Here is a 54,405-nt window from a genome sequence, read left to right as displayed (position 1 = left end):
CCCGAGGGCAGGCCGCTGAACGCCAGCGACGCGAGCACCGCCACCGTCGCCGCCGCGACATGCGCGAAGCTGCGCAGCATCGGCGCGATCATGGCCAGAAAGGTGATCGGCAGCGCGAAATCCAGCGCCCAGCTTTCCGGGATCGCCCGGCCCAGCGTGAAGCCCACCGCCGAGGCCAGAAACCACGGGATGCAGCAGCTGATCGAGGTGCCAAAGAAATAGGCCAGCCGCTGGTCCAGCCGCAGCCGGGGGTTGGCCTCGTAATGCTGCACCGACAGGGCATAGGTCTGGTCGATCAGCGTATAGGCCAGCAGCGCCTTTTGCCTTGGCGCGGCACCACCCAGCCAAGGCACCAGCGCGGCGGAATACATCGCCATGCGCAGGTTCACCACCAGCGCCGACAGGATGACGATGACCAGCGGCGCATGATCCGATATCAGCTGCAGCGCGGTGAATTGCGAGGCCCCCGCCAGCACCAGCACCGAAAAGCCCAAGACCTGCGCCAGATCCAGCCCGGCCTCGTTCGCAAGCACTCCGAACAGCATGCCAAAGGGCACCAGCACCAGCACGAAGGGCAGCGCCTGCACAACGCCATGGCGCAGGCATTGCGCCGGGCTGCGGGCCAGAACGCGCGCCTGTTCGGGCGTCAATGCGGCCGCATCGCCGGCGGCGGCCGGCGCTGAAATCGGGGATCTGCGGGTCATGGTGAAAGCGGCGGAGCCTGTCGTATGATGTTACGCGCCAGATTGGCCAATGCCGTGGCGCGGTGCAAGAGAGGCGCGGATTTGACCGCAAACTGGATCATTCGCAAGGGCGTGCCACCGGCTTTGGCCGGCGCGGCGGCGCGGCTGTACTGGCGCAGCTTCGGGGCCGATCTTTGCCCCTGCGCGCTGGATCCCCGGCGCGGCGCAGCGCTGGTCAGGGCGCTGATGCAACCTGACCGTGCGCTGATCGCCATCGGTGCCTCGGGCGGGGTCTTGGGCATCGCCGGGCTGCGCGGGTCGCGCGGGGGTTTTCTGGAACTGTCCCCCGGCGCCTGTCGGCAGGTGCTTGGCCCGTGGTGGGGCCGGCTGGCGCTGGCCATGGCCAACCTGCATCGCGGCGGCGAAACCGCCGATCTGGTGCTGGATGGGGTGGCAGTGCGGCGCGGCTGGCAGCGTCAGGGCATCGCGCGGGCGCTGGCCGATGCCGCCGGGGCCGAGGCCCTTCGTCTGGGCTATCCCGGCCTGCGCGCCGAGGTGGCGGCGCAGAATGTCACGGCACTGGCGGCGTGGCAGGCGCTGGGGTTCCAGCCGCAGGGCCGCCAACGGCTGGGCTGGGTCTGGGCCGCGCCAGCTTGGGTCTTGCGCCGCCCGGCCCTGTCGCCGGCACAGGCACCGTCACTGGTGCAAGGCCCAGCGGCCCCCTTGATCCGGGCCTAGGCCTCGCCCGGCGCGGGTTGGCGCGGCGCGGGCTCGCTGCCCTCGGCGACCGGATCGGCGGCATGGGGTTCGTCCGCCCCATCGGTTGCGGTCTCGGCCTCGCTGCCCTCGGTGCCGATGCCATCAACCTCGGGCGCGGTCCCGGCAGGCTGCGGCGCCTCGGGGCCGCCGATGATGCCGGTCACCTGCGCCAGCAGGATGAAGGCGCGGCCGCTGCGGGTCTCGGCCAGCACGGCCAGCACGTTCGGATCGTCGATCTGCGCCCGCTCGGCCAGCATGCGGTCGAACTGGCGCAGGAAGTGATGCGCCACATCGCGAAACACCTCGTCCGAGGCGATCATCTCGGCCGCCGTGCCAAGGGCTGCGGCGTCATCGACCACCGCCAGCCCGGCAACAGCCGCACCTCGCTCGCCCGCGCTGAAGCGTTGCCACAGCGCCGGGTCGGTCTCGGGGACATGCAGGTCGTCCATATAGATGCCGCGCCCCGCCAGCAGGGTCACGACATCCTGCGCCGCACGGATCAGCCGGGCCAGCGACGGCTCGGCCAAGGCCAGACGCAGGCAGCGGATCGCCTCGCGGTCATCGGGGCCGTCGGGAAAGTTCAGCGCGAAATACATCTCGGTCGGCGTCAGCTCGGGCGCCGGGGCCGTTTCGGCAGGCGCCGGACGGGCGGGCTGCGCGGCGGTAGGGGGGGCTGCGCGGCGTGCGGGCGCAAGGCCGCGAGATCCGGCGGGGTCCGGGACCGGGGCGGTGCCCGAGGGGGCGGCGCGCGCCGGGGCCGGGCCGCCGCGCATCTCGTCAAGCATTTCGCGCAGCATCTCGGCCTCCTGGCGCAGCACCAAGAGGGCCTGCGCCGACCAGACGCCCAGCCAGATCAGGCCCAGCGGCAACAACAGCCACAGCGCCCGGACCAGCCATGCCAGCAGGCCACCGGAATATTGCGAGGGCATCAGCCATGACGCCAGCAGCGCCAGAGCCAGCCAGACCACGCTGGCTATGATACCGAGCATCGTCAGGCTGGCGTGACTCTGTCGGGCGAGGGTATCTTGCAGTTGCTGCTTGGGGTTCATCCGCCTCTCCTAGACGTAGCGGATCGAGATGATTTCGTAGGACTTGCCGCCGCCGGGGGTGACCACCTCGACGCTGTCGCCCTCGTCCTTGCCGATCAGGGCACGGGCAAGGGGGGCGCGGATGTTCAGCAGGCCACGTTCCAGATCGGCCTCGGATTCGCCGACGATCTGATAGGTGCGCTCTTCCTCGGTGTCCTCGTCGAGCAGGGTGACGGTGGCGCCGAACTTGATGCTGCCCGACAGTTTCGCGGGGTCGATGACCTCGGCGCGCGAGATCAGCGCTTCCAGTTCCTTGATCCGGCCCTCGACAAAGCTCTGCTTTTCGCGGGCGGCGTGATATTCGGCGTTTTCGGACAGGTCGCCATGCTCGCGCGCCTCGGCGATGGCGCGGATCACCGCCGGCCGATCAACCGAGCGCAGCTCGCGCAGTTCCTCGTCCAGCTGGTTATACCCCGCGCGGGTCATCGGTATCTTTTCCATTCCGGTCCTTCCGCCGCCCCTTTGACGGCCTCAATCTGCGCAATGCCCAATCTGCGCAATGCAAGGTGTTGGAACGCCCCCGAACCATGGGCCGGGGGCGTTCGCTGAAAACTTGAGCCCCATGGTGGCGCGATTACCCCAGCGATTCAAGACCCGCCGTCACCGAACCCGGCCCCTGCCGCGAAAGCGTCGTTTCCGAGCAATGAGAGGTCGCCTTCCCATTGCCGTAAAAACCGTAACGCGATAGGTCTGACCCCCGAACAAGAGCTAGGATGCAGGGGGCCAAGCCATGTCGGAAACGACCCGCGAGTCGATGGAATATGATGTCGTGATCGTCGGCGGTGGCCCCAGTGGCCTGTCTGCGGCGATCCGGCTGAAACAGATCAACCCCGAATTGTCGGTTGTGCTGCTGGAAAAAGGCAGCGAGATCGGCGCGCATATCCTGTCGGGCGCGGTGCTGGACACCTCGGGTCTGGACAAGCTGATCCCCGACTGGAAGGAAAAGGGCGCGCCCATCGAGACCGAGGTGCATGAGGACAATTTCTATGTCCTCGGGCCGCATGGCCATATGCGCGTGCCGAACTGGCCGATGCCGCCGCTGATGTCGAACCACGGCAAATATATCGTGTCGATGGGCAATGTCTGCCGCTGGCTGGCCGAACAGGCCGAGGCGCTGGAAGTGGAAATTTTCCCCGGCATGGCCTGTTCGCAACTGGTCTATGAGGGCGACCGTGTGGTCGGCGTGGTCGCGGGCGAGATGGGTCTGGAAGCCGACGGCACCCCCGGCCCCGGCTACGAGCCGGGCATGGAGCTGCGCGGCAAATATGTCTTCATCGCCGAGGGCGTGCGCGGATCGCTGGCCAAGGAACTGATCGGCAAATACGACCTGTCGAAAGGCCACGAGCCGCAGAAATTCGGCCTTGGCATGAAAGAGATCTGGGAGATCCCCGCCGAGAAGGCCAAGCCCGGCACCGTTACCCACACCATGGGCTGGCCCTTGGGCAGCAATGCCGGCGGCGGCAGCTTCATCTATCATCTGGGCGGCAATCAGGTGCTGGTCGGCTTTGTCGTCCACCTGAACTACAAGAACCCCTATCTGTATCCCTACATGGAATTCCAGCGCTTCAAGCACCATCCGCTGGTCGCAGAACTGCTGGAGGGCGGCAAGCGCGTGGCTTACGGCGCGCGGGCAATTTCCGAGGGCGGCTTCCAGTCGATCCCGAAAATGACCGTGCCGGGCGCGATGCTGCTGGGCTGCTCGGCGGGGCTCGTGAACGTGCCGCGCATCAAGGGCAACCACAACGCGATGCTCTCGGGCATCGCGGCCGCCGAAGCGGCGGCAGCCGCCATCGCCGAAGGTCGCGAGGGCGACGAACTGACCAATTACGAGGCCGAGGTGCGCGACGGCGCCATCGGTAAAGACCTGAAGCCCGTGCGCAACGTCAAGCCGATCTGGTCCAAGCTGGGCCTGTGGCCGTCGCTGGCCTTGGGCGGCTTTGACATGTGGGTGGCGAACCTGACCGGCTGGAACCCGCTGGGCACGTGGAAACACGGCAAGACCGACGCGGCATCGACCGGCAAGGCCGCCGATTACCAGCCGATCGACTATCCGAAGCCCGACGGCAAACTGTCCTTCGACCGGCTGACCAACGTGGCGTTTTCCTTTACCAACCACGAGGAAAGCCAGCCCTGCCACCTGCGGCTGAAGGATGCCTCGGTGCCGATCCGGGTCAACCTGCCCGAATATGCCGAACCCGCGCAGCGCTATTGCCCGGCCGGCGTCTATGAGGTGCTGGAAACCCCCGAGGGACCCAAGTTCCAGATCAACTTCCAGAACTGCGTCCATTGCAAGACCTGCGACATCAAGGATCCGTCGCAGAACATCAACTGGACCACGCCGCAGGGCGGCGACGGGCCGAATTACCCGAATATGTGATCGGTCGGGGCAATGCCGGTTTACCCCCGGCGTTGCCCTGCGACCAAGGGACGGCTAGGGTCGCCGTCACTACCCGCCAAGTGATAGGCCCGCCCGTGACGACAAGACTGATCCCGCTGGCGCTGATCGCGCTGACCGCCGCGCCCCTGCTGCCGCCGGCAGCTTTGGCCAATCCGCAGCTGGCGCAGCAGGCACCGCGTCCCAAGCCCGCCCGCAGCGCGCCCCCCGCCTCGGACATGCCAGCCCCCGAGACGCCCGCCAAGGCTCCGGCACCCGAGGCCCCGGCGATGAACGGGCTGGCCGGCCCCTATCTGGCGGCGCGTCAGGCGGTGCTGGGCAATGACTATCCCAGCGCTGCGGATTATTTCCTGCAGGCGCTGACGCAGGATGACACCGATCCCTTCTTGCAGGATTCCGCCCTGCTGTCGCTGATCTCGGCCGGCGAGATGGAGCGCGCGGGCGCCCTGTCGGTCACCATGGCCGAACAGGGCCGCGCGACCGAGCTGGCGCAGCTGATGCGCCGTTCGGAACTGGCACGTGCCGGGCGCTGGCAGGATCTGGTCAATGCCATCGACAGCACGCCCCCGAATGCCGGCGATCAGGCCTTGGGCGATACGCCCGGCGGCCCGGTGCTGATGGACAAGATGCTGCGGGCATGGGCGCTTTTGGGTGCGGGCAATGCCCGGCAGGCGCTGTCGGCCTTTGAAGAGCTGGGCAAGGTGCGCGGCGCGCGCTCGATGGTGAATTATCATCTGGCGCTGGCCAAGGCCACGGTCGGCGATTACGAGGGCGCCGAAAAGCTGCTGGCCGATCCGCAGACCGGGGCGCATCTGCTGGGCGTGATCGCGCGGGCGCAGATCCTGTCGCAGCTGGAGCGCAACAAGGACGCCATCGCCATGCTTGAGGCGGTGCCGGGCTTTGCCGAGGAACCGCAGCTTGTCGCGCTGCGCGACCGCATGCGCGCCGGCGAGACCCTGCCCTTTGACTCGATCAAATCGCCCGCCGATGGCATGGCGCAGGTGTTCCTGACCTTTGCCAGCGCGCTGTCCAGCGGCGACGAGCCTGACCCGCTGGCGCTGATCTATGCCCGGCTGGCCAGCTATCTGTCGCCGCAACTGGGCGAGGCGCATCTGCTGAATGCGCAGCTGTTGCAGGATTTCGGCCAGTTCGATCTGGCCGAGGCGGAATTCGACGCGTTGCGCGATCTGGGCGACATGCGCCCGGTGGCGGAACTGGCGCGCATCGACGCGCTGTCGCGGGCCGACCGGCTGAACGATGCCGAAAAGGCGGCGCTGGCACTGACCGCCGAACATCCCGAACTGGCGCAAGGCTGGATCGCGCTTGGCGATCTTCTGCGCCAACAGGACAAGTTCAGTCAGGCGATCCCGGCCTATGACAAGGCGCTGTCGCTGATCGGGCCCAAGGGCGGCACGGCGCGCTGGTTCCCGCTTTATGCGCGCGGCATCGCGCTGGAGCGCAGCGGCCAGTTCGCCAAGGCCGAGACCGATTTCCGCGAGGCGCTGAAGCTGCGCCCGGATTCGGCGCAGGTGCTGAACTATCTGGGTTACAGTCTGGTCGACCGCAACGAGAAGCTGGACGAGGCGCTGCGCCTGATCCAGCGCGCCGTCGATCTGCGCCCGGACGATGGCTATATCCTCGACTCGCTGGCCTGGGTCTATTACCGGCTGGGCCGCTACCCGCAGGCGGTGGCGCCGATGGAGCGCGCCGTTTCGGCCATGGCCTCGGACCCGCTGGTCAACGACCATATGGGCGACATCTACTGGATGGTCGGCCGCCACCGCGAGGCCGAGATCCAGTGGCACCGCGCCCTGTCGCTGAAACCCGCGACCGAGGCCGCCGCCAACCGCATCCGCGCCAAACTTGACCGGGGGCTGGACGCCGTTCTGGCCGAGGAAAAGGCCAAGGGCGGCACGCCCCCCGAGCCGGTGCCCGCACCGCCGGCGACCGACAAGCCGTGATCCGCAGCGAAAGGGCTGCGGCCAAGCTGAACCTGACGCTGCATGTCACCGGCCGCCGTGCCGATGGCTATCACCTGCTGGATTCGCTGGTGGTGTTTCTGGACATCGGCGACCGGGTGACGGTCGCGCCGGGGCCGCTGTCGCTGGCCATCACCGGGCCCTTCGCCGCCGGTCTGGACAACGGGCCGGACAATCTGTGCCTGCGCGCCGCTCGGCTGGCCGGGCGCGAGGTGGCGATCACGCTGGAAAAGAACCTGCCCATCGCCTCGGGCATCGGTGGCGGCTCGGCCGATGCGGCTGCGGTGCTGCGCGCGCTGGACGCCCGACCCGATCATCCTGAAAGCCTTGGCGCCGATGTGCCGGTCTGCCTTGAAAGCCAGCCGATGCGGATGCGCGGTCTGGGCGAGATCCTGACGCCGTTGCCGCCGCTGCCGCCGTTGCATCTGGTGCTGGTCAATCCGGGCGCGGGCCTGTCCACGCCCAGCGTCTTCAAGGCCTTGGCGCGGAGGGACAATCCCGCCATGCCCGAGGTGCTGCCCGATTTCCCCGACACAGCCGCGCTGGTCGACTTCGTCGCCGCCTGCCGCAACGATCTGCAGGAACCGGCGCTGGCGCTGATGCCGGGGATCGCCGATTGCCTTGCCGCGCTGACGGACAGCGGCGCGTGGCTGTCGCGGCTGTCGGGCTCGGGTGCGACATGTTTCGGCATCTATGCCGATGCCGAGGCCGCGCGGGCGGCGCAGGCGCGCATCGCCGCCGCGCATCCGGGCTGGTGGGTCACCGCATCGGGACTCGCGCCCGCGCGCGCGACGGTCTAGACCTGCGACATTCTTGCGGGAGGGAACCATGCTTCGCTTGGGCGTCAACATCGACCATGTCGCCACCATCCGTAACGCACGCGGCACGCCATGGCCCGATCCGGTGCGCGCCGCGGCCCTCGCCGAAGAGGCCGGTGCCGATGGCATCACCGCGCATCTGCGCGAGGATCGCCGGCATATCTCGGATGCCGATATCGACCATCTGATGGCGGCGCTGCGGCTGCCGTTGAATCTGGAAATGGCCGCCACCGCCGAGATGCAGGCCATCGCCCTGCGCCATCGCCCGCATGCCGTCTGCATCGTGCCGGAAAAGCGCGAGGAGCGCACCACCGAGGGCGGTCTGGACGTGGCGGGCAATCCCGGTCTGGCCGATTTCATCGCGCCGCTCGCCGAGGCGGGCTGCCGGGTGTCGCTGTTCATCGGCCATGAGCCGCGCCAGATCGAGGCCGCCGCCCGCGCCGGCGCCGCCGTGGTCGAGCTGCACACCGGCGCCTATTGCGATTTCGACACCGAGCGCCGCCTGGCCGAGCGCGATGCCGAACTGGCGGCTTTGGCACGCGGGGCCGCGCTCGCGCATGATCTGGGGCTTGAGGTGCATGCGGGCCACGGCCTGACCTATGACACCGTGGCGCCCATCGCCGCCCTGCCGCAGATCCGCGAGCTGAACATCGGCCATTTCCTGATTGCCGAGTCGGTCTTTGTCGGGCTTGACCATGCCATCCGCGAGATGCGCAGCCGCATGGATCAGGCCCGCGGCGGCTGATGCGTTTCCTGCTACGCACCCTTGGCGGGCTGTGGTCGCTGCTGATGATCCTGCTGACGCTGGCATCGCTGGCGCTGTCGGTGGCGATGACGATTTTCCCCGCCGTTCTGGGGGCGGTGGCGACCGGGGTCGAGGCGATGACCGGGCGCAAGACCGTGGTGACGCAGGCGCGGGCGCGCGAAACCCGGCTGCTTTCCGAACTGGAGGCCGAGCGCGTGGCGCGCCGCACCGAGACGGCCGCCCTGCGCCGCGAACTGGCCGAACATGCCGTGCCCTATCGCGGCACCCGCGTCGCCATGCGCGAGGCGGTGCATGACACCGCGGAACGGGTGGCTCGCCGCAGCTCGGTCGCGGCAGGGCGCACGCTGGGCTCGACGGTGGGCGAGGCGCTGCCGGTGGTGGGCGTGGGCGTGATCGTCGCCGCCACCGCATGGGAACTGCGCGACAGCTGCGAACTGATGAAGGACATGCGGGCGCTGGACGCGGCCTTCAATCCCGACGATCCGGTCAGTGAGGACGAGATCTGCGGGTTGAAGCCACCCACCCGCGACGAGGTCTGGCAGGCGGTCAGGAACAGCCCCGGAGCGGCATGGGATTCGGCGCGCGGGCTTTACGGCGAACTGCCGGAAATCTCGCTTTCGGCCAGCTACGACTGGACGCTGGCGCGGCTCTCGGGGATATGGGACTGGTCTGGCGACGACGTGGCAGCCCCTGACCTCGCCGCACCCCCGCCCAAAGGAGGCACCCCCGAATGATCCTGGGCATCGGCAGCGACCTGGCCAATATCGACCGCATCGCCGGCGTGCTGGCGCGCCATGGCGACCGCTTTCGCAACCGGGTCTTTACCGAGACCGAACTGGCGCTGGCCCGGCGGCGCAAGCTGGAGGCCGCGACGCTGGCCAAACGCTGGGCCGCCAAGGAGGCCTGCTCCAAGGCGCTCGGGACCGGGCTTGCCATGGGCATCTCGTGGCGCGACATGGCGGTCCGCAACCTGCCCGGCGGCCAGCCGACCATGCAGCTGACCGGCTGGGCGGCGGAACGGCTGGCGGCGATGACGCCCGCCGGCCATGTCGCGCGGGTGCATGTCACGCTGACCGACGATCACCCCTGGGCGCAGGCCTTTGTCGTCATCGAGGCGCTGCCCGAGCCGGCCGGGACCGGCACTACCGCTTGACTTTCAGACCCCGCGCGCCCCATGAACGCGCGACTTTCGCAGGAAGGAACGGCCATGGCCAAACGCGACGCCCGCAAGGATGGGGGCATCTGGGAAACCGTCAAGACCATCTTCTGGGCGCTGTTGATCGCAGGCGTGTTCCGCACGCTGTTCTTCCAGCCGTTCTGGATCCCCTCGGGCAGCATGAAGGACACGCTGCTGATCGGCGATTTCCTGTTCGTGAACAAGATGGCCTACGGCTATTCAGCGGTGTCCTGCCCGTTTGGCCTGTGCCCGATCACCGGCCGCATCCTCGGCTCGGAACCGCAGCGCGGCGATGTGGTGGTGTTCCGCCATCCGACGCGCGGCGATGATTTCATCAAGCGGCTGATCGGCCTGCCCGGCGACCGCATCCAGATGAAGAACGGCACCCTTTACATCAACGGCGAGGCCGCCCCGCAGGTGCCCGCCGGAGAGTTCACCGAGGCGCAAGAGCCGCAGGGCCCGCAAGGCAGCCTGCCCTGCCCCGCGCCGATCCGCGAAGCGCAGGACGGGCAATGCGTCGCCGAACGCTATACCGAGACCCTGCCCGGCGGGGTCAGCCATGACGTGCTGAACCTGACCGACAACGGTCCGGGCGATAACACGCCGGAATTCACCGTGCCCGAGGGGAATTATTTCTTCATGGGTGACAACCGCGACAATTCTGGCGACTCGCGCTGGCCGGCCTCGGCGGGCGGCGTGGGCATGGTGCCGGCGCAGTATCTGATCGGCCGCGCCGACCGGATCATGTTCTCATCGGCCGGCAAGTCGCTGCTGTATTTCTGGACCTGGCGCCCGGACCGCTTCTTCAAGTCCGTGGACTGAGAGAGATTGCCGCGACCGTATCGGTCGTGGCAGAATTGAGACATGAAGATTTCCGCCGAACTGAGCGCCTTTTCCCTACGGCTGGGCCATGAATTTGCCCGGCCCGAACTGCTGGTGCGGGCGCTGACGCATGGCTCGATCTCGACCGCGACGCGGCCCGACAACCAGCGGCTGGAGTTTCTGGGCGACCGGGTTCTGGGCCTGACCATGGCCGAGGCGTTGTTTTCGGCCGACCGCGCCGCGACCGAGGGCCAGCTGGCGCCGCGCTACAACGCGCTGGTCAAGGGCGAGACCTGCGCCGCCGTCGCGCGCGAGCTGGGTCTGGGCGATGTGCTGAAGCTCGGCCGCTCGGAAATGATGTCGGGCGGGCGCCGGAAAGAGGCGCTGCTGGCCGACGCGCTGGAGGCGGTGCTGGCCGCCGTCTATCTGGACGCCGGCTTCGAGGCGGCGCGCGCCGTCATCCTGCGGCATTGGGCCAGCCGGCTGGACAGCGTCGATGACGATGCCCGCGACGCCAAGACCGCGTTGCAGGAATGGGCGCAGGCCAAGGGCATGAGCCCGCCGCGCTATGTGCAGACCTCGCGTTCGGGGCCTGACCATGCACCGGAATTCGAGATTGCCGTCCGGCTGGACAGCGGCCAGGAGGCCACCGCCAGCGGCAAGGGCACCAAACGCAGCATCGAGCAGGCCGCCGCTCAGGCCCTGCTGGATCAGATCGAAAGCGAGACATGACCGAAACACGCGCGGGCTTCGTCGCCCTGATCGGCGAGCCGAATGCCGGGAAATCCACCCTGCTGAACCAGATGGTCGGGGCCAAGGTCTCGATCGTGACGCATAAGGTGCAGACCACCCGCGCCCGCATCCGCGGCATCGCCATCGAGGGCAATGCGCAGGTGGTGTTCGTCGATACGCCCGGCATCTTTCGCCCGCGTCGCCGGCTGGACCGGTCGATGGTCAAGGCGGCCTGGGGGGGTGCGGCGGATGCCGATGTCATCCTGTTCCTGATCGAGGCGCATCGTGGCCTGACCGACGGGGCGCGGGCCATCATCGACAACCTGCGCGAACATGCCGGCAAGACCCCGGTGGCGCTGGTCATCAACAAGATCGACCGCGTCAAGGCCGAGGTGCTGCTGGAGCTGTCGCAAAAGGTCAACGAAACCTTCCAGTTCGCCCGCACCTTCATGATCTCGGCCGAAAAGGGCTATGGCTGCAACGACCTGATGGAGTGGCTGGCCGCCGAAGTTCCCGCCGGCCCCTGGCTTTACCCCGAGGATCAGGTGGCCGACCTGCCGATGCGCATGATCGCCGCCGAGATCACCCGCGAAAAGCTGACCCTTCGCCTGCATGAGGAAATCCCCTATCAGTTGACGGTGGAAACCGAGCGCTGGGAAGAAAAGAAGGACGGCTCGGCCCGCGTCGACCAGATCGTCTATGTCGCGCGCCCCGGCCACAAGGGCATCGTTCTGGGCAAGGGCGGCGAGACCATCAAGGCCGTGGGTCAGGCCGCCCGCGCCGAGCTGGCCGAATTCATGGGCCGGCCGGTGCATCTGTTCCTGCAGGTCAAGGTGCGCGAGAACTGGCTGGACGAGGCCGAGCGTTATAACGAGATGGGTCTGGATTTCCGCGACGGCGATGCCTGAGGCAAGACTGGCGGCGGGGATCTGGGTTGCGGCCTATCTGCGGCGGCTGTCGCTGGCCGATATCCCGGCCTATGTCACCCGCCATGGCGACGACACCGCCGGCAGCATCATGGTAAAATGCGCCACTCTGGACGGGCGAGCCGAGCTTTGGGTGCGCGAATGGGATCTGGAGAGTGACCGGCGGCTGTGGGTCCGGCTGGACGCGGCGCCCGAGCGCGAGATCGACGCCCGCATCGCCCGCGATGCCGCCCGCGACCCCGACCTGTGGGTGATCGAGATCGAAAGCCGCGACGGCTCGACCTTGCTGGATCAGGACGGGCTGAACTGAGGCGCCACGCAGGTTTCGCCGTTGCGATTGGGTATTTGGGAAACGGTGAAAGCTGCGATGTCAGGCGCTGGCTTCACGGTCCGGTGCGGGTGCGGGCGGATGCGGGTGAAACGCCCGGCGTTTCCCCTAAATCTTGTGGCTTTCCCGTGACATTCCCCGGCATTGCCCCTATAAGATGTGAGCCCAAGGCAGGATAAGAATACGATGAACGACCCCGCCCCCCAGCCCTCTGAATACGGCGCCGATTCCATCAAGGTTCTCAAGGGCCTGGAAGCTGTGCGCAAGCGTCCCGGCATGTATATCGGCGACACGGACGATGGCTCGGGTCTGCATCACATGGTCTATGAGGTCGTGGACAACGGCATCGACGAGGCTTTGGCCGGTCATGCCGATTTCGTGCGCGTCAAGATCCATGCCGATAGCAGCGTTTCGGTCCGCGACAACGGGCGCGGGATCCCGGTGGACATGCACCCGAGCGAGGGGGTTTCGGCGGCCGAGGTCATCATGACCCAGCTGCATGCCGGCGGCAAATTCGACCAGAACAGCTACAAGGTCTCGGGCGGGTTGCACGGCGTCGGGGTGTCGGTGGTGAACGCGCTGTCGGACTGGCTGGAGCTGCGCGTCTGGCGCAATGGCAAGGAACATTACGCCCGTTTCGAGCATGGCGATACCGTCGAGCATCTGCGCGTGGTGGGCGATGCCGAGCCCGGCGAAAAGGGCACCGAGGTGCGGTTTCTGGCCTCGTCCAAGGAGGACAGCGCCGAGGGCACCTTCTCGAACCGGGATTTCGTCTACAAGACGCTGGAGAACCGGCTGCGGGAACTGGCGTTCCTGAACTCTGGCGTGCGCATCATTCTGGAGGACGAGCGTCCGGCCGAGCCTTTGCGCACCGAGCTGTTTTATGAAGGCGGCGTGCGGGAATTCGTGAAGTTCATCGACCGGTCCAAGACGCCGGTGATGGCGGACCCGATCTTTATCCAGGGCGAGAAGAACGGCATCGGCGTCGAAGTCGCGATGTGGTGGAACGACAGCTACCACGAAACCGTGCTGCCCTTTACCAACAACATCCCGCAGCGCGATGGCGGCACGCATCTGGCGGGCTTTCGCGGCGCGCTGACCCGTGTGATCAACACCTATGCCCAGACCAGCGGCATCGCGAAAAAGGAAAAGGTCGACTTCACCGGCGACGACGCGCGCGAAGGGCTGACCTGCGTGCTGTCGGTCAAGGTGCCCGATCCCAAGTTTTCCAGCCAGACCAAGGACAAGCTGGTGTCCAGCGAGGTGCGCCCGGCCGTCGAGGGGCTGGTCAACGAAAAGCTGGCCGAGTGGTTCGAGGAGAACCCCGCTGAGGCCCGTCAGATCGTCGGCAAGATCATCGAGGCGGCGCTGGCGCGCGAGGCGGCGCGCAAGGCGCGCGAGCTGACCCGGCGCAAAACCGCGATGGACGTGGCCAGCCTGCCCGGCAAACTGGCCGACTGTCAGGAAAAGGATCCTGCGCTGTCGGAACTGTTCATCGTCGAGGGCGACTCGGCCGGCGGTTCTGCCAAGCAGGGCCGCTCGCGCCAGAACCAGGCGGTGCTGCCCCTGCGCGGCAAGATCCTGAACGTCGAGCGGGCGCGCTTCGACCGCATGCTGTCCAGCGATCAGGTCGGCACGCTGATCACCGCGCTGGGGACCGGCATCGGGCGGGACGAGTTCAACCTGAACAAGCTGCGTTACCACAAGATCGTCATCATGACCGATGCCGACGTGGACGGCGCGCATATCCGCACGCTTTTGCTGACCTTCTTCTTCCGGCAGATGCCCGAGCTGATCGAGGCGGGGCATCTCTATATCGCGCAGCCGCCGCTCTATAAGGTCGCGCGCGGGCGGTCCGAGGTTTACCTGAAGGACGAGGCGGCGCTGGAAGATTACCTGATCGAGCAGGGCATCGAAGGCGCCACGCTGCGGCTGGGCAATGGCCACAGCATCGCCGGCGCCGATCTGGCGCGCGTGGTCGATGAGGCCCGCGCCGCCCGGCGCATCCTGCGCGCCTATCCGACGCATTACCCGCCCCATATCACCGAACAGGCCGCCATCGCCGGCGCGCTGGTCCCGGGCCGGGTCGATGCCGATGCGCAGGGCGTGGCCTCGGCCGTGGCGGCACGGCTGGACATGATCGCCGAGGAATACGAACGCGGCTGGTCGGGCCGGCCGACGCAGGATGCCGGCATCCGCCTGACCCGGCTGCTGCGCGGGGTCGAAGAAAGCCGCACGCTGGACGGGCCGATGCTGCGCAGCGGCGAAAGCCGGCGACTCGGTTCCATCACCCCTGCCCTGCAGGAAATTTATGCAGATACCGCGCATCTGGTGCGCAAAGATCGCGGCATCCCGATCCACGGCCCGCTGAGCCTGCTGCAAGCGATCTTCCTTGAGGGGGAAAAGGGGCTTTCCCTGCAGCGTTACAAGGGCTTGGGCGAGATGAACCCCGAGCAGCTGTGGGAAACCACTCTGGATCCTGCCGCCCGCACCATGCTGCAAGTGCGAATCGAGGATGTGAGCGAAGCTGACGATATTTTCACCAAACTGATGGGGGATGTCGTCGAGCCGCGCCGTGATTTCATTCAGCAAAATGCGCTGAGCGTGGAAAATCTGGATATCTGAGATCTGAACTCTTGCGTTCACAAGCTGGTCTCGGCAAGTTGAAGCATCCTCAGGTTGATTGTGGCAGGAATGTCTCATCCGCCGGCTTGGAATTTTCGCACCGTGGATGTTCTGTTGCGACGGGACAAAAGCGGACCCATCTGTTTACCGAATACGGCAGCAGACGCCTGATCCAAACCTTCGTGAACGTCGGTGTCTGTGCAAAAGAATTAGGAGATTTGGACATGAAGATGAAACACATCGCCGCCCTTGCTGGCTCCATGACCGTCCTGGCCGCCACCGCCCATGCCGGTGGCTATGTGCCCCCCGTCGTCGAACCCGCTCCGGCCGCGCCGATCGTCATCGAGCAGCCGGTCGGCGACTGGCAAGGTGGCTATGCAGGTGCGACGCTGGGCTATGCCTTTGGCGGCAAGGACCGCGTCGGCCTGACCGACAGCGCCAGCGACAGCCTGCTGGGCAATATCGGCGAGCTGAAGCTCAAGGGCGCCAACGCGGGTGTCCGCGCCGGTTACCGCTGGCAGAAAGACCGCTGGGTGTTCGGCCCGGAACTGGGCTTTGAAGGCGGCGACATCAAGGGTGACACCGATGGCAGCATCGGCGGCACCGATTTCTCGGCCGAATCCAAGATCAAGAACGTGCTCGCGCTGCGCTTCAAGACCGGCTACACCGTCGCGCCCGACACTCTGGTCTATGGCATCGCCGGCGTCGCACGCGCCGATGTCGACTACTCGCTGAACGACATCAGCGATGACTACAAGAAAACCGGCTACATCGTCGGTCTGGGCGTCGAAAAACAGCTCAACGAAAAATGGTCGGTGACCGGCGAATACGAATACGCCAACTTCGGCAAGGAAAAGCTGGACTTCAATGGCCTGACCACGGAAGCCAGCGCCAAATACAACAACCTGAAAGTCGGTGTGAACTTCAAGTTCTGATCCGCCTCAGGCGCATCTGTTGCAAGGGGCGGCCATGGGCCGCCCCTTTTGCATTCCGGCCTCAGCGCCGGCGCCGGATGGCGGCCGATGGGCGCGGCGCCCCGACCGGCAAGACCAGTGGCCGGCTGCCACAGGCGATGGCAAGACCGCGTGGCACCACCGCCGCCAAGGCCGGGTCGTCGCAGTCAAGCCCGCCGGTATAGGCGCCAAAAGCCGGCAGGATCAGCCGCCGCGCGCCCAGCAGAAAGGCCCGCCGCCGCTCGCCCGCCAGCCGCACGACCGGGTGGAAATGCCCGCAGATCTGCGGCTCGGGGATGGTGTCGCAAGGCTCATGGCACAGCACCGCCCGACCCAGCGCCAGCTGCCCGACCAGCCGCCCCGGCAAGCCCTGCGGCACGGCGGGATCGTGGTTTCCGGCCAGCCAGATCCAGTCGCGCGCCCGTGCCAGCGCCTGCAGCCGCGCCAGAACCGCCTCGTCCAGCGCCGGCACGGCCGCCATGTCGTCGAAGGCATCGCCAAGGCTGACGATGACCTGCGGCGCCAGTGCGTCCACCTCGGCCGCCAGCCGCTCCAGCGTCGCCAGCCCCTCATAGGGCGGCAGCAGCGGGCCACCACGCCGGGCCAGCCGCTCGGATTTGCCCAGATGCAGGTCGGCCACCACCAGCAGGCCGCCCTCGGGCCACCACAACACGCCCGAGCCGCGCGCCACCAGCCGCAGGCCGTGATAGTCAAAGCCATGGCCGCTCATGCGAAATCCTGCAAACCGGCCTCGGCCATCAGCGCCTCGGCCTCGATCCGGGCCAGCCGCTCGCGCCCCTCGCCCCGGATCGGCACGCGGCCCAGCTCCAACAGCAAGGGCGCGGCCAGCGGCGACACCCGCGTCAGGATGCGATGGTCGCGGCGGGGCGAGCGGTCCAGCATTTCCTCGATCCTTCCGAAATCCACCAGACCCCGACCGGCCTCCTCTGCGGTGACGCGCAGCAAAAGATGGCCGGGATCATATCGGCGCAGGGTATCGTAAAGGATATCGCTGGAAAACGTCGCCTGCCGCCCGGATTTGCGCAGCCCCGGCATATTGCGCTGGATCAGCCCGGCAATGGTCGCGACATTGCGAAAAGTCCGCTTCATCACCGCATTGTCGCCCAGCCAGTCGCCCAGGCCTGCCCGCAGCCGCGCCCCGTCCAGCAAGGGCGCGGGATCGGCGACCTGATCCAGCGACCAGACCAGCAGCGCGTAATCCGTGGCCAGAAACCCCAAGGGGCCCAGCCCCGCCGCCTCCATCTCTCGCGTGATCAGCAGACCCAGCGTCTGCAAGGCATTGCGCCCGGCAAAGCCATAAAGTGCGAAATGCCACAGCCCGGCATGGGGAAAGCTTTCCGACAGCAGCAGCCCCGGCTCGGGCAGACGCGAGACCTCGGCCTGCCGGGCCAGCCAGTCGCGGGTGTCGGGCGGCAGGTCGTCATGGCGCGCAGGATCACCGATCAGCGCCAGAACCCGATGCGCGAGTTGCGTCGACATGGCCAGCTTGACCCCGGAATAGACCGCGATCCTGGGCTGCCGGCCAGGGTCGGGCGTCACCTCGACCACCATCTCGCGCAGCGCGTCCATGCGCACCACGCGCCCCCCGATCAGAAACGTATCCCCGGGCACGAGGCTGGCCGCGAACCCCTCCTCGACCTCGCCCAAGGGCGCACCGCCGCGGCCGCGCAGCCGCACCTTCAGCATCTCGGCCTCGACGATGGTGCCCACATTCATCCGCAGCAGCCTGGCCGCGCGCGGGTCGCGCAGCCGCCACAGCCCGCCCTGCAGCATCAGCCGCTGCCAGCGGTCATAGGCGCGCAGCGCATAGCCGCCGGTCGCCGCAAACTCCAGACAGGCGTCGAAATCGGCGCGCGCCAGCCCGTGATAGGGCCCGGCCGTGCCCACCTCGGCAAACAGCGCATCGGCATCGAAGGGCCCGGCACAGGCGGTCAGCAGGATATGCTGGCACAGCACGTCCAAAGGCCCCGGCCCGCGCGGCGCGCCATCCAGATCGCGCGCCTTGACCGCCTGCAGCGCGGCCACGCATTCGATCTGCTCAAAGCGGTTTGCCGGCACGATCCGCGCCACCGAGGGCGCGTTATAGCGGTGGTTCGCCCGGCCGATGCGCTGCACCAGCCGCTTGACGTTCTTGGGCGCGCCGATCTGGATCACCAGATCCACCGCCCCCCAGTCGATGCCCAGATCCAGACTGCCGGTCGCGACCACGGCGCGCAATTCGCCCGCGGCCATCGCCGCCTCGACCCGCTGGCGCTGCTCGCGCGCCAGACTGCCGTGATGCAACCCGATCGGCAGATTCTCGTCATTGGCCGCCCATAGCGCCTGAAAGAACAGCTCGGCCTGCGCCCGCGTATTGATGAAAATGATGGTGGTCCGCGCCGCCTTCACCGCCGCCAGCACCTCGGGAATGGCATAATGCCCACCGCCCCCAGCCCAGGGCGCGGGCCGCGCGGTCGGCAGTATGGCGATATCGGGATCCGGCCCCGAATCGGCCTCGACGATCTCCACCGGACGAGCGCCGGCCATGAACCCCGCCAAGGCCTGCGGATCCTCGACCGTGGCCGACAGCCCGGTCACCCGCAGATCCGGCGCCAGTGCCCGCAACCGCGCCAGTCCCAGCATCAGCTGATCGCCGCGCTTGCTCTCGGCCAAGGCGTGCAATTCATCCAGCACCACCCGCCGCAAGCTGCCAAAGATCGCCGGCGCCTCGGGATAGCTCAGCATCAGGGCCAGACTCTCGGGCGTGGTCAGCAAGATCTGCGGAGGGTCAATCCGCTGCCGCCGCCGCTGCGCGGGGCCGGTGTCGCCGGTCCGGTCCTCGATCCGCAGATCCAGCCCCAGCTCGGCCACCGGCCGCGCCAGATTGCGCGCAATATCCGCCGTCAACGCCTTCAGGGGCGACACATAAAGCGTATGCAGGCCAACCCCGGCCCTTTCACCATTTTCCAAATACCCATCCGGCCCCGCCACCGGCGCAAGCTCCACCAATGAGGGCAGGAACCCCGCCAGCGTCTTGCCGCCACCGGTCGGCGCGATCAGCAGGCTGTCGCCCTCGGCCGCCAGCAGCGCCAGCTGATGCGGATGCGGCTGCCAGCCTTGGCACACGAACCAGTCCTGAAACAGCTCCGGCAGGATCACAGCATCGCCTCCAGCACCGCCAGCCGGTCCGCCTCGGCGGCGGGCTTGTCCCAGCGAATGCGGCTGATACGCGGAAAACGCATGGCCACCCCCGATTTGTGGCGCGAGGACCGGTTCAGCCCCTCGAAGGCCACCTCGACGACCAGCTTCGGCGCCAGCGCGCGCACCGGCCCATAGCGTTCGACGGTGTTCTGCCGGACAAAGCGGTCCAGCTCGCGCAGCTCGGCATCGGTAAAGCCGAAATAGGCCTTGCCGACCGGCACCAGCTCCGCCCCGTCCCATAGCCCAAAGGTAAAGTCGGAATGAAAACCCGACCGCTTGCCATGCCCGCGCTGCGCATAAAGCAGCACCGCATCGACCACCATCGGATCGCGCTTCCATTTGAACCATGGCCCGCGCGGACGGCCCGAGACATAAAGGCTGTCTCGGCGCTTGATCATCACGCCTTCGATCACCGCCGCCGGCGGATCGGCGCGCAGCGCCGCCAGCCCATCCCAATCGCCAAAATCCAGAAGCGGCGAGATGTCGATACGCGGATCAAGAACCGCCGCCTCCAGCACCGCCCGCCGCGCGGCCAAAGGCTTGGCCCGCAGGTCGCGCCCCTGCCAGATCAGCAGGTCGTAAAGCCGCAGCCCCGCCGGGTGGCTCGCCAGCAGCGCCTTGCCCACCGCCTTGCGGTTCAGCCGTTTTTGCAGATCGCCAAAGGGTGCCACCTCGCCGCCGCGCCGCACGATCAGTTCACCATCCACGGTGCCGTCGAAATCCATCGCCTCGACCACATCGGGGAAGGCATGGGAAATATCCTCGCCGGTTCGGGAATACAGCCGCCGCACGCCGCCCTCGGCCACCGCCTGCACGCGGATGCCGTCCCATTTCCACTCGGCCAGATACTCTGCCGGATCCAGCGCACGCAGCTGATCCAGATCGGTGGGCGTGGACAGCATGACGGGCCGGAACGGCGCCAGCGCCGCGCTTTCGGGCCGCGCGCCGCCGCCGATCCAGTGAAACAGCGGTGCATAGGGCGGGCTCAGTCCGTGCCAGATCTCCTCCAGATCGCCGACCTCGGGGGCGCCCATCTGCGCCAGCGCCAGCCGCGCCATGCGGGCCGACAGGCCGATGCGCAGATTGCCGGTGGCCAGCTTCAGAAAGGCCAGCCGCTCGGACGGGCCCAGCCGGTCCAGCATGCCGGCGATGGCGGCGGGCAGCCCGGCCTTGCCGGTTGTCATCAACAGCGTCACCGCCTGCGACAGCGGCGGGTCGTCCTCGGCCCCCTCGGGCCAGATCAAGGCGATGGTCTCGGCCAGATCGCCGACGAAATCGTAAGACAGCGCCAGCAGTTGACCGTCGATCCGCTCGGCCGCAAGCCCGCGCAGCAGCGACGGCGTGACCCGGCGCAGCTCCAGCTCGCCGGTCAGCGCGGCCAGCGCCCAGCCGCGATCCGGGTCGGGGGTGCGTTGCAGATAATGCTGCAACAGCTGCAATTTCGCATTGCGCGCCGGGGTAAAGGCCAGCCGTTCCAGCAGCGCGGCAAAGGCCTTCATTCCTCGGCCTCATCCTCATAGCCGACCAGCCGCAGCGGGCGGGCCGGGATCTGCGCCAGCTCGCACCAGCGGATCACGCCCTCTTCTGTGCCATGCGTCACCCAGACCTCGGCGGGTGCCAGCTCGGTCAGGGTGCCGGTCAACATCGGCCAGTCGACATGGTCGCTGATGATCAAGGGCAGTTCGACCCCGCGCTGCCGTGCCCGCGCCCGGACCGCCATCCAGCCCGAGGCGAAGGCCAGCACCGGATCGCGGAACCGCTGCACCCATGGGCTGGCGAATGCCGAAGGCGGCGCGACGACCAGCTGCGCCGCGACCTCATCGGCGGTCGCCGGCACCAGCACCCCCAGATCGACCCCTTGCGAAACGTAATAGTCACAAAGCCCCGCCAGCGCGCCATGGATGGCGATGGGTGCGTCATGGCCCGCGGCCCGCAGCAGCGCGATGACATGCTGCGCCTTGCCCAGGGCATAGGCGCCGATCAGATGCGGGCGCTCGGGAAATTCGGCCATGCTGGCCATCAGCTTGGCGATCTGGGTCGCGGGATCTGGAAAGCGGAACACCGGCAGGCCGAATGTCGCCTCGGTCACGAAGACATCGCAGGGCACCGGCTGGAACGGCAGGCAGGTCGGATTGGGCTGGCGCGTATAGTCGCCCGAGACCACGATCCGGCGCCCGCCTTGCGTCACCGCGATCTGGCTTGAACCCAGCACATGGCCGGCAGGATGAAAGCCGACGGTGACATCGCCGATGCGCATTTCGCCCATGGCCTCTTGCGTGGCGCCGGCGAAATCCGGGCCCATGCGCAGGCGCATGATGTCCAGCGTCTGCCGGCTCGCCATGACATGACGATGCCCGAACCGGGCATGGTCGGAATGGCCATGGGTGATCAGCGCCCGCTCGACCGGGCGCAGCGGGTCGATGTGAAAGCGGCCTGCGGGGCAATAAAGCCCGTCCTTGGTCGGAAGCAGGATCGGATCGGCGCGCATGATGCGAAGATGTGGAACATTTCGTGAAAATCAACCCAAAGCCAACGCATCACGCCGGGCATCGGGTCCGCTGCACGACGTAATCCCGCAACAAGGCCACCCGGCGCGGGCGAAAGCTGGTGCCGCCCGGCTGCATCGCAAGGATGCTGGGCACATGGAACAGCCGGTAATCGCCGCGCAGCTGGCACATCGCCAAAAGCAGCATGTGATTGTCGGAATAGGACAGGCCCAGCGGCCAGATCTCGCGCGTGCTGCGCTGCCCGGTCTTGTCCTGATAGTCGATGATCAGGCTCTGCTCGTCCCACAGCGCCTGCCGCAACAGCGCCATGTCCACCTGCGGCGCCGGCCGTTCGGTCAGGGGGCGGAACAGCCGCATCGTCGTATGCAGCGCGTGGCGGCCCTGCGATTCGGGCAGGGTGGCGATGATGCGCGCCAAGGCATCCTCGCCCGCGCGGGTCAGGGCGTCGTCGCCCAGCGCCCGCAGGCCGGAAATCGCCAGCAGCAGCGCCTCGATCTCCAGCCGCGAAAAGCTCTGCGGCGGCAGGGCGCTGTCCTCGGTCAGGGTATAGCCCAGACCGGCGGCGCCATCGATCAGCGCGCCGCCCGCGCGCAGCGTGGCGATGTCGCGATACAGCTGGCGCGGCGACACGCAGGTTTCCTCGGCCAGCCGCGCCGCCGTCACCGGTTGCGGCAGACGGCGCAGCGTATCCATCAGGCGCATCAGGCGATCGGTGCGGGACATGCTGTCATCTTCTGTCAGGAGGCAGGGCCTATTGCTAGGCGCATCAACCTATCGGAGACAAGTCATGCTGACAGTTTATCATGCGCCGCGAAGCCGCTCGACCAGCATCGTGCAGCTGCTGGCCGAGTTGGGCACCGGCGATCAGGTCCGGGTCGAGCGGGTGAGCATCATCCGTCAGGACGGCAGCGGCGCCCGCGATCCGCGCAACCCCCATCCCGAGGGCAAGGTGCCCTATCTGACCGATGGCGCCGATCACGTCCGCGAACGCGCCGCCATCATCATCTATCTGACCGACCGCTTTCCGCAGGCGGGACTGGCACCGCTGCCCGGCGATCCGCTGCGCGGGCAATACCTGTCGTGGATGGTCTGGTATCAGGGCGTGTTCGAGCCGGTGACGATCCTGTCCTGGGCCGGGCTCGATCACCCGGCGGTCAAGGCCTCGCTGCGCGATTACGACACCGCCCTGCAGCGGCTGGACGAAACCCTGTCGCGCCAGCCCTATCTGCTGGGCGCGGACTATAGCGCGGCGGATCTGCTGTGCTCGGGGCCGTTTGCGTGGTTCGGCGATGCCCTGCCCGCGACCCCGGCGGTGCGCGACTGGGTCGCGCGCTGTCAGGATCGCGACACGGTGCGCGCACTGACCGCAGCCGAAGGCCGCTAGATCAGCGCACCGCGGGCGCCGGGGCGGCTGGCGTGGCGGGAATCCGCGCCAGCTGCACCATCAGGATGCCGGCCGCGACGATCAGCGCGCCGATCACATCCGAGGCGCCAAAGCGTTCGCCCAGCAGCGCGGCGGCGATGGCCACGCCAAAGATCGGCGACAGAAAATGGAAAGTCGCCGCCCGCACCGCACCGATCCGGGCCACCAGCAGGAACCAGATCCATGTGGCGATGATGCCCGGCACCAGCACCGAATACAGCATGGCGCCGATCAGCTCGCCGCTCCATGCGACGGGGCGGTTCCATTCCCACAGCAATGCCGGCAGCAACAGCACCACGGCACCGACCGCCATCTGCAAGCCGACGATCATCATCATGTTGCGGCTGCCGCCGGCACCGCGCGCGGCCAGCGTGGCAAAGGTCAGCGCGATCACGCTGCACACGCACAAAAACACGCCATGCAGGTCCAGCCCGTGTTTCAGCCGCACGCCCATGATGATGGTGACGCCGATCACCCCGGCGATCAGCCCGACCACCGCCATCGGCCGCAGCCGCTCGCCATGGATCGCCCAGCCAAGAAAGGCCACGATCAGCGGCATGGTCGAGGCGATGATGGCCGAGACCGAGGCCTCGACATATTGCATCGCCACCCAGGCAAAGCCCAGATACAGCGCGTTCTGGCACAGGCCGAACAGCAGGACCGTGCGCCACTCGGCCCGGCTCAGCCGCCAGCTTTGGCCCAGCGCGCGGGCAAAGCCGATGGCGATGATCGCCGACAGCGCGAAACGCAGTACCAAAGCGGTCAGTGGCGGCGCGGCCAGCACCGCGATGCGCGTCGCGGTAAAAGCCGAGGCCCAGAGCAGCGCAAAGCTGACGCCCATCGCAATGGCCTTGATATCCATGGCCGCCCTCCGTTCCGGTTGCTTCATCGAAGGGGTTAGCAGATGGACCGACCATCGCAAGCGGAAAGCCCGACCCGGCGCGGGGGCCCGGATGCCGGCCCCAAAAACGAAAAGGACCGCGCAGGATTGCGCGGCCCCTTGATCGGCGATCACGCCCCGGATCAGGCGTTCACGCTGTCTTTCAGCGCCTTGGCGATGGTGATCTTGACCACCTTGTCCGCCGGCTTGGTCATCATTTCCTGCGTCTGCGGGTTGCGCACCTGACGTTCGGGACGGGCGCGGCAGGCAACCTTGCCGATACCCGGCAGGGTCAGAGCACCGCCATCCGCGACGGTTTTCGAAACGACGGCCGAAAGCGCATCCAGCGCCGCAGCGGCGGTTTTCTTGTCGCTGCCCATTTCTTCGGCCAGCGTAGCAACCAGCTGGGTCTTGGTCATCGGTTTCGAAGCGGCCTGAGCCATAGTCTGTCTCCTCTGTGTTTCCCGTTCGGGAAATTTTCGGACGCCACCTTGGCGGCACGTTTGCCGCTACACAAGCTTTTTGCGCGCATTTCAAGCGTTTTCGGCGGTTTTCCCCAGCAAACGCAGCGAAACCCCACCATGCGCGCAATTCTAAAGAAAGGCGGTCTCGTTGAAGGAACGCAACTTTCGCGAGTGGATGCGTTCCAGCGGCGTGGCGCGCAGCTTTTCCATCGCACGGATTCCGATCAGCAGATGGTTCGCCACCTGCGTGCGATAGAATGCCGTGGCCATACCGGGCAGCTTCAGCTCTCCGTGCAGGGGCTTGTCGCTGACGCACAGGAGCGTGCCATAGGGGACGCGAAAGCGGAAACCGTTGGCGGCGATGGTGGCGCTTTCCATGTCCAGCGCGACGGCACGCGACTGCGACAGGCGCTGCACCGGGCCGGACTGGTCGCGCAACTCCCAGTTGCGGTTGTCGATCGTGGCGACCGTGCCCGTGCGCATGATCGCCTTCAGGTCATAGCCGTCCAGCTGCGTGACCTCGGCCACCGCCTCTTGCAGCGCGACCTGCACCTCGGCCAGGGCCGGGATCGGCACCCAGACCGGCAGATCGTCGTCCAGAACGTGATCTTCGCGCAGATAGGCATGGGCCAGCACGAAATCGCCCAGCGACTGGCTGTTCCGCAGCCCCGCGCAATGGCCGACCATCAGCCAGGCGTGCGGGCGCAGCACGGCGATATGGTCGGTCGCGGTCTTTGCGTTCGAGGGGCCGACACCGATATTGACCAGCGTGATGCCGTCGCCATCGGCGCGCTTCAGGTGATAGGCCGGCATCTGCGGCATCTTGGCGCCGGTCGCGATCACATCCTCGGGCCGTTCCAGCATCTGGTTTCCGGGCGCAACAAAGGCAGTGTAGCCGGAATTCGGATCGGCCAGCGCGCGGCGGGCAAAGGCCTCGAATTCGTCGACATAGAACTGGTAGTTGGTGAACAGGACAAAGTTCTGGAAATGCTCGGGTAGGGTCGCGGTGTAATGCGACAGCCGCGCCAGCGAGTAATCGACGCGCTGCGCGGTAAAGGGCGCCAGCGGCTGGCTGCCATCCGCGTTCAGCCCGCCGGTGCCGTTCACGATGTCGTCATTCATCGTATTCAGGTCGGGCACGTCGAACACGTCGCGCAACGAGAATTTCAGCACGCCTTCCTGCGGCACGTTCAGATCGCTGCGCGTTGCCACCGCGAAATGCACCGGCATCGGCGTGTCGCTGTCACCGATCAGCACGCCGATGCCGTGGTTCTTCATCAGCAGGCCGATCTGTTCGGTCAGATAGCCGCGAAACAGGTCGGGCCGGGTGACCGAGGTGGCATAGACACCCGGCACCGCGACGTGACCAAAGGACAGGCGCGAGTCGGTCTTGGTGTGGCTGGGCACGATCATGCGCACTTCGGGATAAAAGGCGCGATAGCGCGCGCGCGGCACCTCGCCATCCAGCGTGCGGATAAAGCGGTCCAGCAGAAAGCCCGAGGCACGGTCGTAAAGCGCGATCAGCCGCGCCACCGCCGCTGCCGGATCGTCGAACAGAGCCCGCTCGGCGCGTTCCGGCATCTCCAGCGGCAATCCCCGATTGACCTCAAACATCCGCGCACTCCTGTTTTCGGCGACAGTGCCAGTGCAGCAAGAGGCTGGCAAGCCGGCTCGGGCCTTCCTATCTGACAGGGCAAAGGAGCATTCACCATGCGTTTCTCGATACTCGATCTGGCAGTGGTGGCCGAGGGCTCGGACGCGCGCCAGGCCATCGCCAATTCCGTTGCGCTGGCGCAGGCGGCCGAGGGCTGGGGCTATCACCGCTTTTGGCTGGCCGAGCACCACAACATGGCCGGCATCGCCAGCGCGGCCACTTCGGTGCTGATCGGCCATGTCGCCGAACATACGAAATCCATCCGTGTGGGCGCGGGCGGCATCATGCTGCCAAACCACGCACCCTTGGCGATTGCCGAACAATTCGGCACTTTGGCAACGATCCACGGCCCGCGCATCGACCTTGGGCTGGGGCGCGCACCCGGCGGCGATGGCGCGGTAATGCATGCGCTGCGGCGCGGCCATTCCCGCAACGAGGATTTCCCGAACGATGTGGTCGAGCTGATGCGCTATCTGGGCCCCGCCCAGCGCGGCGTGCCGGTCGCAGCCCATCCCGGCCAAGGCACCGGGGTGCCGGTCTGGATCCTTGGTTCATCGCTTTACGGCGCCAGCCTCGCCGCCGCGCTGGGGCTGCCCTATGCCTTTGCCAGCCATTTCGCGCCGGGCGATCTGGACGAGGCCGTGGCGCTTTACCGCCACCGTTTCCAGCCGACCGAGTTCGGCGACAAGCCGCGATTCATGCTGGCCGTCAACGTGATCGCCGCCGATACCGATGCCGAGGCGCAGCGCCTGCGCACCAGCCAGCAGATCAGCTTTGCCCGACTGCGGCTGGGAATGCCGGGGCTGTTGCCGCCGCCGGTCGATGACATTCTGGACGCGGTGCCGGTGCGTATCCTGCCGACCGTCGAACATGCGCTGTCGGTCAGCGCGGTGGGCGCGCCCGAGACGGTTGCCGCCGAACTGGACCGGCTGATCGCGCGCCACCAGCCTGATGAGGTGATCGTGGTCGGCAATATCTTTGACCAGACGGCCCGCCACCGCTCGTTCGCCATTGCAGCCGAGATCCTGCGCGCGCGGGCCGAGGCACAGCCGGCATGAGGGCGCTGGTCCTTGGCCATGGCTACAGCGCCGGCTTCCTGACGCCCCTGCTGCGGGCCGAGGGCTGGCAGGTGCAGGGCACCACGCGCGGCACCCCCGAGCGCGTGGCCGCCGCCGGGGCCGAGCCGCTGCTCTGGTCCGATGCCGAGGCGATCCGCCGGGCGATTGCCCATGCCGATGCGATTCTGGTCAGCGCCGGCCCCGAGGATGGGCGCGATCCCACGCTTGCGACCTACGGCGCGGCGCTGACAGCCGCGCGGCCGGCTTGGCTGGGCTATCTTTCGACGACCGGGGTTTATGGCGATCATCAGGGCGGCTGGGTCGATGAGGAGACGGCGCTGACCCCTTCGACCCGGCGCGGGCGCGAACGCGTCGCGGCCGAGGCCGAATGGCAGGCGCTGGCCAGCGCCCACGGATTGCCCCTGCACATCTTTCGGCTGGCCGGGATCTATGGCCCCGGACGCGGGCCGTTCGCCAAGGTGCGGGCCGGCACGGCGCGCCGCATCGTCAAGCCTGGACAGGTGTTTTCCCGCATCCATGCCGAGGATATCGCGCGCGCGCTGCTGGCCTCGATCCATGCGCCGCGCGCAGGCGCGATCTACAACCTGTGCGACGACGACCCGGCCCCGCCCGAGGATGTCATCGCCCATGCCGCCGAACTGCTGGGCCTGCCCCTGCCCCCGGCCGAGAATTACGCCACAGCCGAAATGACGCCGATGGCGCGCAGCTTTTACGCCGAAAGCAAGCGCGTCTCGAACCGGCGGATGAAACAGGAGCTGGGGGTGGTGCTGCGCTATCCCGATTATCGCCGCGGGCTGGCGGCCATGCTGGCGCAGGCGGACTAGTCGATGGAGGCAACCGGCGGCGCAATCGCCGCCGGCGCCGCGATCAGTAGCAGGAGATCTTTTCGATCAGACCTGTCCTGCCTGTTTCGATGTTCAGGCGGTCGGGCCGGAAATCCATCGTGACCGGCTGGTTCGGGCCGATGATACGGCTGCCAGGCGGCAGGCTCATGCGTTCGGCAACCTCACTCGGCTGGCCGATCAGCCCTTGCAGGCTGGCGGCGGTGCAGCCGGGCGCGACGGGCGGTTGCGGCGGCGCGACGGGTTCCTGGGGTTCGACACAGCCCAGAAGCAGCAGCGGGGTCATAAGAATGGCATAGCGCATGGGATCAGCCGCAGTCGATGTTGTAGATGTTGCCGGCCGCATCCAGACGGAAGACGATGCGCAGCGGGTTATATTCCTGCGGCTCGATGCCACGATATTCCACCACTCGGAATTCGCGGGTGATGCCCAGACCCGGGATCACCGTGCCCGGCTGGCCCAGCGCCGAGATATAGGTCTTGGCGTGGCAGGCATCAGGCTCGCGCGAGGTCAGGCCGCTGACGCCGGCGACCGGGGTGACCGGAACCGGGTCGACCACGGCGACGGGCTCTGGCGCGGGGGCAGGTGCCGCCACGCAACCGGACAGCGCGGCAAGGGCGGCAAGGACGAATAGGGGTCGGATCATCGCGTCGTCATCCAGCATGCAAGGTAAAATTGTGGGCGTATCATAGGTGCGCCGGCGCGGATTGAGAAGGCGGCACGGAAAATCCCGCCCGATCGTGATGTTGTGGCATCTGGGCACCCCGCCCCGGCGGCAGGATGCCCGGCCCGGCGGCCAAGGTCAGATGTTCATCTGCGTGCCGATTTCCACCACCCGCCCGGCGGGGATGCGGAAATAATCCGAGGCGCCGGCGGCATTGCGCGCCAAGGTGATGAACAGCTTGCCCTGCCATGTCGGGATGCGCGAGCGGGTCGAGATGCGGATGCGCCGCCGCGACAGGATGAACGAGGTCGCCATGATGTCGAATTTCCAGCCCTGCTTGCGGCATTGCAGCAGCGCCTGCGGCACATCGGGATCCTCGGCATAGCCGTAAAGCAGCGCGATGCGGCGGAAGCGGTCGTCGATCTCTTCGATCCGCACCCGGTCCTCCAGCGCGACGCGCGGCACCTCGGCGGTCTGGATGGTCAGGATCACGTTCTGCTCGTGCAGCGACTTGAAATGCTTGAGGCTGTGCAACAGCGCCGCCGGCGTCAGGTCGGGGGTCGAGGTCAGGAACACCGCCGTGCCCGGCACCGTGGCAATCGAGGCCGATTTCGAGATCTGCGCCAGCAGCGTATCCAGCGGCAGCTCGGCCTCGCGGTCCTTGATCACCACGATGCCGCTGCCCCGGATCCAGCTGGCCATGATGATCAGCATGACCGCCGCGATACCCAGCGGCACATAGCCGCCCTCGGCGATCTTGATCAGGTTGGCGCCAAGGAAGGTCAGGTCCAGCAGCAGGAAGGGCAGCATCATGCCGACCGCCAGCCACAGCGGCAGCTTCCAATGCTTGTAGGCCACGATGATGGCCAGTGTCGCCGTCACCACCATGGCGCCGGTGACGCTGATGCCATAGGCCGAGGCCAGCGACGAGGACGAGCCGAACATCACCACCAGCGCCAGCACCGCCAGCATCAGCCACTGGTTCACGCCCGGCAGATAGATCTGGCCCTGATGCGCCTCGGAGGTATGACGGATCTTCATGCGCGGCAGCATGTGCAGTTGCACTGCCTGCTGGGTCAGCGAGAAGGCTCCGGTGATGACCGCCTGACTGGCGATGATGGTGGCCAGCGTCGCCAGAACCACCACCGGCAGCAGCGCCCAGCCCGGAAACATCAGAAAGAACGGGTTCTCGATGGCATGGGGCCGCGACAGCACCAGCGCGCCCTGCCCGAAATAGGTCAGCAAAAGTGCGGGAAAGGCCACGAACAGCCAAGCGACCTGAATCGGTTTCTTGCCGAAATGGCCCATGTCGGCATAAAGCGCCTCGGCCCCGGTGACGGCCAGAAACACCGCGCCCAGCACCACAAGCCCCAGCTTGCCGTTGTCGAGCACGAAGAACACCGCATGCGCCGGGTTGACCGCCGAGAGCACCTCAAGATCCTGCAGCATCCAATGCGTGCCGGCGGCGGCCATGACCAGAAACCAGATCAGAGTGACGGGGCCAAAGAATCGCGCCACCGCCTCGGTGCCCCGATTCTGCACCAGAAACAGCGCGATGATGATGGCGATGGCGATGGGCTCGATGAAGGGATCGACCTCATGGGTCACCAGCTTCAGCCCCTCGACCGCCGACAGCACCGAGACCGCCGGCGTGATCGCGGCATCGCCATAAAACAGCGCCGCGCCGATCATGCCGAGCAGCAGGATGGCGCGGTTGTGCCGGCCCATGGCGCGCTGCGCCAGCGCCAGAAGCGACAGCGTGCCGCCCTCGCCCTCGTTGTCGGCGCGCAGCAGGATCAGGACATATTTCACCGTCACGATCAGGATCAGCGCCCAGACGATCAGCGACAGCACGCCCAGCACATCCTCGCGCAGGACCTGACCATGGGTCGCGCCGGCCGCCAGCATCGCCTCGCGAAAGGCGTAAAGCGGCGAGGTGCCGATGTCGCCATAGACCACGCCGATCGCGGCAAGGGACAGCGACATCAGGCCGGGACGCTTGTGTGAATGGGCCGGGGTATCGGTCAGATCAGTATCCAGACTGGCCATATAATCCTACCTAGCGCCGGGACTCGTCCGGCAGAAGCGCAGATTGCCCAAACCGGCATAAAGGTTCGACGGGGATTCCGCGCCGCGGCGTAAAGTTTTCGTAAAGACCATGGACAAGGCGTCTCGCTTGTCGCCAGATCCGGGCATGAATCGCATCGATCCACCCCGCCTTCGCAACGACCGTTGCCTGATGAGCACGCCCAGCTTTGGCGGCGTGCTGGGGGCGGCGATGATCCTGCTGCTGGTGGCGGTGGGGGTCGGCTCGGCCCGGCACATCCTGCCGGAATCGGTGGCGGTGCTGCTGTTTCTGACCGCCGTGCTGGTCTCGGCTGCGGCCTTTGGCTTCTGGGTTGGCATCGCCAGCGCCTTTGGCGCGCTGATCGGCGTCAACTTCATGTATGTCGAGCCGCATTTCACCCTGCATATCGCCCGCCCCGAGGACATCATCAAGCTGGCGGTGTTTCTGCTGGCGGCGGCGATCACCGGGCTGATTTCGGGTCGGCTGCGCGAACAGGTCGATGCCGCCGAGGGACGCGCGGCGGCGCTGGAGGTGCTGTCGCAGGTCTCGGCCGAGCTTGCCGCCGCGCATAGCCCCTCCGAGGTGGCGCGGGTGGCGGTGCGGCATCTGAACGCGCTGGCGCATGGGCCGGCGCTGGCGCTGGGGCCGATGGAAGGCCAGCTGCGCGTTCTGGCCTCGGAGCCCGAATCCTATCTGCCCGAAGCCAGCGAGCTGGAGGCCGCCGATGTGGCCTGGCGGCGCGGACGGGCGGAGTTCGCATCGGCGCAAGGCTGGAGCGGCTCGAAGCTGAGCTTCTATCCCTTGGGCAACCATATTCCCGGCCAGCCCCCGAACCAGCGCAGCCCGGTGATCGGCCATGCCCGCATCGCGCCCGACAGCCGCGACCGCGCATGGCGCGAGCAGGCGATCGAGGTGATCCTGCGCCAGACCGGGCAGGCCCTGCAGCGGCTGGCCCTGACCGAAGAGGCCGAGGCCGAGCGCCGCCGCGCCGCCAGCGAAGAGATGCGCGCCGCGCTGCTGGCCTCGCTGTCGCATGACCTGCGCACGCCTTTGGCCACTATTCTGGGCTCGGTGACGACGCTGCGGGAACTTGGCGCGACGTTGTCGCCCTCGGCGCAGTCCGACCTGCTGGCCGCCATCGAGGAAGAAACCGAGCGTCTGGGCCGCTATGTCGAAAAACTGCTGCAACTGACGCGGCTGCAATCGGGCATGGAGGTGCATCTAGCCTGGGTTGATGCCGGCGACGTGGCGCAGGCCTCGGTCGCGCGGGCGCGCCGGGCCTGGCCCAATGCCCGGATCGAGACGCAGCTGCCGGCGCTGCCGATGATCCGAGCCGAGGTCGGTCTGCTGGAACAGGCGCTGTTCAATCTGATCGAGAATGCGGTGAAATACGCGCCCGGCGTGATCCGGTTGCAGGCCGAGGTGCAGGGCAACGAGATGGTGCTGTCGGTCGCCGACCGGGGCCGTGGCTTGCCCGGGCCGATCGCCGAATGGCTGGCCAGTGACGGCATGACCCGCCCGCCGCTGGGCGCGGGTCTTGGCCTGCCGATCAGCAAGGGCATCGCCACCGCGCTTGGCGGCCATATCCGCGCCGCGCAGACGCCGCAGGGCGGCGCGGTGCTGGAAATCCGCCTGCCCGTCCCGCCCGAACACGGCCCCGCCGGACCGCAGGCCTGAGCCATGAGCGCAAGGCAGACCATCCTGATCGTCGATGATGAGCCGCAGATCCAGCGCTTTCTGGGCCATGCCCTGACCGCTGCCGGCTATGACACCATGCTGGCCGCGAGCGGACAGGAGGCGCTGTCGCGCATCGCCGCGCATGAGCCCGACCTGTTGATCCTTGATCTGGGCCTGCCCGACATGAACGGCAAGGAGGTCATCGAACGGCTGCGGTTGCGTTCGGCGCTGCCGGTGATCGTGCTGTCGGCGCATGATCAGGAGATGGAAAAGATCATGGCGCTGGACCTTGGCGCCGATGATTTCGTGGCCAAGCCCTTTGGCATCGGTGAGTTGCTGGCGCGGCTGCGCGTCAGCCTGCGCTCGCGCCGCAATCCGGCCCGCACCGACCAGATCCGTCAGGCCGGGCTGCAAATCGACCTTGGCGCGCATCAGGTCAGCCGCGATGGCGAGCTTTTGCGGCTGACGCCCAAGGAGTTTGACCTGCTGGTGGCCTTGGCCTCGAATGCGGGACGGGTGATGACGCATCGCAAGCTGCTGGATCAGGTCTGGGGCCCGGCGCATGTCGATGACGTGCCCTATCTGCGCGTCTTTATCGGCCAGCTCCGGCAAAAGCTGGAGCTGGACCCGGCACGGCCGGCGCTGATCCTGACCGAGCCCGGCGTCGGCTATCGCTGGGCCGAACCCGAGGGCGCGGCGCAATGACCCTGCAAGTGCTGCGCGCCGCCGACCATCGCTGCATGCCGTGGAAGAACGGGCGCGGCGAAACCACCGAGATCGCCATCTGGCCGCCGACCGCAGGGCTGGACGGGTTCGACTGGCGCATCAGCATGGCCGGCGTGGCCGAGGATGGCGATTTTTCGATCTTTCCGCAGATCGACCGCAGTCTGGCGGTGCTGTCGGGCGATGGCATCGAATTGCAGGTGCAGGGGCTGGGCCTGCATCGGCTGACGCTCGCGACACCGCCTTTGGCCTTTGCGGCGGATGTGCCGGCCTCGGCCCGGCTGCTGGGCCAGCCGATCACCGATCTGAATGTGATGACCCGGCGCGGGTCATGGTCGCACCGCCTGCTGCGCGGGACCGACGATCCCGGACCGGACACCGCCGACTGGACGCTGGTTCTGGCTGCCCGCGCGCTGGAGCTGCCCGGACCCGCCGGGCCGCTGACGCTGGCGCCGCTGGATGCGCTGCTGTGCCACGGCCCGGCGTCCGGCGTGTTCCCGCCGCGCATCGAGGGCGCATGGCGGGTGCAGATCAGCCGCACCTAGCCGCCGCCCGGCTAGCGCCGCAGCCAGTTCCGCGTCAGGTTCTTTTGCCAGCCGGTGCGGTCCAGCAGCGGTGTGTCATCGTCGATCTCCGGCCAGCCCAGACACAACCAGGCCGAGAACTCCCAATCCGGCGGCATGTCCAGCAGCGCACCGACCCGCTGGGGGTCGAGGATCGACACCATCCCCAGCCCCAGATTGCGCACCCGCGCCGCCAGCCACAGCGTATGGATCGCCATGGCGGTGGACTGGTGCAGGGTCTGCGGCATGGTCGCGCGGCCCAGTCGGTGGCCTTCGTCGGGGTCAATGCGGGTAAACACCGCCAGTTGCAGCGGCGCGCGGTCCAGCCCGGCCAGCTTCAGGGCCTGATAATCCTCGCGCTGCCGGCCGTGGTATTGCGCCGCCGCCGCGGCATTGCAGCGCGCGAACTCGGCCCGCAGCGCGGCGCGCAGGGCCGGATCATCGACCCGCACCACCTGCCATGGCCGGGCATTGCCGACCGAGGGCGACCGCTCCATCGCCTCGGCCAGTTCCTCGACCAGCGGCTCGGGGATCGGATCGGGGCGGAAATGCCGCACATCCCTGCGCCATTGCAGAATGCGGTGCAGGGCCGCCACATCCTCGCGTCCGAAATTCATCCTGATGACCTTTCACGCGACAGTGGACCGCAGGCGGACAGGCCCGTCAGTCGGGCGCATCCGCAGGCGGCCAGTCCAGATCGACCCAGACGAGCCGGTGGCTCGACGCGGTCAGCGCCAGTTTAGCAAGCGGCCCCTCTGCCGGCCAGATCACGCCCGAGCCCAGCACCTTCAATCCCTGCTGCGGCAGGACGTAATCCACCCGCAGGTTGCCGGGTGGCCGCTCATCGGGCCAGTCGCCGGTGTCCAGCGCCGGATCGCCCTTTTGCCCGGCGTTCACTCCTGCTCCGCCGGCCTGCGCCCCGCCGTCGCTGCGCGGTTGCGTGTCCTGCACCTTGTCCATGATCCGCGCCAGCGCGCCCGGATCGCCAGCGCTGTCCAGCGGGTCCATGTTCAGCTTGCCCGCCAGCACGAAGGGCTGCGCCGGCAAATGGCCCAGCCAAAAGGCCAGCTCGTCGTGATTGCGCCGGGCATTGCGGTCGCCGCGCCCGAACACCGGTGGCGAGGCCGACATGGCCAGCAGATGCAGCGGCTGGCCCGCCACCGTCACCACCACATCCCAATGCCCGGTCGAGGACAGCCGCTGCGCCGCAGCCACTTCGGGCGAGGTGTCGGGCATCCTGTTGCCGGGCAGATCGCGCCACAGCCTGTCGCTGTAATCGACCACCGGGCCCAGCGGGTGGCGCGACAGCAGGACCATGCCGCCCTGCCCGGTGAAGCGCCCGAAGCCCTGCTTGTCATCCGCCGTGCTCCGCCGGCCGTCGCCGTCCAGATCCAGCCCGGTCTCGACACCGGCATTCGGGCGCGGGGCAAAGACATGCGGATAGTCCAGCCCGGCCTCTGCAAGGCGCTTGCGGAACGCCGCCAATGCGCGGCCATCATAGTCCCAGTCGAACCCGGTCAGCAGCAGCACATCGGCGCGCGCCTCGGCGATGATGGCCACGACCGCGTCGATCTGCGCGTCCTTGCGTCCCAGATCGCGAAGCAAAAGCCCCGGCCCGTCGCGCGACAGGTCGGGGCTGTAGCTGGCGATCCGCAGCGGCGCCGCCCCGGCGGGCAGGCCAAGGCCTGCTCCCGCCAGCAGCGCCGCAAGGACAAGCGCCCTCAGACCCAAGGGCGGCTCTGCGCCATCTGGGTTTCGTAACTGGCGATGACCGGGGCCTTTTCCATGGTCAGGCCGATGTCATCGAGGCCGTTCAGCAGGCAATGCTTGCGGAACGGGTCCACCTCGAAGGCAAAGCTCTGCCCGTCCGAGGTCGTCACGGTCTGGTTTTCCAGATCGACGGTAACGCGGGCGTTCGCGCCCTTGCCGGCGTCCTCCATCAGAACATCGACCACCTCTTTCGGCATGACGATGGGCAGGATGCCGTTCTTGAAGCAGTTGTTGTAGAAGATATCGGCAAAGCTGGTCGAAATGACGCAGCGGATGCCGAAATCCAGCAGGGCCCAGGGCGCATGCTCGCGCGACGAGCCGCAGCCGAAGTTGTCGCCGGCGACGATGATCTGGCTGTCGCGATAGGCCGGCTGGTTCAGCACGAAATCGGCGATTTCGCTGCCATCGGGGTTGAAGCGCATCTCGTCGAACAGGTTCTTGCCCAGACCCGAGCGGTGGATCGTCTTCAGGAACTGCTTGGGGATGATCATGTCGGTGTCGATATTGACCAGCGGCATGGGCGCCGCGATGCCGGTCAGGGTGGTGAATTTGTCCATTTGCTTCCTCGCAGAATTGACTGGCCGCGCAGGTGGCAGGCCGTTAACCTTTATGGCGGCGACAGATGTTTTCCGCCGCAAGGGTGATTTTCAGATGTTTGGTTTCACGAGTTTCGCAGCCCTGCGCGCCTGCATTGCGCAGCAATGGTCCCCGGGAATCGGCGATCCCGATGTCACGGGCTGGCTGACGGTGCTGTCCTATCTGGCCTGTTTCGTGCTTGCACTGCGCGTGACGATGCGCAACCCGCCCGGCACGGCACGCGGCCTGTGGCTGACGCTGGTGCCGCTGCTGGGCTTTCTGGCGATCAACAAGCAGCTTGACCTGCAAACCGCGCTGACCGCGACTGGCCGCTGCATGGCCCATGCCGAAGGCTGGTATGACAACCGGGCACTGGTGCAGATCGGCTTTATCGCCGGGCTGATCCTTGTCGTGCTGCTGGCCCTGCTGCTGGCCCTGCGCTCGCTTCGCGGTCGGCTGCGCGGCAACGGGCTGGCCCTTGTCGGGCTGGCCGTGCTGTGCGGCTTTGTGCTGGTGCGGGCGGTGGGGTTCCATCACGTGGACAGCCTCATCAACATGGATTTCGCGCGGATCAAGTTCAACTTCTGGTTCGAGAACGCCGGGCTGGTCCTGATCGCGATCAACGCGCTGCTGTTGCTGCGGCGAGGATCACCCCGCCGCCAGCCGCAGCAGGTCACACCGTCTCGGCGATGACCTCGCGCACATCGGTCAGGTGACCGGCGATCCCGGCCGCTGCCGCCATGACCGGCGACATCAGATGGGTGCGGCCGCCACGGCCCATGCGGCCCTCGAAGTTGCGATTCGAGGTCGCGGCGCAACGCTCGCCCGGTGCCAGCTGGTCGGGGTTCATGCCCAGACACATCGAGCAACCCGCCAGACGCCATTCGAAACCGGCATCGGTAAAGATCTTGTCCAGACCCTCTTCTTCGGCCTGCAGACGCACCAGACCCGAGCCGGGCACGACCATGCCGCGCACGCCGTCAGCCAGATGCTTGCCCTTGAGGATACCTGCTGCGGCGCGCAGATCCTCGATCCGGCCGTTGGTGCAGGAGCCGATAAAGACCGCGTCGATCTTGACCTCGTTCAGCGGCGTGCCGGGTTTCAGGCCCATATAGTCCAGCGAGCGGCGCGCCGCCTCGACCTTGCCGCCTTCAAAGTCCTCGGGGGCGGGAACCTTGTCGGTGATCGCCACCACATCCTCGGGCGAGGTGCCCCAGGTCACGACCGGAGCGATGTCTTCGCCGCGGATGGTAATGACCTTGTCCCAATGCGCGCCTTCGTCGGTGAAGAGCGTCTTCCACCAGTTGACGGCGGCTTCCCATGCAGCGCCTTTGGGGGCGTGCGGGCGGCCCATGCAGTATTCATAGGTCTTTTCGTCCGGGGCGATCAGGCCAGCGCGGGCGCCGCCTTCGATCGCCATGTTGCAGACGGTCATGCGGCCTTCCATCGACAGATCGCGGATCGCTTCGCCGCAATATTCGATGACATAGCCGGTGCCGCCGGCGGTGCCGGTCTTGCCGATCACGGCCAGCGTGATGTCCTTGGCGGTGACGCCCGGACGCAGCTTGCCGGTGATTTCCACCTTCATGTTCTTGGATTTCTTCTGGATCAGCGTCTGCGTGGCCAGAACGTGCTCGACCTCGGAGGTGCCGATGCCATGCGCCAGCGCACCAAAGGCGCCATGCGTCGCGGTGTGGCTGTCGCCGCAAACCACGGTCATGCCGGGCAGGGTCCAGCCCTGTTCGGGGCCGACGATATGCACGATGCCCTGACGCACATCGCTCATCGGATAGTAGTTCAGGCCGAATTCGCGGGCGTTCTTGTCCAGCTCGGCGACCTGGATGCGGCCTTCGGGGTTCTCGATGCCGTTCACGCGGTCGGCGGTCGTGGGCACGTTGTGGTCCGGCACGGCGATGGTGCGCTCGGGCGAATGAACCTTGCGGCCGGCCATGCGCAGCCCTTCGAAGGCCTGGGGCGAGGTGACCTCATGGACCAGGTGGCGGTCGATATAGAGGATGCAGGTGCCGTCCTCTTGCCGGTCGACGACATGGGCGTCGAAGATCTTGTCGTACAGCGTGCGGGGCGCGCCCGCGTTGGTGTTGCCGGTCATGGCTTTCTCTTTCCGAAAGAGTAGCTGGGATTGGATTGCACGAGGGTCGCACAGGGCGGCAGGGGCGCACATGCGCCATCGTCCGTCAAAGTCGGGCGGTGACGGACAGGCTTTCGCCGTAGAACCGGCCCGGCAGGCGGGCGCGATCATGGATGTCGAAATAGACGAATCCTTGCATGTCGGCTGTTTTACGCCTGCCGCGCCGGGTTTTCAACATCGCGCACGAGGGTGTTAATTCTCTGTTCGGCTTCGGGGTCTAAGTTGCGCGGCACAACCATCGACGAGGCAAGCATGGCGATTCGGATCCTCTTTCGGCTGATGCCCTTGATCTGCGTGGCGATTTTCACGCTGACGGTCTTTGTGCTGGATCATCCCGACGACCGCGCGCAGGAAATCCAGCGGCGCGAGACGCGGCGACTGGCATGGGAAACCGGGCTGGTCCAATGCCCCGACCCATGGGGAAATCTGCCTTTGGCCGCCTGTCTGGCCGGAAATTCGCCCAGAAATCCGCCCAGCCTGCATTGAGCAGGGCGGATTCCATGTTACATTGCAAGAACCCGGCGCCGGGGAATTGCGGCGCGATGACCGGAGGATGAACCCCTGTCCAATACCGCTTCGCCGGCCTCCGTGCCGGCTGCGCCCGCTGCGGAAACAGATCTGACCAGCGATCAGCTTCTGGACCGCATTCTTGCATCGCTGGATGATGACAAGGCCGAGGATGTCGTGACCATCGACCTCCGCGGTCGTTCTGCCATGGCCGACCACATGGTCATCGCCTCGGGCCGCAACGCGCGTCAGGTGGCTGCCATTGCCGAAAAGCTGGTGCAGCGTCTGAAGCAGCAGACCGGTCGCGGTGCCCGCATTGAGGGCCAGGAAACCGGCGACTGGGTGCTGATCGATACCGATGACGTGATCGTCCACGTCTTCCGCCCCGAAGTGCGCGAATTCTATCAGCTGGAAAAGATGTGGATGCCGGCGGATGCGCTGCGCTCCGCCACGCTGGACCGGATGCGCGCCGATCATGCCGCCGACGAGGCGGCGCGCCGCCCGCAGGCCTGAACCGGGCCTGCTGCGCGAATGCGTATGGTCATTGCTGCGGTCGGGCGGCTGCGGAATGGCCCCGAGGCGGCGCTTATCGCCGATTACCTCGACCGTCACGCCAAGGCGGGCCGCGCGCTTGGCCTGCCCCCGGTGACGCTGGCCGAGGTCGAGGACAAGCGCGGCGGCGGCATGGAGGCCGAAGCCCCCTTGCTGGAACGCGCGATCCCCGCCGGAGCCGCGCTGGTGGTGCTGGACGAGCGCGGCAAGCTGCTCAGCTCGCCCGAATTTGCCGAAGTCATCGCAGGCTGGCGCGATCAGGCGCGCGACATCGTCTTTGTCATCGGTGGCGCAGACGGGATTTCGCCGCAATTGCGCGACCGCGCCGATCTGGCGATCAGCTTTGGCCGCATGGTCTGGCCGCATATGCTGGCCCGCGTCATGCTGGCCGAACAGATCTATCGCGCCACCACCATCCTGTCGGGCAGCCCCTATCACCGGGTGTAAAGGCTTTGTTAAAATCCTTGGCAAAACCGGCGCGGCAATCTGCGGCGCAGGATCTACAATACCATGGTGTATTTGAACGAATCCCACAGGTGCGCCATGATTCCCTCACCCATCTCTGCGCTGTCGGGTCCTGCGGCGGTGACGGTCACCGGGCAATCCCCGCCGGGCTCGGCGGCGAATTCCTCGCTGTCGGACGATGACCGCCGGCATCTGCGCCCGCTGACGGCGCTGTCGCAATCCGATCCGGCCGAAGCCGACAGCCGCATCATCGGCCCGCATGTCGGCCCCCTCGCCCGGCAGAACGACAAGGACCGGCAGCACAAGCAGCGCCACGACAATGAGGCCGACCAGCCGCAGGACCAGTTCCTGCTGAGCAGTCAGGCCGTGGACCGGCTGATCGAGACCGATCCCGCGCTGGAGCGGATGATCCGCAGCGAGATGGCACGCGAAACCGGCAAGGACAAGGATGCGCCGGTGGATCAGGCCGCCTTTCGCGCCAAGGTGATCGAATATCTGAAATCTGTCTATGCCGACGACCCGGCTTTCCAGCGCGCGCTGAAAAAAGGCACCATCGTCGTGCGGCAGGTCAGCGAGGATGGCGACCCCGAACTGCAGCCGCAGCGCACCTATACCATCTATCGCAGCGGCGCGATGGAGGGGGCGGCCAGCGAAAGCGCCGGCTCGGACCACCCCGGCAAGGATAGTGTCGGCCGCCATGATTTCATCGCCTGGTGGCCGCAATAGCCACCGGCGACGGGCTTGCGCTCAGGCGCAGTCCTCGACCCAGCTGTCGATGATGGACGCGGCCTCTTCGGCCGTCTCGACGAAACTGATCAGGTCCAGATCCTCGGGGCTGATCGTGCCGCATTCGGCCAGCTCCTGCCAGTTGATCGCCGTCTTCCAGAATTCGACGCCGAACAGGATAAAGGGGATGCGCTTCATCCGGCCGGTCTGGATCAGGGTCAGCGCCTCGAACATCTCGTCCAGCGTGCCGAACCCGCCCGGGAACACGGTCACCGCCTTGGCCCGCATCAGGAAATGCATCTTGCGGACGGCGAAATAGTGGAAATTGAAGCACAGGTCCGGCGTCACATAGGCGTTCGGCGCCTGTTCATGCGGCAGCACGATCGACAGCCCGATCGACACCCCGCCCGCGTCCGAGGCGCCCATATTGCCCGCCTCCATCACGCCGGGGCCGCCGCCGGTGCAGATCACATTCTCGGCGCCATAGCTGACCAGGCTGCGCTCGGTCATGATCCGGGCAAAGCGCCGCGCCTCGTCATAATACTGCGACAGCTCGGCCAGTTTCGGGGTGCGGGCGCTGTCGCGGCGGTCGGGCGCCGGGATGCGGGCGCCGCCGAACATCACGATGGTCGAGCGGATGCCGCGGGCATCCATGATCATCTGCGGCTTCAGCAGTTCAAGCTGCAGGCGGACCGGGCGCAGTTCTTCGCGCAGCAGGAATTCATTGTCGGTAAAGGCCAGCCGATAGGCCGGGGCACGGGTCTGCGGCGTATCGGGGATCTTGCGCGCGGTAACGGCGTCCTGATGGCTGTCGCGGAACGGGTGGCTGCGCTCGTCTTCTTCGATCATCTAAACCTCTGGTGCAGGCTGCGGGCGGATTGCGCGACCGCAGGCCCCGGCTTATAGCCCTTGCGTGACAGTTTCCACCCGAGAGAGGCCAGACCATGTCGAATGACGCCCTAGAAGCCGCCATCGAATCCGCCTGGGAGATCCGCGACCAGATCACCCCCGACACCAAGGGCGAGGCCCGCGACGCGGTCGAGGCGACGCTTGAGGCGCTGGACAAGGGCACCTTGCGCGTGGCCGAAAAGCGCGGCGCCGACTGGCATGTGAACCAATGGGCGAAAAAGGCCGTGCTGCTGGGCTTTCGCCTAAAGGACATGGAGATCCACCACGGCGGCCCGCAAGACGGCGGCTGGTGGGACAAGGTCGACAGCAAATTCGCCGGCTGGAAGAAAAAGGACTGGAAGAATGCCGGTTTCCGCGCCGTGCCGAACTGCGTCGTCCGCCGCTCGGCCTATATCGCCAAGGGCGTGGTGCTGATGCCCAGCTTTGTCAACATCGGCGCCTATGTCGATGAGGGCACCATGGTCGACACCTGGGCCACCGTCGGCAGCTGCGCGCAGATCGGCAAGAACGTCCACCTGTCGGGCGGTGTCGGCATCGGCGGCGTTCTGGAACCCATGCAGGCCGGCCCGACCATCATCGAGGACAATTGCTTCATCGGCGCCCGTTCCGAAGTGGTCGAGGGCTGCATCGTCCGCGAGGGCTCGGTTCTGGGCATGGGCGTGTTCATCGGCAAATCGACCAAGATCGTTGACCGGGAAACCGGCGAGGTCATGTATGGCGAGGTTCCGGCCGGTTCGGTCGTCGTCGCGGGCTCGCTGCCGTCGAAAAACGGCGTGAACCTGTATTGCGCGGTGATCGTGAAGCGCGTCGATGCGCAGACCCGCTCCAAGACCTCGATCAACGAGCTGCTGCGCGACTGAGCCGTTGCCGGGCTGCTTCATTTGCAGCCCTCCAACCTCGCGTGAAACCAAAGGCTTCCGGCAAGCGTTGCCTCGCCGGAACCCCGCATTCACAGGAGGTCGCACATGCAGGGCTTGGGTTGGATCGCCGCCATCATCGTCGGCGGTCTTGCTGGCTGGATCGCCAGCAATATCATGAAGGCCGACACCGGCCTGCTTCTGAACATCATCCTTGGCATCGTCGGTGCCGTGGTGGCCAACGCCCTTCTGGGGGTATTCGGCGTGCATTTCGCCGCTGGCAGCTGGCTGGCGCAGGGCTTTGCCGGGCTGATCGGCGCGGTGATCCTGATCTGGCTGAAACGCGCCATATCCTGACCGGGGCGCGCAGGTGACAAACGGGGCGGATCATTCCGCCCCTTTTTCATGCACAGAAATCGACCATGCGGGCGCCGGTGACGCGGATCAGCTCTGCGGGCGCGATGGCGAACACATGGCGCGGCGTGCCGGCGGCGGCCCAGACCACGGGAAACTCGGCCAGCCGCGGGTCGATCCAGGCCGCGATCGGGCGCAGATGCCCCAGGGGCGCGACGCCGCCGATGGCAAAGCCGGTCTCGGCCCGGATCAGCCCGGCGTCGGCCTTGCCTAGCGGCTGGCCGGCCAGCGCGGTGGCCTTGACCGGATCGACCCGGTTGCTGCCGGCGGTCAGGAACAGCACGACATGGCCGCTGTCCTCGCCGCGAAAGATGATCGACTTGGCGATCTGATCGACCGCACATCCCACAGCCGCCGCCGCGCCCTCGGCGGTGCGGGCACTGTCGTCGGTCTCGCGAATCTTGACCGCCAGCCCGGCCGCCTGCAACGCCGCGCGCACCCGGTTCAGGCTCTTGCTCATTGTCTGTCCCCTCGTTTTCGGGCGATATGAGCGCAAATCCGGGCAAGGGGAAAGTCATGCAGCAGGTCTATACACTTCTGGTTCAGGTCGGCCGCGCCGCCGATGACGGCCTGCCCGCCGATGCCAGCGGGGCTGCGCTGGTCTGCTATGCCTCGGGCAAGGACGAGGCCGAGGCTGTGCGCGAAACCGTAGCGATCCTGAAACAGGCCGGGCTGGCACCGCTGGATGTGACCGGCCATGGCACCGTGGATGAGCGTCTGGCCGAAGGCCATGACATCCCCGAAGAGGAACGCGCCCTGATGGACCGCGCACTGGCCGAAAACGCCGTGATCGTGGCCCAGATGGAGCCGCTTTACGGCGACGAGGACGAGGAATAGGACTAGGCCCGGACCGGCTATCCACCCGCTCCGGGCTGCGCTAGACTGCCTGCAACCAGAACAAGAGCACGGAACGGACAGGCACGATGACCAAAGGCATTTCCCGGATCGCCGCTGCGGCGCTGCTGACCCTGACGGTGGCCAGTTGCGGTGTGTCGATGAACCGCGCGCCCTCGGCCGGCGGCGGCAATTTCGGCGGCCTGCCCACGGCGGGCGCCCAAGGGTCCGAGGCCGGGTTCCAGAGCTGGGTGCAGGCCTTCCGCCCGCGCGCGCTGGCCGCCGGCATCTCGCCGCAGGTCTTTGACAGCGCCATGGCCGACGCGCATTTCATGCCGAACCTGATCGCGCTCGACCGCAAGCAAAGCGAGTTCTCGAAGCCGGTCTGGGAATATCTCGACGGTGCCATCGGCTCGCGCGCGGCGACCGGGCGCAGCAAGGCGGCGCAATATGCCTCGACCATGTCGGCCATCGAATCGCGCTATGGCGTCCCGCGCGAGGTGGTGCTGGCCGTCTGGGGCATGGAATCGAACTTTGGCGGCGGACGCGGCAGCACGCCCATCGTGCCCGCGCTGGCGACCCTTGCCTATGACGGGCGGCGAGGCGAGTTCTTTGCCGGCGAGCTGGTCGCCGCGCTGCGCATCATCCAGTCGGGCGATGTCGATTCGGCGCATATGGTCGGCAGCTGGGCCGGCGCCATGGGGCATACGCAGTTCATGCCCTCGTCCTTCCTTGCCCATGCGGTGGATTACAACGGCGATGGCCGGCGCGACATCTGGTCGGACGATCCGACCGATGCGCTGGCCTCGACCGCCTCTTACCTGCACCAGAACGGCTGGCAACCCGGCCAGCCCTGGGGCGCCGAGGTGATCCTGCCGCAAGGCTTTGACTATAATCAGGTCAGCAAGTCGGTCGTGAAATCCGGCGCGCAATGGGCGGCAATGGGCGTGCGCACCGCCAACGGCACGGCCGTTCCCTCGGGGGCGATCATCGCGCCTGCCGGGGCGCGCGGGCCGGCATTCCTGATTACCGAAAACTTCCGCGCCATCCTGAAATACAATGCCTCGGACAGCTATGCTCTGGCCGTCAGCTATCTGGGCGATGCCATCGCCGGACTGCCCGGCATTCAGGGCAGCTGGCCGCGCGGCGACCGGCCGCTGTCGAACAGCGAAAAATCCGAGGTGCAGCGCCTGCTGATGGCCAAGGGCTTTGACACCGGCGGCGTCGACGGCAAGCTGGGTGCCAAGACGGTCGAGGCAGTCAAGGCGTTCCAGCGTTCGCGCGGCATGACCCCCGATGGCTATGCCGACAGCAACCTGCTGTCCCTGCTGCGCAGCTAGGCAATCGCAGGAAATGGGGCGGCTTTGGCCGCCCTTTTCTTTGCGTAACGCCTTAATTTCAGGCTTTCAGCCCGATAAATAATCACAATCACGCGCAGTTCAAAAACCCGTGCGCGCAGTTTGCCGCTGAACTTGGCAGAATCCCCGCACCCTGCCCTGATCCTCTTGCCGCGATGCGGCGCAATCACAAAGAGGGAAAACAGGGATGAACAGGATCACCACTGCCTTCGCCGCCGCCGCCGTATCGGCAGGCCTGGCGGGCGCCGCCTGGGCCGAGGATACGATCAAGATCGGCGTCCTGCACTCGCTGTCAGGCACCATGGCGATTTCCGAGACCACGCTGAAGGACACCGTCCTGATGATGGTCGACCAGCAGAACGCCAAGGGCGGCCTGCTGGGCAAGAAGATCGAGGCGGTCGTGGTCGACCCGGCCTCGGACTGGCCGCTGTTTGCCGAAAAGGCGCGCGAGCTGATCTCGGTGAACAAGGTCGATGCGATCTTTGGCTGCTGGACCAGCGTCAGCCGCAAATCCGTGCTGCCGGTCATCGAGGAGCTGAACGGCCTTCTGTTCTATCCGGTGCAGTATGAGGGCGAGGAATCGTCCAAGAACGTGATCTATACTGGCGCCGCGCCGAACCAGCAGGCAATCCCGGCGGTGGATTACATGATGAACGAGCTGGGCGTCGAGAAATGGGCGCTTCTGGGCACGGATTACGTTTACCCGCGCACCACGAACAACATTCTGGAAAGCTATCTGGCCGGCAAGGGCGTCAAGAAAGAGGATATCTTCGTCAACTACACCCCCTTCGGCCATTCCGACTGGTCCAAGATCGTCGCTGACGTGGTGGCTCTGGGCGCGGACGGCAAGAAGGTCGGCGTGGTCTCGACCATCAACGGCGACGCGAACATCGGCTTCTACAAGGAACTGGCGGCGGCGGGCGTTTCGGCGGACGATATCCCGGTCATGGCCTTCTCGGTCGGCGAAGAGGAACTGGCCGGTCTGGATACCACCAACCTTGTCGGGCATCTGGCCGCCTGGAACTATTTCGAGTCCGCCGACACGCCGGCCAACAAGGCCTTCATCGACGAATGGCACAAGTTCACCAAGAACCCCAAGCGCGTGACCAATGACCCGATGGAAGCGACGATGATCGGCTTCAACCTGTGGGTCAAGGCGGTGGAAAAGGCCGGATCGACCGATACCGACAAGGTGCTGGACGCCATCGTCGGTCTGGAAACCCCGAACCTGACCGGCGGAGAGGCCAAGGTGCTGCCGAACCACCACATCACCAAGCCGGTTCTGATCGGCGAGATCCGCAAGGACGGCCAGTTCGACATCGTCAGCCAGACCAAGGAAGTCGCGGGCGACGCCTGGACCGATTTCCTGCCCGCAAGCGCCAAGTTGGACAGCGACTGGCCGGACAAGAAATGCGGCATGTGGAACACCGAGACCAACAGCTGCGTGCAGATCAAGTCGAACTACTGACCTGACCCTGTGGGCGGCAGTGCTCTGCCGCCCCTTTCTTACCGTTCCGGGGATTTCATGCGTTCCATTGTCCTAGTCCTGGCGCTTCTGGCGCTGGTCCTGCCGCTGTCCGCCCGCGCGCAAACTGCTGATCTGGCGGGGGTGATCGCCCAGTATCGCGACCAGATCGAAAAGCCCTCGCGCCAGACGGTCGAGCCGGTGGTGGCAGCCATCGCCGCAACCGGGCCGCAGGGCGCGGCGCTGCTGCAAGCCTGGGGCGACCGGCTGCTGGGCTTGCGCAAATCCGACGGGCGGCTGGTGATCGCCGCCCCCGAAGGCGACGCGCTGCACCTGACCGATGCCGCGACCGGCGCCGATCTGGGCCCGGCCCCCGAGGATCAGGTGACACTGCTGCGCCCGAATTCGGGCGTGCGCGGGCTGATCTCGGCGGCGATGGCGGGCTCGGCCCTGTCCGACCCCGATCCCAAGCGCCGCGCCGAGGCACTGGAGGCGCTGTCGCGCAAGGGCGATGCCGCGCAACTGGGCCTGCTGCGGCAGGCGATGGACGATCCCGACCCGACGCTCGCCGCGCGCAAGCAGCGGCTGGAACGGCTGCTGACCATCCAATATGACACCGATCCCGCCGCGCGCATCGCCGCGATGCAAAGCTTTGGCGGCGATACCTCGCTGGAGTTCCGCGCCAGCCTGAACCCGATCCTGACCACCCGCCGCGTCGCGCTGGAGACCATCCCCGCCGATGCCAATGTCGCGGATGAACTGGCCGTGGGCAGCGACATTCCCCGCGATGCCGCCTATGCCATGCTGGTCGATGCGGGCCTCGCCCCCGCCCGCCTGACCCCGCAGGCCGAGCGCGCCACGCTGGCCCAGCACATCGTCAACGGCATGGTCGGCGGCGTGCCGGTGATCGAGCTTGGCGATGAGGCCGCCCGCGACCGCGCCTATACCGCGCTTGAAGGGCAGGGTCTGGTGCAACCCGCCGCCAGCGAGGATGAGGTCACCGCCGCGCTCGACCGCTTTCATTTCCTCGATGTCTATGCCGAGCCGAACGCCGATGTCACCGCCGCCGCCCGCGCCGCCCTGCGCGGCACCGAAACCCGCATCGGCCTGATGCAGGCGGCGGACCTGTCGCTGGATGCGCTGTCCCTGGCCTCGATCTATTTCCTTGCCGCCATCGGTCTGGCCATCACCTTTGGCGTGATGGGCGTCATTAACATGGCGCATGGCGAATTCATCATGATGGGCGCCTATACCGGCTATGTCGTGCAGCAGTTCATCAGCGACAAGACGATCTCGCTGATCGTGGCGCTGCCTCTGGCCTTTGCCGTCACCTTCGCCGCCGGCGTGGCGCTGGAGCGGCTGGTGATCCGGCACCTCTACAAGCGCCCGCTGGAGACGCTGCTGGCGACCTTCGGCGTCTCCATCGCGCTGCAACAGCTGGCCAAGAACATCTTCGGCACGCAGGCCCGCCCGCTGACCTCGCCGGGCTGGCTGGACGGGGCGCTGACCTTCAACGACATCGTGTCGATCAGCTATATCCGCATCGCGATCTTCGTCCTCGCGCTGGTGTTTCTGGGGCTTTACCTCTTCATCATGAACCGCACCCGGCTGGGGCTCGAGGTGCGCGCCGTGACCCAGAACCCCGGCATGGCGGCCAGCATGGGCATCAGCCCCGACCGCATCAACATGCTGACCTTTGGCCTTGGCTCGGGCATCGCCGGGATCGCGGGCGTGGCCATCGGGCTGTTTGCCAAGGTCACCTCAGAGCTTGGCAGCGACTACATCGTGCAAAGCTTCATGACGGTCGTGGTCGGCGGCGTCGGCAATATCTGGGGCACGCTGGCCGGGGCCGCGCTGATCGGCTTCCTGCAAAAGGGCATCGAGTGGTTCAACCCGGCCAATACGCTGGCCGCACAGACCTACATGATCCTGTTCATCATCATCTTCATCCAGTTCCGGCCGCGCGGCATCATCGCCGCCAAGGGCCGCGCCGCCGTGGGGGCCTGACATGCGCAAACCCTTGGTGCTTCGTCACCCCTCGATCCTGGTCTTTCTGGCGGTGCTGGCCGTGTTCACGGTGGGCGTCACGATCCTGTCCACCGGCTACGGCACCGGCGTCATCTCGACCAGCATGGTCAAGACGCTGGGCAAGACGCTGTGTCTGGCGCTGGCCGCCGTCGCCATGGATCTGGTCTGGGGCTATGCCGGCATCCTGTCGCTGGGCCAGATGGCGTTCTTTGCCCTTGGCGGCTACATGATCGGCATGTGGCTGATGGTCGCGCGGACCGAGACCATCGTCACCGGCTCGCTTGCGAACCTGCCGATCCCCCCGACCGCCGCCGAGATCAATCAGGCCGTCGCCACCCAGATCTTTGGCGTCGTCGGTTCGGACCAGTTCCCGGCGATCTGGTTCCTCTCCGGCTCATTGATCGGGCAATTGGCGCTGGTGGTGCTGGTGCCGGGACTGCTGGCGCTGGTCTTTGGCTGGCTGGCGTTCCGCTCGCGCGTGAACGGGGTCTATCTGTCGATCCTGACGCAGGCGATGACGCTGGCGCTGGCGCTGTATCTGTTCCAGAACGATTCGGGCCTGCGCGGCAATAACGGGCTGTCGGGGCTGCAGAACATTCCCGGTCTGGATGCCGTGCCGCAGGAAAGCCTGTCGATCTGGTTCTTCTGGGCCTCGGCCGTGGCACTGGGGCTTGGCTATCTGCTGGTGTCCTGGGTCGCCTCGGGCAAATTCGGCAGCGTCACCCGCGCCATCCGCGACGATGAGGCGCGAGTCCGCTTCCTGGGCTATTCGGTCGAAAGCTACAAGCTGGTGGTCTTTACGCTTGCCGCTGTCATTACGGGCATCGCGGGGGCGCTGTATTATCCGCAGGCGGGCATCATCAACCCGGCGGAGCTGGCGCCCATCGCCTCGATCTATCTGGCGGTCTGGGTGGCGATCGGCGGGCGGGGGCGGCTTTACGGCGCGGTGATCGGCGCGATCGTCGTCTCGATGCTGTCAAGCTGGTTCACCGGGGGCCGCGCCCCGGATGTGAACCTTGGGTTCTACACCATCAAATGGGTGGATTGGTGGCAGGTGCTGCTGGGCCTTTCCTTCGTGCTGGTCACGCTGTTTGCCCCCAAGGGCATCTCGGGCATCTTTGACGCACTGGCGCATCTGCGCCCGCCCCGGCGCGGCGGCACCCCCCTTGGCCCGGACATGGGCGCCTTGCAGGAAAGGGAGGCCGTGGAATGAGCGCGCTTCTGGAGGTCAGCGGCATCTCGGTCAGCTTTGACGGGTTCCGCGCCATCAACAATCTCAGCTTCGCCATCGCAGAATGCGAGTTGCGGGCGATCATCGGCCCGAACGGCGCCGGCAAGACCACCTTCATGGACATCGTGACCGGCAAGACCCGCCCGAACGAAGGCCAAGTGCTGTGGGGCGAAAACTCGGTCAGCCTGCTCAAGCTGAACGAGGCGCAGATCGCCCGGGCCGGCGTGGGCCGCAAGTTCCAGCGCCCGACCGTGTTCGAGGACCAGACCGTGGCCGAAAACCTGACCATGGCGCTGAAGGCCGCGCGCGGCCCGTTCCGGGTGCTGTGGTGGAAACCGGGGCTGGAGACAGAGGCCCGCGTCACCGCCTTGGCGATGGAGGTGGGGCTGGACGCGCATCTGGCCCGCAAGTCGGGCGAGCTGAGCCATGGCCAGAAACAATGGCTGGAGATCGGCATGCTGCTGGCGCAGGAGCCGCGCCTGCTGCTGGTGGATGAGCCCGCCGCCGGGATGACCCTGGCCGAGCGGGAACAGACCACGACGCTGCTGCGCCGTCTGGCGCAGCGCCACGCCGTGGTGGTGGTGGAGCATGACATGGATTTCGTACGCCGGCTGGACTGCAAGGTGACGGTCCTGCACGAAGGCTCGGTTCTGGCCGAGGGCAGCCTCGATCACGTCACCGCCAATCCGCAGGTCATCGAAGTCTATCTGGGAAGGGGCTGACATGCTGGACGCACGCGGCATCACATTGCATTACGGCGGCAGCCAGATCCTTTACGGCATCGACCTGATCGCCGAGCCCGGTCAGGTCACCTGCATCATGGGCAACAATGGCGTCGGCAAGACCAGCCTGCTGAAGGTCCTGTCGGGCAGCCACCCGCGATCCGGCGGCACGCTGCGCCTGAACGGCGAGGAACTGGGCCGGGTCAATGCCCAGACCATGGCCGCGCGCGGCATCGGCTATGTCCCGCAGGGCCGGATGATCTTTCCGCTGCTGACGGTGCGCGAAAATCTGGAAACCGGCTTTGGCCTGCTGCCGAGCGGCGAACGCAAGATCCCTGACGCGATCTTCGAGCATTTCCCCGTGCTGGCCGAGATGAGCCACCGGCGCGGCGGCGATCTGTCGGGCGGCCAGCAGCAGCAGCTGTCGATTGCCCGCGCGCTGATCACCCGGCCCAAGGTGCTGTTGCTTGACGAGCCGACCGAGGGCATCCAGCCCAACATCATCCAGCAGATCGGCCGCGTCATCAAAGGCCTGCGCGACCGGGGCGACATGGCCATCGTGCTGGTCGAGCAGTTCTTCGACTTCGCCTATGACCTTGGCGACCGCTTCGTGATGCTGGAACGTGGCCGCGAGGTTCTGGGCGGCAGCCGCGCCGAGATCCCGCGCGAGCAGTTGAAGGCCCGGCTGGCCGGGCTGGGCCAAGCGGCCTGATCAGGCCCCGGCCGGCAGCACCACCGACCAGCGCCGCCCGTCATGGCTGAGCTGCAGCCGCGACAGAGAGCCGACGCCGATCCGGCCCGCCTCGGCGGTGCCGGCTCCCAGCACATGCAACAGCGCCGCCTGCATCGGGCCGGGGTGGCTGACCGCGACCAGCGTGCCCGCCTGCCCGGCGATCCGCGCCAGCCAGTCGATGACCCGCGCCGACATCGCGGCAAAACTTTCGCCGCCATGCGGGGCCTGAGCGGGATCGGCGTGCCAGCGGGCAAAGCCAGCGGGATCGCCCTGCAGCACCGCCTCGGGCGATTGCCCGCGCCAGGCGCCGAAATCCACCTCGGCCAGCGCCGGTTCGATCACCGGCTGCAATCCCAGCGCCGCCGCCGTCTGGCGCGCGCGCAGCAGCGGCGACGAAACCGCCTGCCCCGGCCGCTCCAGCGGCCTGACGCGGGACAGCGGGCCGGGCGCCGCCGGCGGATCGGCGGGAAACTGCGCCCCGGCCGGCGCCACCGCCGCGATCAACAAAAGCCTGACTGCCATCGCCTGTCCCCACCTGCGGGCCGCATCCGCCCCCTGCATAGCAGGCAGGCAACGGTCGGGCAAACCGCGCCGGCATTCGGGAAAAGGTTGGGAAGTTTAGGGTAGACCCATCAGAATTGATGTTTCAAACATCTATAGTGATATGCTAGCCATGCATGTGAAGGATGGGAATCGGCTGAATGATCACTGCGGCCCAGATGCGTGCGGCACGCGCCCTGCTTGGCATCGACCAGAAACGGCTGGCCGAGCTTTCGGGCCTGTCGGTCCCGACGATCCAGCGCATGGAGGCCAGCGATGGCAATGTGCGCGGCGTCGTCGACAGCCTGACGCGCGTGGTCGAGGCACTGGACGCCGCCGGGATCGATCTGATCGGCGAAGGCGCCGTCAGTTCGTCCGGCGGTCGCGGCGTGCGGCTGAAACCTGCCCCGGACAGCGAACGACCCTGAATGCGACGGCGACCGCCGACCTCCTGCCGACGATGCCGCCGCCCCCTTTGCAAAGGTGCGGCCTTGAGATGACCCAGACAGCAACCCCGCAACAGCCGGGATTTTCCTCGCTTTTCACGCCCAAGCTCGTCACCGTGCTGCGCGATGGCTATGGGCTGGCGCAATTGCGTGCCGATGCCATCGCCGGCCTGACCGTGGCGATCGTGGCGCTGCCCCTGTCCATGGCCATCGCCATCGCCTCGGGCGCGACCCCGGCGCAGGGGCTCTATACCGCCATCATCGGCGGCTTCCTTGTTTCGGCGCTTGGCGGCTCGCGCTACCAGATCGGCGGCCCGGCAGGCGCCTTCATCGTGCTGGTGGCGGGCATCGTCACAAAATACGGCATGGACGGGCTGATCATCGCCACCTTCCTGTCAGGGCTGATGCTGGCCGCCATGGGGCTGCTGCGGCTGGGCACATTCGTCAAGTTCATTCCCTTTCCGGTGACGGTCGGCTTTACCGCCGGCATCGCGGTCATCATCTTTGCCAGCCAGATCAAGGAAATCTTCGGCCTCGACCTTGCGCATGAGCCGGGCGAGCTGGTGGCCAAGCTGGCGGCGCTGTGGCAGGCGCGCGGCACGCTGACGCCGGCGGCGCTGGCCATTGCGCTTGGCACGGCGGCGCTGATCCTTGGGTTGAAGCACCTGCGCCCGCATTGGCCGGGCATGTTGATCGCGGTGGCCGCCGCCGCGCTGATCGTCGGGCTGACCGGGCTGCCAGTCGCGACGATCGGCTCGAAATTCGGCGGCATCCCCTCCAGCCTGCCGGCGCCGCATCTGCCGCCGTTCTCACTGGAAAAGGTGGTGGCGCTGCTGCCCTCGGCGCTGTCGCTGACGCTGCTTGGCGCCATCGAATCGCTGCTGTCGGCGGTGGTCGCCGATGGCATGACCGGACGGCGGCACCGCTCGAACTGCGAGCTGCTGGCGCAGGGCATCGCCAATATGGGCTCGGCGCTGTTCGGCGGCATCTGCGTCACCGGGACCATCGCGCGCACCGCGACCAACGTCCGCTCGGGCGCACATGGCCCCGTCGCGGGCATGCTGCACGCGGCGTTCCTTTTGGTCTTCATGCTGGTGGCGGCGCCGCTGGCCTCTTACATCCCGCTTGCAGCGCTGGCCGGGGTGCTGGCGGTGGTGGCCTGGAACATGGTCGAGAAACCCGCCATCGCCGTCCTGCTGCGCTCGGGCTGGGGCGAGGCCACGGTGCTCACGGTGACCTTTGGCCTGACCGTATTTCGCGACCTGACCGAGGCGATCGTCACCGGGCTGGCGCTTGGCTCGCTGCTGTTCATCCAGCGCATGAGCAAGGCGACCGAGGTGCGCACCCAGCACGCCTTCGTCAGCGACGATATTCCCGATCACCTGCGCTCTCGCGATGTGCAGCAGCCGCAGGACGCGGTAGTCTATCGCATCTCGGGGGCGCTGTTCTTTGGCGCGGCGGCCAGCATCGGCTCGGTCCTCGACAATATTCAGGACGGGGCCAAGATGCTGGTGGTGGATTTCAGCGCGGTGCCCTTTCTCGATTCCAGTGGCGCCAACATGATCGAGGGGCTGGCCCAGAAGACCCATCGCAAGGGCATGACGCTCTGGCTGACCGGAGCCAGCCGCGACATCCGCCGGGTTCTGCTGACGCATGGGCTGCGCAAACCGCTGGTTCATTACGCCGACAGCATTGCTTCAGCCTTATCGCATTGCGGGGATGATCGGCGGCCTTTGTCCTAGGCGGCGCGGGGGGCGCCCGGGACGGGTCTTGGGTGCCTCCGGCGGGGATATTTCGGCACGAAAGAAGCCACCCGTCGGGTAGGATGAGGGGGCGCGAGGGGCGCCCCCGTCTTGGCTCAGCCCATGCGCTCGCTGGCGTAGCTGCCGGGCGAGGCCGGGAAGACCACGGTCTTGTTGCCGTTCAGGAACACGCGGCGGTGGATATGGGCGTGGATCGCCCGTGCCAACACCTGGCTTTCCACGTCGCGGCCAAGGCTGACGTAATCCTCGGGCGACTGGGCATGGGTCACGCGGATGGTGTCCTGCTCGATGATCGGGCCCTCGTCCAGATCGGCGGTGACGTAATGGCTGGTCGCGCCGATCAGCTTCACCCCGCGCTCATAGGCCTGCTTGTAGGGGTTCGCCCCCTTGAAGCTGGGCAGGAACGAGTGGTGGATGTTGATGATCCGCCCCGACATCTTGCGGCACATGTCATCGGACAGCACCTGCATGTAGCGCGCCAGCACGATCAGCTCGGCGCCGGTATCCTCGACCACGGCCATGATGCGGGCCTCGGCCTCGGGCTTGTTCTGCTTGGTCACCTT

Annotated in this window: 57 protein-coding genes (1 of these 57 only partly in view); 35 read left to right on the top strand and 22 right to left on the bottom strand. The window is 66.9% G+C overall.

The window, feature by feature from the left end; translation table 11 throughout:
• A protein-coding gene (locus GL279_RS08980) for an AzlC family ABC transporter permease (protein WP_155064295.1) crosses the window boundary here: on the bottom strand, positions 1–704 show its 5' portion. It extends 100 nt beyond the left edge of the window; 704 of the gene's 804 nt are visible here — the first part of the coding sequence; the start codon lies at positions 702–704; its stop codon lies off the left edge, out of view.
• A gap of 81 nt (positions 705–785) precedes the next feature.
• Here GL279_RS08980 and GL279_RS08975 point away from each other — a divergent pair, with 81 nt between their 5' ends.
• Positions 786–1,421 carry a GNAT family N-acetyltransferase gene (locus GL279_RS08975; RefSeq protein ID WP_246175257.1) on the top strand — a complete coding sequence of 212 codons (636 nt, stop codon included), beginning with the start codon at positions 786–788 and terminating at the stop codon, positions 1,419–1,421.
• Here GL279_RS08975 and GL279_RS08970 read toward each other — a convergent pair.
• Together GL279_RS08970 and greA are read right to left on the bottom strand one after the other, a co-directional pair.
• Complete coding sequence (locus GL279_RS08970) at positions 1,418–2,491, bottom strand: hypothetical protein (RefSeq protein WP_155064293.1); 1,074 nt, start codon at positions 2,489–2,491, stop codon at positions 1,418–1,420. The genes GL279_RS08975 and GL279_RS08970 overlap by 4 nt on opposite strands.
• A gap of 9 nt (positions 2,492–2,500) precedes the next feature.
• Positions 2,501–2,971: a transcription elongation factor GreA gene (gene greA / locus GL279_RS08965; protein WP_170293943.1), complete on the bottom strand. Its 471-nt coding sequence runs from the start codon at positions 2,969–2,971 to the stop codon at positions 2,501–2,503.
• A gap of 289 nt (positions 2,972–3,260) precedes the next feature.
• Between greA and GL279_RS08960 the strand changes: the two genes are divergently transcribed.
• From GL279_RS08960 to GL279_RS08905, 12 genes are all read left to right on the top strand, one after another.
• Positions 3,261–4,907, top strand: a complete 1,647-nt coding sequence (locus tag GL279_RS08960) for an electron transfer flavoprotein-ubiquinone oxidoreductase (RefSeq protein WP_155064292.1) — start codon at positions 3,261–3,263, stop codon at positions 4,905–4,907.
• Positions 4,908–5,002: 95 nt separating this feature from the next.
• On the top strand, positions 5,003–6,886 hold the full coding sequence (locus GL279_RS08955) for a tetratricopeptide repeat protein (RefSeq protein WP_343039758.1): 1,884 nt from the start codon (positions 5,003–5,005) through the stop codon (positions 6,884–6,886).
• Positions 6,886–7,704, top strand: a complete 819-nt coding sequence (locus GL279_RS08950) for a 4-(cytidine 5'-diphospho)-2-C-methyl-D-erythritol kinase (protein ID WP_343039762.1) — start codon at positions 6,886–6,888, stop codon at positions 7,702–7,704. The genes GL279_RS08955 and GL279_RS08950 overlap by 1 nt, the downstream gene beginning before the upstream one ends.
• A 28-nt stretch (positions 7,705–7,732) precedes the next feature.
• Positions 7,733–8,467 carry a pyridoxine 5'-phosphate synthase gene (locus GL279_RS08945; protein WP_155064290.1) on the top strand — a complete coding sequence of 245 codons (735 nt, stop codon included), beginning with the start codon at positions 7,733–7,735 and terminating at the stop codon, positions 8,465–8,467.
• Positions 8,467–9,222, top strand: coding sequence for a hypothetical protein (locus GL279_RS08940; RefSeq protein ID WP_155064289.1), 756 nt, complete (start codon positions 8,467–8,469; stop codon positions 9,220–9,222). The genes GL279_RS08945 and GL279_RS08940 overlap by 1 nt, the downstream gene beginning before the upstream one ends.
• Positions 9,219–9,641 (top strand): holo-ACP synthase, encoded by a 423-nt coding sequence (gene acpS / locus GL279_RS08935; protein ID WP_155064288.1) that lies wholly within the window; start codon positions 9,219–9,221, stop codon positions 9,639–9,641. Before GL279_RS08940 ends, acpS begins: the two co-directional genes overlap by 4 nt.
• A gap of 54 nt (positions 9,642–9,695) precedes the next feature.
• On the top strand, positions 9,696–10,487 hold the full coding sequence (lepB, locus tag GL279_RS08930) for a signal peptidase I (RefSeq protein ID WP_155064287.1): 792 nt from the start codon (positions 9,696–9,698) through the stop codon (positions 10,485–10,487).
• Between the two features lie 42 nt (positions 10,488–10,529).
• Positions 10,530–11,219 carry a ribonuclease III gene (gene rnc / locus GL279_RS08925; RefSeq protein WP_155064286.1) on the top strand — a complete coding sequence of 230 codons (690 nt, stop codon included), beginning with the start codon at positions 10,530–10,532 and terminating at the stop codon, positions 11,217–11,219.
• On the top strand, positions 11,216–12,127 hold the full coding sequence (gene era, locus GL279_RS08920) for a GTPase Era (protein ID WP_155064285.1): 912 nt from the start codon (positions 11,216–11,218) through the stop codon (positions 12,125–12,127). The genes rnc and era overlap by 4 nt, the downstream gene beginning before the upstream one ends.
• A complete protein-coding gene (locus tag GL279_RS08915) occupies positions 12,120–12,455 on the top strand; it encodes a DUF1491 family protein (RefSeq protein ID WP_155064284.1) in 336 nt (111 codons plus the stop codon). Before era ends, GL279_RS08915 begins: the two co-directional genes overlap by 8 nt.
• Positions 12,456–12,659: 204 nt before the next feature.
• A complete protein-coding gene (gyrB, locus tag GL279_RS08910) occupies positions 12,660–15,098 on the top strand; it encodes a DNA topoisomerase (ATP-hydrolyzing) subunit B (RefSeq protein WP_155064283.1) in 2,439 nt (812 codons plus the stop codon).
• Between the two features lie 224 nt (positions 15,099–15,322).
• Complete coding sequence (locus tag GL279_RS08905; protein ID WP_155064282.1) at positions 15,323–16,033, top strand: outer membrane protein; 711 nt, start codon at positions 15,323–15,325, stop codon at positions 16,031–16,033.
• A 61-nt stretch (positions 16,034–16,094) separates the two neighbouring features.
• On the opposite strand, the gene pdeM is transcribed toward GL279_RS08905, so the two are convergent.
• The 5 genes from pdeM to GL279_RS08880 are packed head-to-tail and all read right to left on the bottom strand — an operon-like array spanning position 16,095 to position 22,482.
• Positions 16,095–16,781: a ligase-associated DNA damage response endonuclease PdeM gene (gene pdeM, locus GL279_RS08900; RefSeq protein WP_155064281.1), complete on the bottom strand. Its 687-nt coding sequence runs from the start codon at positions 16,779–16,781 to the stop codon at positions 16,095–16,097.
• Entirely contained in the window at positions 16,778–19,210 is a 2,433-nt protein-coding gene (locus GL279_RS08895) for a ligase-associated DNA damage response DEXH box helicase (RefSeq protein ID WP_343039757.1), read from the bottom strand. The genes pdeM and GL279_RS08895 overlap by 4 nt, the downstream gene beginning before the upstream one ends.
• Complete coding sequence (locus GL279_RS08890) at positions 19,207–20,751, bottom strand: cisplatin damage response ATP-dependent DNA ligase (protein WP_155064280.1); 1,545 nt, start codon at positions 20,749–20,751, stop codon at positions 19,207–19,209. Before GL279_RS08890 ends, GL279_RS08895 begins: the two co-directional genes overlap by 4 nt.
• Positions 20,748–21,740, bottom strand: coding sequence for a ligase-associated DNA damage response exonuclease (locus GL279_RS08885; RefSeq protein WP_155064279.1), 993 nt, complete (start codon positions 21,738–21,740; stop codon positions 20,748–20,750). The genes GL279_RS08890 and GL279_RS08885 overlap by 4 nt, the downstream gene beginning before the upstream one ends.
• Positions 21,741–21,789: 49 nt before the next feature.
• The gene (locus tag GL279_RS08880; RefSeq protein WP_155064278.1) at positions 21,790–22,482 is read right to left on the bottom strand and encodes a helix-turn-helix transcriptional regulator; all 693 of its coding nucleotides are present in this window, start codon (positions 22,480–22,482) and stop codon (positions 21,790–21,792) included.
• A 64-nt stretch (positions 22,483–22,546) separates the two neighbouring features.
• Here GL279_RS08880 and GL279_RS08875 point away from each other — a divergent pair, with 64 nt between their 5' ends.
• The gene (locus GL279_RS08875) at positions 22,547–23,143 is read left to right on the top strand and encodes a glutathione S-transferase family protein (protein WP_155064277.1); all 597 of its coding nucleotides are present in this window, start codon (positions 22,547–22,549) and stop codon (positions 23,141–23,143) included.
• 1 nt (position 23,144) lies between these two features.
• Here the strand turns inward: GL279_RS08875 and GL279_RS08870 are convergent, their stop codons facing one another.
• The 3 genes from GL279_RS08870 to GL279_RS08860 form a co-directional block, all read right to left on the bottom strand.
• Positions 23,145–24,044, bottom strand: a complete 900-nt coding sequence (locus tag GL279_RS08870) for a DMT family transporter (protein ID WP_155064276.1) — start codon at positions 24,042–24,044, stop codon at positions 23,145–23,147.
• 161 nt (positions 24,045–24,205) lie between these two features.
• Complete coding sequence (locus tag GL279_RS08865) at positions 24,206–24,505, bottom strand: HU family DNA-binding protein (protein WP_155064275.1); 300 nt, start codon at positions 24,503–24,505, stop codon at positions 24,206–24,208.
• Positions 24,506–24,655: 150 nt separating this feature from the next.
• Positions 24,656–26,140, bottom strand: a complete 1,485-nt coding sequence (locus GL279_RS08860; RefSeq protein ID WP_155064274.1) for an AMP nucleosidase — start codon at positions 26,138–26,140, stop codon at positions 24,656–24,658.
• Between the two features lie 96 nt (positions 26,141–26,236).
• On the opposite strand from GL279_RS08860, the gene GL279_RS08855 reads away from it, so the two are divergent.
• Both GL279_RS08855 and GL279_RS08850 read left to right on the top strand, forming a co-directional pair.
• Positions 26,237–27,238 (top strand): LLM class flavin-dependent oxidoreductase, encoded by a 1,002-nt coding sequence (locus tag GL279_RS08855; RefSeq protein ID WP_155064273.1) that lies wholly within the window; start codon positions 26,237–26,239, stop codon positions 27,236–27,238.
• The gene (locus tag GL279_RS08850; protein ID WP_155064272.1) at positions 27,235–28,083 is read left to right on the top strand and encodes an SDR family oxidoreductase; all 849 of its coding nucleotides are present in this window, start codon (positions 27,235–27,237) and stop codon (positions 28,081–28,083) included. Before GL279_RS08855 ends, GL279_RS08850 begins: the two co-directional genes overlap by 4 nt.
• A 43-nt stretch (positions 28,084–28,126) precedes the next feature.
• On the opposite strand, the gene GL279_RS08845 is transcribed toward GL279_RS08850, so the two are convergent.
• From GL279_RS08845 to GL279_RS08835, 3 genes are all read right to left on the bottom strand, one after another.
• The gene (locus GL279_RS08845) at positions 28,127–28,387 is read right to left on the bottom strand and encodes an I78 family peptidase inhibitor (RefSeq protein ID WP_246175256.1); all 261 of its coding nucleotides are present in this window, start codon (positions 28,385–28,387) and stop codon (positions 28,127–28,129) included.
• A 22-nt stretch (positions 28,388–28,409) separates the two neighbouring features.
• The gene (locus GL279_RS08840; protein WP_155064270.1) at positions 28,410–28,748 is read right to left on the bottom strand and encodes a hypothetical protein; all 339 of its coding nucleotides are present in this window, start codon (positions 28,746–28,748) and stop codon (positions 28,410–28,412) included.
• 156 nt (positions 28,749–28,904) lie between these two features.
• A complete protein-coding gene (locus GL279_RS08835; protein ID WP_155064269.1) occupies positions 28,905–30,815 on the bottom strand; it encodes a potassium transporter Kup in 1,911 nt (636 codons plus the stop codon).
• 190 nt (positions 30,816–31,005) lie between these two features.
• Here GL279_RS08835 and GL279_RS08830 point away from each other — a divergent pair, with 190 nt between their 5' ends.
• The 3 genes from GL279_RS08830 to GL279_RS08820 are packed head-to-tail and all read left to right on the top strand — an operon-like array spanning position 31,006 to position 33,779.
• Complete coding sequence (locus GL279_RS08830) at positions 31,006–32,511, top strand: DUF4118 domain-containing protein (protein WP_246175255.1); 1,506 nt, start codon at positions 31,006–31,008, stop codon at positions 32,509–32,511.
• 3 nt (positions 32,512–32,514) lie between these two features.
• The gene (locus tag GL279_RS08825; protein WP_155064267.1) at positions 32,515–33,216 is read left to right on the top strand and encodes a response regulator; all 702 of its coding nucleotides are present in this window, start codon (positions 32,515–32,517) and stop codon (positions 33,214–33,216) included.
• Positions 33,213–33,779: a HutD/Ves family protein gene (locus GL279_RS08820; RefSeq protein WP_211371287.1), complete on the top strand. Its 567-nt coding sequence runs from the start codon at positions 33,213–33,215 to the stop codon at positions 33,777–33,779. Before GL279_RS08825 ends, GL279_RS08820 begins: the two co-directional genes overlap by 4 nt.
• An 11-nt stretch (positions 33,780–33,790) precedes the next feature.
• Here the strand turns inward: GL279_RS08820 and bluB are convergent, their stop codons facing one another.
• The 3 genes from bluB to leuD are packed head-to-tail and all read right to left on the bottom strand — an operon-like array spanning position 33,791 to position 36,124.
• Complete coding sequence (gene bluB / locus GL279_RS08815) at positions 33,791–34,414, bottom strand: 5,6-dimethylbenzimidazole synthase (RefSeq protein WP_155064266.1); 624 nt, start codon at positions 34,412–34,414, stop codon at positions 33,791–33,793.
• Between the two features lie 46 nt (positions 34,415–34,460).
• Positions 34,461–35,528 (bottom strand): endonuclease/exonuclease/phosphatase family protein, encoded by a 1,068-nt coding sequence (locus tag GL279_RS08810; protein ID WP_155064265.1) that lies wholly within the window; start codon positions 35,526–35,528, stop codon positions 34,461–34,463.
• A complete protein-coding gene (gene leuD / locus GL279_RS08805) occupies positions 35,519–36,124 on the bottom strand; it encodes a 3-isopropylmalate dehydratase small subunit (protein WP_155064264.1) in 606 nt (201 codons plus the stop codon). Before leuD ends, GL279_RS08810 begins: the two co-directional genes overlap by 10 nt.
• A gap of 94 nt (positions 36,125–36,218) precedes the next feature.
• On the opposite strand from leuD, the gene GL279_RS08800 reads away from it, so the two are divergent.
• Positions 36,219–36,836, top strand: coding sequence for a hypothetical protein (locus tag GL279_RS08800; RefSeq protein WP_155064263.1), 618 nt, complete (start codon positions 36,219–36,221; stop codon positions 36,834–36,836).
• Here GL279_RS08800 and leuC read toward each other — a convergent pair.
• Complete coding sequence (gene leuC / locus GL279_RS08795) at positions 36,817–38,253, bottom strand: 3-isopropylmalate dehydratase large subunit (RefSeq protein WP_155064262.1); 1,437 nt, start codon at positions 38,251–38,253, stop codon at positions 36,817–36,819. The two genes, GL279_RS08800 and leuC, sit on opposite strands and share 20 nt — an antisense overlap.
• Before the next feature lie 291 nt (positions 38,254–38,544).
• Here leuC and GL279_RS08790 point away from each other — a divergent pair, with 291 nt between their 5' ends.
• From GL279_RS08790 to GL279_RS08775, 4 genes are all read left to right on the top strand, one after another.
• On the top strand, positions 38,545–38,778 hold the full coding sequence (locus GL279_RS08790) for a hypothetical protein (RefSeq protein WP_155064261.1): 234 nt from the start codon (positions 38,545–38,547) through the stop codon (positions 38,776–38,778).
• A gap of 102 nt (positions 38,779–38,880) precedes the next feature.
• Positions 38,881–39,312 carry a ribosome silencing factor gene (gene rsfS / locus GL279_RS08785; RefSeq protein ID WP_343039755.1) on the top strand — a complete coding sequence of 144 codons (432 nt, stop codon included), beginning with the start codon at positions 38,881–38,883 and terminating at the stop codon, positions 39,310–39,312.
• A gap of 18 nt (positions 39,313–39,330) precedes the next feature.
• Positions 39,331–39,798, top strand: a complete 468-nt coding sequence (rlmH, locus tag GL279_RS08780) for a 23S rRNA (pseudouridine(1915)-N(3))-methyltransferase RlmH (RefSeq protein WP_155064260.1) — start codon at positions 39,331–39,333, stop codon at positions 39,796–39,798.
• Between the two features lie 96 nt (positions 39,799–39,894).
• Complete coding sequence (locus GL279_RS08775; RefSeq protein ID WP_155064259.1) at positions 39,895–40,542, top strand: hypothetical protein; 648 nt, start codon at positions 39,895–39,897, stop codon at positions 40,540–40,542.
• Positions 40,543–40,563: 21 nt separating this feature from the next.
• On the opposite strand, the gene GL279_RS08770 is transcribed toward GL279_RS08775, so the two are convergent.
• Positions 40,564–41,391 carry an LOG family protein gene (locus tag GL279_RS08770; RefSeq protein WP_155064258.1) on the bottom strand — a complete coding sequence of 276 codons (828 nt, stop codon included), beginning with the start codon at positions 41,389–41,391 and terminating at the stop codon, positions 40,564–40,566.
• 95 nt (positions 41,392–41,486) lie between these two features.
• Here GL279_RS08770 and dapD point away from each other — a divergent pair, with 95 nt between their 5' ends.
• Both dapD and GL279_RS08760 read left to right on the top strand, forming a co-directional pair.
• On the top strand, positions 41,487–42,311 hold the full coding sequence (dapD, locus tag GL279_RS08765; RefSeq protein WP_155064257.1) for a 2,3,4,5-tetrahydropyridine-2,6-dicarboxylate N-succinyltransferase: 825 nt from the start codon (positions 41,487–41,489) through the stop codon (positions 42,309–42,311).
• A gap of 105 nt (positions 42,312–42,416) precedes the next feature.
• A complete protein-coding gene (locus GL279_RS08760) occupies positions 42,417–42,665 on the top strand; it encodes a GlsB/YeaQ/YmgE family stress response membrane protein (protein ID WP_155064256.1) in 249 nt (82 codons plus the stop codon).
• A 46-nt stretch (positions 42,666–42,711) separates the two neighbouring features.
• On the opposite strand, the gene GL279_RS08755 is transcribed toward GL279_RS08760, so the two are convergent.
• Positions 42,712–43,182 (bottom strand): YbaK/EbsC family protein, encoded by a 471-nt coding sequence (locus GL279_RS08755; protein ID WP_155064255.1) that lies wholly within the window; start codon positions 43,180–43,182, stop codon positions 42,712–42,714.
• Positions 43,183–43,238: 56 nt separating this feature from the next.
• Between GL279_RS08755 and GL279_RS08750 the strand changes: the two genes are divergently transcribed.
• The 7 genes from GL279_RS08750 to urtE all read left to right on the top strand — a co-directional run bounded on the left by GL279_RS08750 (position 43,239) and on the right by urtE (position 51,072).
• A complete protein-coding gene (locus GL279_RS08750; protein ID WP_155064254.1) occupies positions 43,239–43,559 on the top strand; it encodes a hypothetical protein in 321 nt (106 codons plus the stop codon).
• A gap of 86 nt (positions 43,560–43,645) precedes the next feature.
• The gene (locus GL279_RS08745; protein WP_155064253.1) at positions 43,646–44,896 is read left to right on the top strand and encodes a lytic murein transglycosylase; all 1,251 of its coding nucleotides are present in this window, start codon (positions 43,646–43,648) and stop codon (positions 44,894–44,896) included.
• 205 nt (positions 44,897–45,101) lie between these two features.
• Complete coding sequence (urtA, locus tag GL279_RS08740) at positions 45,102–46,382, top strand: urea ABC transporter substrate-binding protein (RefSeq protein WP_155064252.1); 1,281 nt, start codon at positions 45,102–45,104, stop codon at positions 46,380–46,382.
• Positions 46,383–46,439: 57 nt separating this feature from the next.
• Positions 46,440–48,386, top strand: a complete 1,947-nt coding sequence (gene urtB / locus GL279_RS08735) for an urea ABC transporter permease subunit UrtB (RefSeq protein ID WP_155064251.1) — start codon at positions 46,440–46,442, stop codon at positions 48,384–48,386.
• A gap of 1 nt (position 48,387) precedes the next feature.
• Positions 48,388–49,620, top strand: coding sequence for an urea ABC transporter permease subunit UrtC (gene urtC / locus GL279_RS08730; protein ID WP_155064250.1), 1,233 nt, complete (start codon positions 48,388–48,390; stop codon positions 49,618–49,620).
• Positions 49,617–50,360: an urea ABC transporter ATP-binding protein UrtD gene (gene urtD, locus GL279_RS08725; RefSeq protein ID WP_155064249.1), complete on the top strand. Its 744-nt coding sequence runs from the start codon at positions 49,617–49,619 to the stop codon at positions 50,358–50,360. The genes urtC and urtD overlap by 4 nt, the downstream gene beginning before the upstream one ends.
• A 1-nt stretch (position 50,361) precedes the next feature.
• Positions 50,362–51,072 (top strand): urea ABC transporter ATP-binding subunit UrtE, encoded by a 711-nt coding sequence (gene urtE, locus GL279_RS08720; RefSeq protein ID WP_155064248.1) that lies wholly within the window; start codon positions 50,362–50,364, stop codon positions 51,070–51,072.
• Here urtE and GL279_RS08715 read toward each other — a convergent pair whose 3' ends face one another.
• Complete coding sequence (locus tag GL279_RS08715) at positions 51,073–51,615, bottom strand: histidine phosphatase family protein (protein WP_170293942.1); 543 nt, start codon at positions 51,613–51,615, stop codon at positions 51,073–51,075.
• 179 nt (positions 51,616–51,794) lie between these two features.
• Here GL279_RS08715 and GL279_RS08710 point away from each other — a divergent pair, with 179 nt between their 5' ends.
• Both GL279_RS08710 and GL279_RS08705 read left to right on the top strand, forming a co-directional pair.
• A complete protein-coding gene (locus GL279_RS08710) occupies positions 51,795–52,061 on the top strand; it encodes a helix-turn-helix domain-containing protein (RefSeq protein WP_155064246.1) in 267 nt (88 codons plus the stop codon).
• Between the two features lie 68 nt (positions 52,062–52,129).
• The gene (locus GL279_RS08705; RefSeq protein WP_155064245.1) at positions 52,130–53,821 is read left to right on the top strand and encodes a SulP family inorganic anion transporter; all 1,692 of its coding nucleotides are present in this window, start codon (positions 52,130–52,132) and stop codon (positions 53,819–53,821) included.
• Positions 53,822–53,937: 116 nt separating this feature from the next.
• Here the strand turns inward: GL279_RS08705 and GL279_RS08700 are convergent.
• Positions 53,938–54,405 (bottom strand): formyltetrahydrofolate deformylase (locus GL279_RS08700; RefSeq protein WP_155064244.1); only part of this gene is annotated, 468 nt, incomplete at its 5' end.

It is taken from the genome of Paracoccus limosus (assembly GCF_009711185.1).
GTDB lineage: Bacteria > Pseudomonadota > Alphaproteobacteria > Rhodobacterales > Rhodobacteraceae > Paracoccus > Paracoccus limosus.
This window is presented reverse-complemented; position numbering and strand designations above follow the sequence as displayed.

Excerpts from the sequence above, each read along its gene's own strand:
- GL279_RS08970 (WP_155064293.1), bottom strand. The coding sequence starts at position 2,491 with ATGAACCCCAAGCAGCAACTGCAAGATACCCTCGCCCGACAGAGTCAC.
- greA (WP_170293943.1), bottom strand. The coding sequence starts at position 2,971 with ATGGAAAAGATACCGATGACCCGCGCGGGGTATAACCAGCTGGACGAG.
- GL279_RS08960 (WP_155064292.1), top strand. The coding sequence starts at position 3,261 with ATGTCGGAAACGACCCGCGAGTCGATGGAATATGATGTCGTGATCGTC.
- GL279_RS08945 (WP_155064290.1), top strand. The coding sequence starts at position 7,733 with ATGCTTCGCTTGGGCGTCAACATCGACCATGTCGCCACCATCCGTAAC.
- GL279_RS08940 (WP_155064289.1), top strand. The coding sequence starts at position 8,467 with ATGCGTTTCCTGCTACGCACCCTTGGCGGGCTGTGGTCGCTGCTGATG.
- acpS (WP_155064288.1), top strand. The coding sequence starts at position 9,219 with ATGATCCTGGGCATCGGCAGCGACCTGGCCAATATCGACCGCATCGCC.
- lepB (WP_155064287.1), top strand. The coding sequence starts at position 9,696 with ATGGCCAAACGCGACGCCCGCAAGGATGGGGGCATCTGGGAAACCGTC.
- rnc (WP_155064286.1), top strand. The coding sequence starts at position 10,530 with ATGAAGATTTCCGCCGAACTGAGCGCCTTTTCCCTACGGCTGGGCCAT.
- era (WP_155064285.1), top strand. The coding sequence starts at position 11,216 with ATGACCGAAACACGCGCGGGCTTCGTCGCCCTGATCGGCGAGCCGAAT.
- GL279_RS08915 (WP_155064284.1), top strand. The coding sequence starts at position 12,120 with ATGCCTGAGGCAAGACTGGCGGCGGGGATCTGGGTTGCGGCCTATCTG.
- gyrB (WP_155064283.1), top strand. The coding sequence starts at position 12,660 with ATGAACGACCCCGCCCCCCAGCCCTCTGAATACGGCGCCGATTCCATC.
- GL279_RS08905 (WP_155064282.1), top strand. The coding sequence starts at position 15,323 with ATGAAGATGAAACACATCGCCGCCCTTGCTGGCTCCATGACCGTCCTG.
- pdeM (WP_155064281.1), bottom strand. The coding sequence starts at position 16,781 with ATGAGCGGCCATGGCTTTGACTATCACGGCCTGCGGCTGGTGGCGCGC.
- GL279_RS08890 (WP_155064280.1), bottom strand. The coding sequence starts at position 20,751 with ATGAAGGCCTTTGCCGCGCTGCTGGAACGGCTGGCCTTTACCCCGGCG.
- GL279_RS08885 (WP_155064279.1), bottom strand. The coding sequence starts at position 21,740 with ATGCGCGCCGATCCGATCCTGCTTCCGACCAAGGACGGGCTTTATTGC.
- GL279_RS08880 (WP_155064278.1), bottom strand. The coding sequence starts at position 22,482 with ATGTCCCGCACCGATCGCCTGATGCGCCTGATGGATACGCTGCGCCGT.
- GL279_RS08875 (WP_155064277.1), top strand. The coding sequence starts at position 22,547 with ATGCTGACAGTTTATCATGCGCCGCGAAGCCGCTCGACCAGCATCGTG.
- GL279_RS08870 (WP_155064276.1), bottom strand. The coding sequence starts at position 24,044 with ATGGATATCAAGGCCATTGCGATGGGCGTCAGCTTTGCGCTGCTCTGG.
- GL279_RS08865 (WP_155064275.1), bottom strand. The coding sequence starts at position 24,505 with ATGGCTCAGGCCGCTTCGAAACCGATGACCAAGACCCAGCTGGTTGCT.
- GL279_RS08860 (WP_155064274.1), bottom strand. The coding sequence starts at position 26,140 with ATGTTTGAGGTCAATCGGGGATTGCCGCTGGAGATGCCGGAACGCGCC.
- GL279_RS08855 (WP_155064273.1), top strand. The coding sequence starts at position 26,237 with ATGCGTTTCTCGATACTCGATCTGGCAGTGGTGGCCGAGGGCTCGGAC.
- GL279_RS08850 (WP_155064272.1), top strand. The coding sequence starts at position 27,235 with ATGAGGGCGCTGGTCCTTGGCCATGGCTACAGCGCCGGCTTCCTGACG.
- GL279_RS08845 (WP_246175256.1), bottom strand. The coding sequence starts at position 28,387 with ATGACCCCGCTGCTGCTTCTGGGCTGTGTCGAACCCCAGGAACCCGTC.
- GL279_RS08840 (WP_155064270.1), bottom strand. The coding sequence starts at position 28,748 with ATGATCCGACCCCTATTCGTCCTTGCCGCCCTTGCCGCGCTGTCCGGT.
- GL279_RS08835 (WP_155064269.1), bottom strand. The coding sequence starts at position 30,815 with ATGGCCAGTCTGGATACTGATCTGACCGATACCCCGGCCCATTCACAC.
- GL279_RS08830 (WP_246175255.1), top strand. The coding sequence starts at position 31,006 with ATGAGCACGCCCAGCTTTGGCGGCGTGCTGGGGGCGGCGATGATCCTG.
- GL279_RS08825 (WP_155064267.1), top strand. The coding sequence starts at position 32,515 with ATGAGCGCAAGGCAGACCATCCTGATCGTCGATGATGAGCCGCAGATC.
- GL279_RS08820 (WP_211371287.1), top strand. The coding sequence starts at position 33,213 with ATGACCCTGCAAGTGCTGCGCGCCGCCGACCATCGCTGCATGCCGTGG.
- bluB (WP_155064266.1), bottom strand. The coding sequence starts at position 34,414 with ATGAATTTCGGACGCGAGGATGTGGCGGCCCTGCACCGCATTCTGCAA.
- leuD (WP_155064264.1), bottom strand. The coding sequence starts at position 36,124 with ATGGACAAATTCACCACCCTGACCGGCATCGCGGCGCCCATGCCGCTG.
- GL279_RS08800 (WP_155064263.1), top strand. The coding sequence starts at position 36,219 with ATGTTTGGTTTCACGAGTTTCGCAGCCCTGCGCGCCTGCATTGCGCAG.
- leuC (WP_155064262.1), bottom strand. The coding sequence starts at position 38,253 with ATGACCGGCAACACCAACGCGGGCGCGCCCCGCACGCTGTACGACAAG.
- GL279_RS08790 (WP_155064261.1), top strand. The coding sequence starts at position 38,545 with ATGGCGATTCGGATCCTCTTTCGGCTGATGCCCTTGATCTGCGTGGCG.
- rlmH (WP_155064260.1), top strand. The coding sequence starts at position 39,331 with ATGCGTATGGTCATTGCTGCGGTCGGGCGGCTGCGGAATGGCCCCGAG.
- GL279_RS08775 (WP_155064259.1), top strand. The coding sequence starts at position 39,895 with ATGATTCCCTCACCCATCTCTGCGCTGTCGGGTCCTGCGGCGGTGACG.
- GL279_RS08770 (WP_155064258.1), bottom strand. The coding sequence starts at position 41,391 with ATGATCGAAGAAGACGAGCGCAGCCACCCGTTCCGCGACAGCCATCAG.
- dapD (WP_155064257.1), top strand. The coding sequence starts at position 41,487 with ATGTCGAATGACGCCCTAGAAGCCGCCATCGAATCCGCCTGGGAGATC.
- GL279_RS08760 (WP_155064256.1), top strand. The coding sequence starts at position 42,417 with ATGCAGGGCTTGGGTTGGATCGCCGCCATCATCGTCGGCGGTCTTGCT.
- GL279_RS08755 (WP_155064255.1), bottom strand. The coding sequence starts at position 43,182 with ATGAGCAAGAGCCTGAACCGGGTGCGCGCGGCGTTGCAGGCGGCCGGG.
- GL279_RS08750 (WP_155064254.1), top strand. The coding sequence starts at position 43,239 with ATGCAGCAGGTCTATACACTTCTGGTTCAGGTCGGCCGCGCCGCCGAT.
- GL279_RS08745 (WP_155064253.1), top strand. The coding sequence starts at position 43,646 with ATGACCAAAGGCATTTCCCGGATCGCCGCTGCGGCGCTGCTGACCCTG.
- urtA (WP_155064252.1), top strand. The coding sequence starts at position 45,102 with ATGAACAGGATCACCACTGCCTTCGCCGCCGCCGCCGTATCGGCAGGC.
- urtB (WP_155064251.1), top strand. The coding sequence starts at position 46,440 with ATGCGTTCCATTGTCCTAGTCCTGGCGCTTCTGGCGCTGGTCCTGCCG.
- urtC (WP_155064250.1), top strand. The coding sequence starts at position 48,388 with ATGCGCAAACCCTTGGTGCTTCGTCACCCCTCGATCCTGGTCTTTCTG.
- urtD (WP_155064249.1), top strand. The coding sequence starts at position 49,617 with ATGAGCGCGCTTCTGGAGGTCAGCGGCATCTCGGTCAGCTTTGACGGG.
- urtE (WP_155064248.1), top strand. The coding sequence starts at position 50,362 with ATGCTGGACGCACGCGGCATCACATTGCATTACGGCGGCAGCCAGATC.
- GL279_RS08715 (WP_170293942.1), bottom strand. The coding sequence starts at position 51,615 with ATGGCAGTCAGGCTTTTGTTGATCGCGGCGGTGGCGCCGGCCGGGGCG.
- GL279_RS08710 (WP_155064246.1), top strand. The coding sequence starts at position 51,795 with ATGATCACTGCGGCCCAGATGCGTGCGGCACGCGCCCTGCTTGGCATC.
- GL279_RS08705 (WP_155064245.1), top strand. The coding sequence starts at position 52,130 with ATGACCCAGACAGCAACCCCGCAACAGCCGGGATTTTCCTCGCTTTTC.